Genomic DNA, 57,671 nt, shown 5'->3' with positions numbered 1-57,671 from the left:
TAATGGTGGAAGCAGCCTGGGGAAATCCGAACGCTGAATTGACCGGTTATTTATTGCGCTACAAAGAACTCTCGCAAGTGGAAATGCGTGAAAATCTGGAAGCGAGGTCCCTTGCACATTTTAAAGCGCTCGATACCCTGGACATGCATGAAACCTTTTGTTATTTAAGGCTAGCAGACGAGTTAAGCGAATCGAACCGAGACATGATTGTGGAAAAGGTGAAGGAACACATCCCTGAACTAGTAAATTTGAAGCGCGAACAATGGGCCCATTATGGGATGCATCCAGTCCAATTAGCAGAACATCCAAACTCACTGTTTTATAAAGAAATGAGCGAAGCTGTTGAATCGAACCTTGATTATATCATCGAACAACAACAGGCTGACGGCTCATGGCATCCTAATTGGGAATGGGGACAGTTTGAAGAGGACTGGACAAAAGCGAAGGATGAGTGGAAGGGAATCTTAACCTACGAAAATTTAAAACTTTTAAAAGCATACAACCGGTATGAAAAGCAACCTGTTCAATCCTGAAGTTATAAGCCAGTAGACACCCATATATAAGCATCACAATACACCTTAGATCTTTAAAAGAATAAAATGGAGAAGTAAGGAGATGGATATTTTAGTTTTTGGCGGTACGAAGTTTGTCGGGAACATATCCTAGATGCTGCAGTCAAATAGGGGCATAACGTAGGTGTATAATAACAAAGGACAGCCTAGGAGTAGGCTGCCTTTTGTTTATTCAATATCTTCATGATGAAATAGTTTACAAGGTTGAAGGTATAAAGAGTGAATATTTAATGAAGGAGAGATAAAGACTCCAAAGTATTAATCTATACCCCATCCCAAGTCAGAATTTTAGGATTACCAGCAAGGATTTGTTAAAATGTTCAAGTGAACAGACTTGAGGTGGCAGCTATGAACCGTGTCAGCAACTACATACAATCACGATTCTCCTTTTTCTATGGATGGATCATCGTCTTTTTAGGCGGCCTTGGTTTATTCTTTTCTGGACCTGGCCAAACCTACGTCAACGCAGTATTCATTGATTCATATATTGATGAATTCGGATGGAGCAGGTCACTAGTTTCTGGAATATATTCCGGCGCAACGCTTTTGTCTGGTTCTTTACTCTTTTTAATAGGCAGAGCTGTAGATAAATACGGACAGCGCAGGATGTCTCTGATTATCGGTGTGATGCTTGCTGTGGCTTGTTTTTGGAACAGCCTTGTATTCATGCCTGCGATGTTATTCGTCGGTTTTTTCATGCTACGTTTTTTCGGGCAAGGTTCAATGACGCTTGTTCCGAATACGCTCGTACCTCAATGGTTCATTGAGAAACGTGGACGTGCACTCAGTTTCATGGCCATCGGAGGATTCTTAAGTTCAGCTTTATTCCCTCCACTTACCGCATGGCTTATAGGTGCATTCAGCTGGGAGGTTGCATTCCGTATATTAGGAGCAACCATTCTGTTGATTTTCGTACCGCTTGTCTTCCTCTTCATGAAAAACCGTCCTGAGGACATGGGGCTTAAGCCGGATAATACCGTAAGGCAACTCAGGGAAGACGGAACTGTAATAGAAGACGAAAACCCGAACGATATTTCCTGGACACTGAAGGAAGCGATGAAGACAAGGCAATTTTGGATGATCCTGTTTTGTGTCAGTATTCCGGCACTAGTGAATACAGGGATTACATTCCACCTCGTTTCCATTTTCACAGAAGGCGGTTTAGGCAGGGGGACAGCCGCTTTCATTTTAAGCCTTATGGCTATCATCGGTTTCCCGATTACGATGGTTTCGGGTTTTATTCTTGAAAGAGTGAAAGTGAATGTGGTCCTGTCCGTAAGTTTTCTTGGCCAGTTGGCATTCGTTATCATCCTTATATATACAGAGTCATATTGGATGGCGATCTTATTCGGTGTTGTATGGGGTATGGTAAATGGTTTAGAGAGGATTACTTTGTCGATTATTTGGCCAGATTACTTTGGCCGTAAGCATTTAGGAAGTATAAAAGGATTGGCGATGACGACAATGGTAATTGGTTCAGCATTCGGGCCACTGCCGTATGGGTTTGCTTATGACCTTTTTGGGGGTTATACAGAAATCCTTTTGCTGACCATGGTTTTTCCTATACTCGGATTTATTTTTGCCCTCATATCTCCAAAACCTGAAAAAGCTTAGAGAAATAGAAAAGAGGATACTTTCAGGGTTTCCCCTATGAAAGTCATCCTCTTTTTGAAAGAGTGTAAAAATTTTGTTTCGATGAAGTGATGTCTAGCTTCAACGCCTAACAACTTGGATCACTTCAGTCCTCCTGCGGCGGTCGACACATTGATTTAGATCGAAGGATTTACCCACGCAGAACCGAACTTTGTTTGGTTCGAGCCTCCTCGACGGACTTCCAGTGCCCTTCGTGTGGACAGGGCGTTTACGCTTTTCTTGTTTGCCAAACTAAGCTCGTCTTTCAGCCATCAATATGCTCTTACCTTCTTTTTCCCACATTTTCGTATAGGGATTGAACAAACTTTCGAGTTTATCAACGAGCCCGAGGGTCAGGAGACCATTCCCAACAGCTTTCTTAGAATAATCAAGCGGGGTTGTCCGCCTTATGAGCTGTGCATACAACTCAGGCTCAGTCAAGAAACGCCCGAATTCCTTTGCCGTAAGGGTGTTCAATAATACCAAAGCACCGGATACATGTGGCGTTGACATGGAGGTTCCCGATAACTTGGCATACCTGTTATCTGGAAACGTTGATAAGACATTGACGCCAGGTGCAACTAAATCGATTTCATCGTTCGTATTCGTAAACCGGGCGATTCTTCGCTGGAAGTCAACTGCGCCGACTTGGATGACTTCATTATAAGCACCTGGATAGGAGAACTCATCAGTATCCTCTTGATTGTCACCTTCATTACCTGCAGCGCAAACGACACATACATGATTGTCGACAGCATATTTGATTACATCATGTAATTCATCAGTACCTTGAGGACCACCAAGCGACATGGAGATGACCTTCACTTTTTCTCCATCAGGCCCAGTCCAGTCAACAGCATGGCGAATTGCATCGACAATCCATTCCATCCTGCCGCTTCCTTGCTTGGTCAATACTTTCAATATCAACAGATTGGTTTCGGGGGCAACACCTGCAATCCGGTTATCTCTTCCGATCGCAGCGATGGTACCAGCAACGTGAGTGCCATGTCCGTTGTTATCTAAATAATTGTCTGGATCACTATTATAGTCAGTTGTAAAGTTACGGCCCGCAATCACCCGCCCTTCTAAGTCAGGATGGTTTGTTTGGCAACCCGTATCAATGATTGCAACGACGTTCCCTTTACCCTTGTCAGCCTTGTCCCATAATTCAGGAGCTTCAATCATCTGGACACCTTCAGGGATATTCGTCAATTCTTCGATGATCTCTTCCACTTGATAAGGAATCAGTCGGACATCAGTCATTTTTCATCCTCCTTTTTAATATAATCATCGAATGCAATAAAACTATTCTGAATAATCAAACTATAAATGAAATGATGTAAAAATACAATAGTGTGAAATACCTGATTATCTGTTGGATAGTGTAAAATTCTATCTACAATTCTTTTGTATAACTTTCCTCTCACCTAAATATGGTAAAATGTGCAGGTGTTGAGTTTCATAGGGGGGATTTTTTTGAACGAGAGGTATTTTTGGGTAGCGATCATAGCGGCCGTTATGATGTGGACAGGGAATTATACATATTTAAAATCTAAACAATTAGCCCAACCTATTTTTTTGAAACATTATTATGAGATTCCAATTGAGGAAAGGACACCTCTAGAGTTTTATTATGTTACAAATAAGGGGGACACAAGGACGGTAGATGGCATCTCTGTAAATGGGCTCCATTTTCATTCATCCTGGGATGGTTCCATGTTCCAGCACGAAGGCCCCATTTATAAAGACGAGTACATCCACCATCAATTACGGTCCTTAAGAGTAGAGATTCATGAAGGCAAACTTCCGATTGAAAGGGCAAGCGACAACGAATGGTCGTTTACTGAAATTACGCCTTCTTTCAACGCTGATTCTGGCTTGAAACAGGCTGTGGATATCGGATATGTGAATTTAAGTGGGAAATTACCCCAGAAGCCGCCGTTTAAGTTTAAATTGAGTGGAAGTAGCAGTAACCGTCGCAGCAAATTTGAAATGTCAGCAAAAGAAGCACTTTTGATTGAAAAGGTCGAGATCCCGTTATTAGATGAATTCCCAGGTTTGGTTGAAATGAAAGTCAATGCTCCACAAGTAAAGCATCCCCCTGTGAAAAAAGATCCTGAAGACCATCATGAAGATTTGAATAGGCCATGGGGCAAGGTCAATGGCACATCTATACAGGATATCGAGTTTCCAATTGAAATTGGAAAGGACGACTGGGTGAGCTTTTATACGGAAGTGGATGACGACAGTAAAATGTATTTAAGATTCAACGTCTGGATCAAAGGAACTTCAGCAGAAGGGGAAGCTTTCGAGATTCCGATTCACATTTGGGATGAGCCCCATTTAGATCAGAAAGATATAAACGAACTTATTTCAGAGCAGCAAGGTGGGGAGGATCGATGAAGCAGGTCTTCACAAAAATGTTTTTGGGTTTCTTATTTGTATTGGTTGAAATCAATATCATCGCTTTAGATATCCTGCCAGATCCTTTGGGATACTTTTTCATTTACCTTGCACTTGAGAAGATATGGTCAGAATATAAAATAAGGAATCGGTCACGTCTAATAGCGATCATCCTTTTCGCGTTTTCACTTCCGACGATATTCGTCCAGCAGTCAAATGCTGATATCACCGGGGCAATTATGAGTGATGGGTGGCAGTTATATATGAGTGCCTTAGGGATAGGGAAACTGATCCTCGTCTTCTATGTGTTCCAAATCATGATGAAGTTAGCTAAAAAGTTTGGGGATGAAGAGATGCTGAAAAAGACGGAGAAGACTTCCAAAGTCTATATTATCGCAATGTTGATCGTTTCTTGTATGCAACCATTCCTTATGAATCTCGACAGTGATATCAGGACCGGAGCAGGACTTGTTTTGATAGGTGTAGGTCTGATCATGGATATTGTTCTTCTCATACTGTTGTTCCGATTTAGAACATTGGAAACAGAACGATTAGATACACTGGAGCAAACGACAGATTCAAACACATGATATCTCTGAAAAAAGCTTATCCTGTAAAAAATAGTAGTATTGATTCAGGGGGACAAGAGAACTAAAATGACAATCAGAGGGATATAAGCATCAAATGCCCCAGAGCCATAAGCACCAGGGCGTTTTTATGTTTGTTGATTGATATTCGATTTTTGTCTATCCTACATATTTAACGTCTCTTTCGTGAACAAGGTATGTTCTGAAGTCACCCTTTATCTCAAGGTATCCGGAATCATATCTCCATATCACTATATACGTTCTACCGCGATAGACTACTTTTCTACCTCTGTTCACAGGTTGATTCCTCCTTCAAGGTGAACGAATCAACTCATTACCGGAATTTCGGTACTTATGAGCCTCATGTCTTGTTTCAGCAACATCTGGTTTGCCAGCAGTGAAAATTGGAAAGCATTTTTATATTCATTCAGGTTTGCATAGCAAATCGCTTTTTCGGACATGACCAGTGCCACCCATGACTCGTTTTTTTGTGATTGGAAAATCGATTCGGATTTCATGATTTCTGTCAGTGCCTGTTTATAGTTTCCTAGTTTCATCAATACTTTACCAAGTACATAATGGCATTGACCATGCAAATGGGATCTTGGTTTGGCGAGGGCTAAACCACATTTAGCAAAATATTCGGCTTGTTTCATGTTCTCCATGTAGAGATAAGACAGGGCAAGCTCATAGTAATTATTCACCGTTATCCGTGGTACATCTGCTTTTAAAGCTTCATCCAGACATTCATGGAGTTCCTTCAGTGACTCATCGATTTTGTTGTGTTTTCGTAAAAGAATCCCTAAATTGATTCTGGAGCCCAGATATCTTTCCGGCTGCTCATGGAGATTCAAGTATTTAATCGCTCCTCTTGTCGAAACGATTCCTTCTGCAAACTTGTTCATATATAATTCCGCCAGACCTTTCAACATATAAAAATGCCCGTTTGAATAAGTGACTTCATTCACTTCCATGATTCCGATCGCTTTATTGATTACATCAAGCCCTTTTTGGAACTCTTTTACACGGCAATAACAAAGGGCGAGGTTATATAGAAGTTTGATTTGAAGAAGACTGTCTACCTTTGTGTGATAGGATTCGATAAGTACAGCAGCATTGAGGGCAGCCGCAATTCCATCTTTATAATTTCCAAGCTTTCGATTGGATAAAGTCTTGTAATAATAGACCTCTACAATTTCATTCGTATCTGTAGAAGACAAATAAAAGAGGGATTCCTTGAAGTGGATCAGTGCTTTTTCATCTTCATCCAGTTTTTCATATATTTGGCCAAGCAGTTTATGCGCCAGCCATTTTTCAGGGAAGGGGACATGTTCAATCGTGATGAGTTCTTTCAACCGAGATTCCGCTTCCTTATATTTCTTGACTTTGTAAAGCGTTGTACAAATATTAAGTGATTTCTTTATGTCCTCTGAAGTGGTTGAAGAAACGGAAGTGTCTTTGATTTCCCCTAGCAGATCACCAACGGAAACACCTAGCTTATGAGATAAGTATTCAATCGTCCGGAGGGAGGGGGTAGTCAAATCTCGTTCAATAAGGCTTAACATGGCACGGCTTAATTGATCCCCAGCTAAATCTCCCTGGGTAAGTCCTAAATCTTTCCTCAACCTTTTAATCCTTAGTCCTACACTACTTTCCAAATAAATCGCCTCCCAATTTCATTTTACCATAATGTAAATTTATTGAAAGAATTTTTAAATAATTAAATATATTATTCAAAAAAGCATTGACAATTTAAAATATTAAAATTATCATAAAAATGTAAAAATATTCAATTATTTGGAGGTGCTTTATGACAAAATGGTTTCAAAAAATGGTTCTTCTGTCCGGTTGTGGAGTGATGGTCCTAGGAGTTCTATTAGGAGGACAAGCTTATGATGGCGGAGGCGAGGATAAAACCTCACCGTGGGAGAGTTCATCTACATTTGAATCCGACCCAGTATGGCCTGACGGACCTAAACCTGAGGAGGATCCGGTTTGGCCAGACAGCCCGACACTTGCAGAATCAGATCCCGTTTGGCCTGATGGACCAGAACCCGAGGACGATCCTGTTTGGCCAGACAGCCCGACACTTGCAGAATCAGATCCCGTTTGGCCTGATTCCCCAGCATTGCCCCTTTAAAAGCCATTCGAAATACCCCTAGTAATGCCTTCCCAGTGAAACAAGTCTACACTTTTTCAATCACATACCACGACCATATGTTTAGAGATCCTTTTGTAGAGCGAAGTTAAAGGTGACGATCCAAATACCGCCCCTAATTCAACAAGCAGATGTATAATAATTGACTTCAGCAACCTACCCCTTTAAAGCCGAACCCGGTTACCTTTACTCCACTAGTTATCACCTAACCTTATTGAATTGCTATAATCTATTCATCTAAGGAATGGTTAGAACAACCCTATTCCCGTTATACTCATCAATTTCCAATATTAAAGGAACGAAGGAGGACTTGAAATAGAAAATCAACGAGTTTAACTGCCCAGCGTAGTGAAGATTACGTGTTGTTTCAATACGAAAGTCCATCCTTCTTTCCATAATTCTTTGAGACTCAGCTGTTGTATGTTGTCATTTTAGGTACGGGAGGGGGAACTTTTCTAAGCAACGTAAGGTCGAGTGTAATATCATACCTTTAAATCGAAAAAGGATAATCGAGAAGTTGGCTCGAAATGAATGAATCATTATTATGGAATACATAGGGGTAGTATATGAAAAGGGTAGATGTCGCTTCTGTAATACTATTTGATGATACAAGTGGAAGAATTTTAATGGTTAAAAATAGACATGGGAATGAATACTTCAGATCTAATGGTAATTTATATTCTCCGGTCTTTTTTAAAGGTATAATATAGGCGATTAATTCAGTAAAAGGGGAGGAAGAGATGAACAAACTTGTGTTCAAGCAATTTGAAATGACAAGAGAGAGTACTTCATCAAGATCTTAGGGTCTATTTCCGAGGATCACTATGTGGTGCAGCCAGAGGGTTTCAACAATACAATTCATTGGCATACAGGTCACGTTTTGACAGTCACTGAACAAACTATGTTTGGTTTTCCTCATGAAAACAACCCATCTTCCTGTAAATTATATCGATTTGTTCGGGAGGGGTACTAAACCAGCTGATTGGACAGGGAATGTACCTACTATGGATGAGCTTTTGGTACAGCTAAATGATCAATTAGCTCGCCTTCGGCAAATTCCAGCTGATCAGCTAAACAACACCTTGGAAACGCCATTCCTAGGATGTAAAACCTTTGGAGAGCTGGCTGGTTTAATACTAATGCATGAAGCTGCCCATATGGGACATATTCAGGCAATGAAGCGAATAATCGAACATGCGGGTGTCAAAAACTGAAGTATAACAAATAAAGAGCAACCATATTGTGCTTGTAGAAATAAATATAAATTGAAACAATTACTTTATAAACGGAGGCATACCCGAAATAGGATAAGCCTCTTTCTTATGAGATTAGTAATTGAGTTAAATCAATAAAATCGAAATAATTGAAATATTAAACAAGAAGGCTTGAGGTTGATTATGACATTATCAATTTAATGTTTTAAAGGGGGGAGAAGCTAACAATGGAATTCTTGCTCGTTTTTAGTTTTCACTATTTAACAATGGGGTCTTTAGTAATGTTAATAAGCGGCATTTCTACTTATTTTATAAGACAAATTCATTTTTTAATTATTGTTTTGCTTTGTGTGTTAGTGGGATATTTTTATTCAATCGTATTTGATGTACCTGGATTAGCTTTGTTTTCAATTGTGTTTAATGCAATTTTATCCCTAATAGCCATTGGTTTAGTTAAAGCTGGTTTATATGCTAAACAAAAAGCAGAAGAATTATTAAATTAAAGTTTTATCCCCCAAGAAACTCTCTACAACAAATACCCTATAGGGCAGACTTTTTTGAAGTGACTACTCTATAGGGTACCTACTAAATGACTGGTTGGCCTTATAATACGAAGGGGCGATTCAGGCCGCGAACTGCGTTTTGTATTTCAAAATAGAACTCGTTAACCTTTGCCGCGCGGTCCTTATTTCTTTTTATAGAGTAGGTATCTTGTTGGATTCGATTCCTTTTCCTTGATGAAAATTTCATCTGTCTTAGGGTTTTGAAAGACCCATCCGCCATTCAAATTACCATATTCCTCACCATCAACTGTAAACCCTGTAGGTAAGAATTCAGGCTTCGGGCGTGACGCTTCCGTCTGTATGTAAAAGTCTGTACTTACATATGTATTTTGATGGAAGGTAATACGTTCCGGTATAACGTCATCCGAGTCCAGAAAGATCTGATCGACATAATGGTAAAGACCGATCAGGCAGAAAACAAAAGCAATCAAAAAAGTGATTTTTCAAAACATCCAATCCCCCATTCAACTAAATTACATATTTTTACCATACAAAATACTACATTTTTTTTCAATCCAAATTGTACTTTTTTCTAAATAAAAGTGCATTGATGGTTCCCCCGAGGATCAACGTCTGGGCTGTCAAATAAAGCCAGATCATCAAAATAATAAGGGTTTTGACATTGCCATAAATGATCGAATATTGGCTGTATCGAACATAGAACGAAAAGCCTAACGAAATTAGCTGCCATATAATGGTTGAGAACACAGCCCCAGGGAGTACTTCAATAAATTTAAGCCTTGCTTTCGGGACAAATTGATAGAGGACATAAAAGAAACAGAATAAGACAAAACTTCCGACAATCCATTTTACCGGGTTCCAGAACTTGATGATAAATGCAAATAGCCATGCATCTTCGTTGAGGGAACTAAGTACGAACCGTTCGGCTACGGGTACCAAGACTGAAATGACAACCACACTGATGAAAGCGATGGTCAACAATAATCCTTCAAGTAATTGAACAAGGAAAGAGCTTTTTGTACGTTGGGGGTAGCTTTCGTTCAAAATCCGTGAAAAGGATTGGATTGCAAAGGATGAAAGCCAGATAGAAGCGATGAATCCAAAAGTCAATAAATTCTTTTCCTGGTTAGCGAAAATGCCATTCAGTGTATGTCTTAAGAATTGAATCGTCTGTTCTGGTGCGTAAGGTTCGACCATATCCAAAACTGATATGGTGTCTATCGGTATGTGCCCGACCATTGTGAATACGACAATGAGGAATGGGAAAAGCGACAATAGGAAATAGTACGACATCTGAGCTGCAAGGTCGTAGATTTTACGATCAAAAAATTCACGATAAAGCGTTTTTAGTAGCCACACCATTGTCATCATAATGGATCCCTCATTTTCATCACTACAATTGGTATAACCAACATGCTGAATTTAATTCGATTTAAAGGATTTCTGTTGTACACGGCAAAGTATACGGTTATACCTAAAACTATTTTCTGGGAGGATGTGATGATGAAGCACACAAATTCTCGGACAGTTCAGGATGTGGCGTAGTTGGACAGTAAATTCAGTGGTCTTTGGCGCTTTTAGGGTCACTTAATGCTCCAATGGGGAAAAAATTCGCTTTTCCTATTCAAAAGGGAGGTCCAAATCGGACAGCCCTTCATATTTATGATTTATCTCAACAACTAAGAGGGGAAACGCTACAAGTTTGAAATTATCTCAACAACTCGAAAATTATCTCGAAAACTCGAAAAACGGCCTCAGCTGGATTTTACTCCAACCGGGCCGTTTATGATCAGGATGTTGAAATTTTAATAGGTTGTTCGATATCCAGTTCTTTAGCGATGTGTTCACCGATCGGAAAACAAGCTGTCGCAGCAGGGGACGGGGCGTTGCAGACATGGGTGCTTCTTTTGCTATGGACTAGAAAAAAGTCATCTACAAGCGATCCATCCGATTTCAAGGCTTGTGCGCGGATTCCAGCAGGTGCCGGCTTCAGGTCATCAGCTTCAATGGACGGAATCAATCGTTGTAAGCTGCGAACAAAAGCCCCTTTATTGAAAGATCGGATCATTTCATCCAGTCCTTCCCTCCAGTAGCTTGAAGCCAGCTTCCAAAAGCCAGGATAGGTCAACGTTTCGGATAAATCCTTCAAGGAGATGTCGCGCTTACGGTAACCCTCTCTTTTAAAGCCTAGAACAGCATTCGGACCAGCTTCCACGCCACCGCCGATCATCCGTGTAAAATGAACGCCGAGGAATGGGAAATCAGGATTGGGTACAGGATAAATCAAGTTTTTTACGAGATATTCTTTTTCAGGCTTCAGTTCAAAGTACTCTCCCCGAAACGGCACGATTTTCAGATCAGGGTCCTGCCCGCTCCGTTTCGCCACACGATCACTTTGCAAGCCGCAGCAATTGACCAGATGTTTCGTCCTGTAAGTGTAGGAAGCTGTTTCTACCGTAACTTCGTTTGGACTTTCCTTGATATCATTCGCTTCAGTACTCAAGAAGAGATCTGCGCCACGATTTTCCAAAACCGATACGATTGCCGAGCATACGCCTACATAATCGATGATCCCTGCTTGAGGTACTTTTATCGCTTTAATCCCGTTCACATACGGTTCTTCCTCTTTCAATCCCGCCTGATCCAACAACGTAATGTCCAAGCCGTTCTTCAAGCCTCGTTCATAAAGATTTTGCATGGCATCCAGTTCTTTTTCATCAGTCGCAACGATCACTTTCCCGCATTGTTCATACGAAATCCCATATTGACCACAGAAGGCTGCAAGCTTACGACCACCATCCTTAGCAAATCGAGCCTTCAGACTGCCTGGTTTATAATAGATACCGGAGTGGATGACGCCACTGTTATGCCCGGTCTGATGTTTTGCCCAGCTGTTCTCCTTTTCGAGCACAGCGATTTTCAATGACGGATGGTGCTCGGTCAGGGCATAGGCAGTAGAAAGGCCGACGATTCCACCACCGATGATCATGACATCATACATAAGTTTACCTCCGTTCTATATTGTTGATTTCGCTTTGATCAACTTTATACTTTTTTAAAATAGCCTCGTTGGCGCAACAGCTCACGATGCAAGTCCGGGTGTTTTTCAAATGCTGCTCTTCCATGCAGCCAGAACGTGTTGTTCAATACGACGAGACTACCTACAGGAAGCTCTAGTTCGACTACAGCTGAACTGCTCTCCATTGATTCAGACAATGACTTCAAATATTCCGCTTGTTCTATTGTATCAGGATATGCAAACTGATCGATGAATTGGATGCAGGTTTTCCCGTTATGCTCATAAAAAGTATTGTTGTAAACGGTCTTGCTGACATTTTTACTTGCTGGGGATTTGTATGGTATTTTTGTGGATGCGACAGGATGGTTTGCATAATAGTCAAGTTCTTCCCAATCATCCAGGTGTAAAAGTCGTGATTCTCCCCCTGATGCATTTTCCTCCGCGAACTTCATCATCAAGAGCCAGTCACATGGCTCATCGACGAATGTCCCGTCTGTATGGAGGGTGAACAGGCGATAGGCCTGCCGCAGGTAAGAGTCGCTATTGTCCGTATCTTTTACTGTGAATCGAGCGTAATATTTTCCTGACATTGCATCAAAGTTGACGCCGCCGATCAGATGGGTGATGGCTGTGGCGAATTTTACGTAATCTTCATCTGAGGATGCAACCTTTCCGATTCCAAGAGTGAAACCGCCGAATTCACGATCATGAAGCACCTCATTGATCATTTTTGAAAAATCCTCACCAAGTACCTTTCTTAAATCATTTGCTATGACATAACGCCTGTAAGGGATATACTCGAGTTGTTGTGGACTCGTATCACGATGTTTTTCCAAAAAGGCAGCCACTGCTTCATCCTTCAGTTCGATGTGATAAAGACGATTCGATTGCGGGTGTTGGACTACATTGAAATGCTCAAAAGACTTCACTAAATCAGATTTCACCATATTCATATCAATTCCTCCTTGAAATTTTGGGCGATTCCGCCAGTGATAGGCTGATGCATCAAAAAAAGCCAGCAATATCTCCAAGTGGAAGATATCACTGGCTCGATCTACGCTCGGCTTCCGGATGAGAAAGTCCGATAGATTTTTCAGTGGTCTGAACATGTTCATTTGTCGTCGAATTCACCGAACGGGAAAGGGGGTACCTTTCTCCAGGTGATTATATCCTTTATCTTAAGACCAGGATTGACGATTGTCAATGAATATTTTGCAATTTTTCACTTTTAGGTTCAACCTGCACCTAAGCTTAGCTAAGCCAATTTTTCTTTGAATCATGGAATTATTTTACGACATGAGGGGTTTGATATTGTTTATAAGCATCGCGGACAGCAGCAAGGAGTGCCGACTTTGCTTTTCCGTAATAATGGTTTTCAATTTCCTTTTCAATCAGTTGAATTCCATCACGGAGACTGAAGCCTTTCAATAAATTCCCCAAGTATGATTGGGCATGATCGGTTGCTAGGGTACAATCTGCCCATACAATCACGCCATAATTGTGATCGACCTCGATCGTAACGGTCAACGTTTCATGTAAATCACTGACCGCCATACCATTCGGTAATCGTGCATGTCCTGCAAGCATCTTCGTATTTGGCATCTTTCTTTTCCTCCTATTGGGTTCGTATTCGATCGATTTCATCCACCAATTCTTTCCCTATGACAGTTTCAAGATTGGAATAGATGGGAGTGAGCGTTTCCATCCATGCTTTTCGTTCATCTTTGGTCAACAGATGTATAGCAATCGCTTTATCACGCTTCAATTGCCTGATTTGCCTGTCATTGATTTCGATGGCGTGACGGCTGATCCAGTCCGTCGTCTCGCTCATCGCCTCATTTATGTCTGTTTGTATATTTTGAGGTAAGCCCTTCCATGTGTCTTTATTGATCAAAATGATATTGCTCATGATGGCGTGGTTGCTTACGGTAAGATAATCTTGCACCTGGTAAAGCTTTCTAGTGTATATATTAGACACCGTGTTTTCTTGTCCTTCAATAAAATTGACTTCAAGGTCACGGTAAAGCCTGTTGAAGTTCATTCCACTGGTACTCGCCCCGAAAATGTTGAATTGAGATTTGATGATGGGGCTTTCCATGATTCCGAAATGCATTCGTTTAAAATCGGAAGGGTATTTGACGAACTTCTTGTCCGTCGTCATCTGTTTATAGCCGCCGAACCAAAAATCCATCCCCTTCATACGATCATCATCAGTTTCCTTTAAAAGCCGAGTCCCGATCTTTCCTTGATAGGCTTCTTTTACCAAATCATGATTCGTATAGACAAAGGGGAGATCGAGCACCTGGAATAGCGGATATTCCGATGTGAGCTCAGAGGTTGAAGGCGCAATCATCTGCACGTTTCCTTCCCGCAAGGCACTAAGCTGTTCATCCTCATTGTAGAGAACGGCATTAGGATAGATTTCTACTTCGACTTGCCGATCAGTCTTTTCTTCTACCCGTTTGGCAAAATACCTTGCTGCTTGTCCTTGCGGGGAATTCTCAGAATAAACATGACTGAATTTTATCGTGATCCGATCCTTCAAACCACTCTGTTCATCATCAAATTCAGGCGTTCCGGCAGAACCGGAAAAATCGAAGCCGACGAAGACAGCCGTCACGATTCCGACTGCAACCAAAATTGCGACCCATATGACTGTCCTCATCACGCCTCACCTCCAAGAATCCTTTACCATAGTGTATCACAATGGTTTTCTCATGGTACAATAATGATAAATTACCAGAGAGGGGTGAGGGCGGTGTCATTACAACGTTTACCGATTCGTTGGAAGATTACAATTCTATCTTTTGGCATCGTCCTGTTTTCATTACTCATAGGCGGGATCATTCTGACAGGGAACATTTATGAGATGAAAGAAAGGGACCTCGGTCATCGTTCATTACTGACAGCAAGGACAGTCGCCAACCTGCCTGAAGTACAGTCGGGGGTGGTGGAATCCAGAGGATGGATCGAGATCAATCCGATTGTTGAGCGGATCCGCACAATCAATAACGCTGATTATATCGTCATCCTTGATATGAATCGTATCCGTTATTCCCATCCGAATGAGGATATGCTTGGGACATTATCCTCAGGTAAGGACGAGGGACCGGCTTTTGCAGAACATACCTACACGTCCAAGGCGCAGGGCGAGCTCGGTACAGCAGTAAGAGCGTTCGTGCCGATCATGAATGAGCAGAAGGAACAGGTCGGAACAGTTGTCGTCGGCATCATCCAACCGACTTTATGGGAAGTTCTGGGAGAGTTGAAGCATCAGATCTTGATCATTGCCCTACTGGCCTTACTATTCGGAATCATCGGGTCATGGTTACTAGCGCGGCATTTGAAACAGGAAACTTTCCAACTCGAGCCCTACGAGATTGTAAGGTTATTAAAAGAGCGGACTGCTACACTCCAGGCTATGAACGAAGGGATCATTGCGATCGACCGCGATGGCAGAATCACCGTATTCAACGATAAAGCGAAACGGATCCTGAACCTGCAAAAGGAGGTTGCAGGGAAACAAATCGAAAAAGTCATCCCTGAATCCAAGCTTGGTGATGTCCTGATAAATGGAGCTAGTGTGTACAAGGAAGGGATGAAGATCAATGAGAACATCATCATGAGCAGCAGGGTACCGATTTTAGTCGAAGGGGAAATCGTGGGAGCGGTAGAAGTTTTCCAGGATCGTACAGAAGTGACTTCAATGGCGGAAGAGCTTACAGGTGTCAAAGCGTTTGTCGAGGCGCTCCGTGTCCAGAACCATGAGCATATGAACCGTCTCCATACGATTGCAGGACTCATCCAGTTGAACGAAAATGACAAAGCGCTCGAATTCTTGTTTGAAAATCAGGAAGAACAACAAGCGCTGACGAAATTTTTATCGAAACAAATCCATGATGAAAGCATTGCTGGCCTATTATTAAGTAAAATAAGCCGGGCAAAAGAGCTCGACATCGATTTGACAATCACTCCGGAGAGCCGTCTGAAAAGGTTTCCAGGACTCCTTGACCGGCATGATTTTGTTCTCGTATTAGGGAATCTGATTGAAAACGCCTTTGACGCTTTTGTTGATGTAGAACAGGATATGAAGCTGATCGAGATCCATATTGAACAGTCGAATGATCTTCTCTATGTATCTGTTGAAGATAATGGCAAAGGGATGACAGAAGATGACCAGGCAGCTATGTTTACGAAAGGATACACAACAAAAGGGAGCAAAGGCTCGGGGATCGGTCTATACCTCGTCAGAAATGTGCTCGAAAAAGGGGAAGGCTCTGCACGTGTGAAAAGCATCCCTCAGGAAGGGACAAGTATCGAACTGTCATTTCCGATGAGACCAGGAGGAATCGCACATGAACAAATATCCGGCCATTAAAGTACTGTTGATCGAAGATGATCCTATGGTCAGAGAGGTTAATCGTCAATTTATTGAACGTGTCGAAGGCTTCCAGGTGATAGCATCTTCCAGCAATGGAAAAGAAGGACTTGAACTTGCGCGTTCGCTGAAACCAGAATTGATTATACTCGATATCTATATGCCCGAAAAAGATGGTCTGGAGCTGATGGCAGAGCTACGAGCATTGCAGCTGGGCATCGATGTTCTTGTGATCACAGCGGCGAATGATAAAGAAACGATTCGGACAATGCTGTTGAACGGAGCAATCGATTACATCATCAAGCCTTTCAAGTTCACCCGTATCCAGAAAGCCTTGGAAAAATACAAGGCATTACACACTGCGTTTTCTAAAGAGGGCAAAATAGGACAAGAAGATCTTGATCGATTGATTAAGACGACGGATGATATTCCTGTATACAGCAGCAAGGATGAAGGTTATCTGCCGAAAGGACTGAACCAGCAGACACTTAAGCAGATCCTGCGATATTTGAGCAATCAGGAAACTTCACTTTCTGCAGAAGAGACCGCGGATGGAGTCGGAATTGCAAGAGTGACAGCCCGTCGTTATCTAGACTATTTAGGCAAAACAGGAAAAGTTGAACTCGATGTTCAATATGGTGGTGTAGGCAGGCCGATCAACCGGTATCGGCTAGTTGGGAAAGTGGGGTATGAACAATGAAAGGTCTATATGATAAACTTTATGAAAATATCAAAGAGATTTGTCATCGTTTCCCCATGGTCGAAGAGAAAGTGAATGGATTTGGGCATACCTCTTTCCGGGTTAAAGACAAACCTTTCGTCATATTAGGAGGAGATGAATCGAATCCTTCGCTATCGATCAAAACATTGAAAACCACTCAGGAAATGTTGATCCAGCAAAAGGGTTATAAAAAATCCCCATATATCGGCCGGCATGGCTGGACTACTTTTCCACTTGAAAAGATGGACTGGAAAGCGGTCGAAGACTATCTTTTGGAGGCCTATTTTAGGACAGCACCGAAAAATGTCATCAAAAAGATGCAAATGAATCGAAACTGACATCGACAATTAGTATTCTTGTAGTAACTCTGAAAAGGCGGTGTACATATTAGATGATGAAATTCGGAACGGTAGGGACAAGCTGGATTACGGAATCCTTCATCGAAGCGGCGAAGGAAAGCGGGAAAATGGAATTGACGGCGGTTTACTCAAGATCGATTGAAAATGCGAGAAAAATTAGCGGTAAATACGATGCCTCCCAGGTTTATGATGATTTGGAAGGAATGGCAGCAAACGAGGAGATCGATGCAGTCTATCTTGCATCCCCCAACTCTCATCATTACGAGCATGCGAAGCTTTTTTTACGACACAAAAAGCATGTCATTTGTGAAAAACCGATTTTCTCGAATACAGCTGAGTTGGAAGATGCCTATCAAGTTGCTGAAGAAAATGGTGTTTTTCTATTTGAGGCGATGAGGAATATCCACTCACCAAACGCCAAACTCCTGAAGGAGCAAGTAGATAAGGCTGGAAAACTTCGAAGTGCGGTCTTCCAATACATCCAATACTCTTCACGGTATGACCGGTTCTTAGAAGGAGAGAGGCCAAATATCTTTTCAACTGATTTTTCGGGTGGAACGTTGGTCGATCTTGGCGTTTATCCGATCAGTTTAGCGGTATACGTATTCGGAGAGCCTGAAAAGGTTTCCTACCACCCTGTCATGCTGGAAAGCGGTGTTGACGGAAGTGGGACTCTGGTCATGGAATATGACGGATTCATTTGTACCATTTTATGTTCAAAGATTGCTCATTCGTTCACTCCATCAGAAATTCACGGTGAGCAAGTGTCGCTCGTATTGGACCATGTTGCCCCGATCAATAAGATTTCATTGGTTGATCGCAAAACCAAAAAGAGCGAAAAGCTTGGAGAACCGCTGAATGAAAACGACATGATTTATGAAATTGAAACCTTTGCAAAGATAATAGAAGAAAATGACCTGGAAGCCTATCATGAGCTGACCGATTATAGTCGGGCTGTTTTGAGAATCACGGAAACGGCCAGAAAACAAAATAACATCGTCTTCGGGACAGAAAAATAAGGACCTAAAATGTATCTCATACATTCTGATTTTTGTTTTGGGCATTCCCTTTTCAGATATGAGCCGAATTCTGTTTTATAAGCTGGATTCATGAATATATGTGTATTCATGAATTGTATACAACGTTTGTAAACGTATTGAATTAGTTCGAAGTGTTTGCCCACGCAGAACCGAACTTGTTTGGTTCGAGCTTCCCCGTCGGGCTTCCAGTGCCCTTCGTGGCTGACCAGGGCGTTTGCGCTTTTCTTGATGTCTAGCTCCAACGCCCAACCACTTGGATCACTTCAGCCCTCCTGCGGCGGCTACAGCCTCCTCGTCGGGCTTCCAGTGCCCTTCGTGGCTAATCAGGGCGTTTGCGCTTTTCTTATTCAAATGTCCCTTTTACAATCGCTTTTCGCTCTTCCACCATCATTTTCCCTTTTGCAAATACGTCCCTTATTTCAAGTGACTTTTTGTTTAAAAGGACGATATCACCATCAAAGCCAGCTCCGATCTTTCCTTTACCTTTCAACTTCAGGATTTGTGCTGGATTTGAAGTGATCACTTTAAGCACAGTCTCTAATGGAATATCCTCTTTTAGGACTGCCTCCTGGACAGCCGCGAACAAGCTTGATACTTTTCCGATTTTGAGCCCTTTCAGTTCGCCATCTGGACTGAAATCCGGCAGGCTCCCTTGGGCATCTGATGTGAAGGTGATCTGTTCGATCGGGACCCCTTCATCAAGCATCCGTTTCAGTCCTCTGCTGCATCTGATCTCTCCCTCATGAAGAAATTGAGGGATGGTGCTTGTCGTAAAGTCGACATACCCGCCTTTTTTTGCATATTTGATCCCGGCTTTGAACACATGCGGATTCCGGTTGATATGGGTGGGATAGAACTGTTTGATCGGCAGGTCTGTGCGCTCGACAACTTCCTCAAGAATCTTTAAGCAATCCTTGCTGTCACCTACATGAACGTTGACGATACCCGCTTTTCCCGATAAAATACCGCCGTTCCGTGCAGCAGCCCCGATTTTCGCCAATTCCTCCACAGTCGGTTGTGATGAACGGTGGTCGGCGATCGCGATTTCACCGGCCCCTATGATCCTATCCACAAGGATGATGTCGTCTTCGATTCTACCAGTCAGAGTTTTGACAGGGACTTGATAGGATCCGGTTTGGACGTAACAGGTGATCCCTTCCTCTTCAAGTGCTTTAGCCTTGGCTACAAGACTGGACATCGTCCGTGTCGTTCCATCAGTACCGATGACCCCAATCAATGTTGTGATCCCTGCTAAAGTGGCATCCGTCAGCTTTATTTCAGGTGTCCGTGTTTTAAAGCTTCCTTCACCCCCACCACCAATGATATGGACATGTGAGTCGATGAAGCCGGGTACGGCAATTTTACCATCTGCCTCGATTACCTGGATCTGCTGGGAAAAGAAGCCTTCTGGAACTTCAATGTGATCTTCGACAAATCCAATTTTATCATTCACGATCAAAATATCTTTTTGGCCAAGATATTCTGGAGCGTAAACTTCTCCGTTACGTATTAAAATCAACATAGAGCTTGCCCCTTTCTATGTATAGTGTTACCACTTTGTTGTGTTCATTATAGCTCATCGAACGTTTTTTCTACGATAAGATGGAGTTATCTACAAAAAAAACGGAAATCATCTACAAAAACAAAGAAACAACCCCAAAAAAGGCTTAAATTCCACATGACCAAAATGACCAAAATGTCCAATATGTTCTAAACATTCAAAAATATCAATGAAAACGCTATCATGAATATATTGATTATTTGGGGAGGGAATACAAATGAAAAGAAAACTCATATTTATGTTCATACTCGCACTTTCAATGTTGATAGCCGCATGCAGCAATGGTTCTTCAGGAGGAGAAGGTGGATCTGACGGCGGTTCGGGAGAAGCTCAATCCATCGTATTTGGAACAGGTGGTACATCTGGTGTCTATTACCCGATCGGGGGAGCGTTGAAGCCGATTTTTGAAGAAAGTGACCTTGTCTCGAACGTTACCGTCGAATCGACAGGTGCATCCGTCGCGAATATACAAAACATCCAGGACGGTCTTAATCAGATGTCCATCATCATGAGTGATGTCGGTTATGATGCGATGAACGGAGAAGGACAGTTTGAAGGGAACAAAGTCGAAATCACAGCTATGGCGGGCATGTACCAAAACGTTGTCCAGGTTGTGGCATTAAAAGGCAGTAACATCGAAACAATCAAAGATCTGAAAGGTAAAAAAGTCGGTGTTGGACAAGTAGGCTCCGGTGTTGAACAAAGTGCTAAGAAAGTACTCGAAGCAGCAGGAATAACATATGATGACCTATCAAAAGTAACACATACAGGTTATGCAGACAGTGTCCAGGAAATGAAGAACGGCAGCCTGGATGCAGCCTTCTTCACATCAGGAGTTCCGAACAGCAACATTACAGATCTCATGCAACAGACAGACGTGAATTTTGTTGAAATCAAAGAGGATTTAGCAACGAAATTGATGGACAAGTATCCTTTCTATAAGGAATACACAATCGAAGCTGGTAATGAAGCAGCGTATGGTTTGGATAAAGAAGTGAAGACAGTCGGAATCCAAAATATGATCATCGTTCCACCAGACTTGAGTGAAGACCTTGTGTATGATTTGACGAAACGTTATTACGAATATCTCGGTACCGATGGAGTTGCAGTAGGTGCATTGAAGCAGCTTGACCGGGATGAAATTGCAAAAGGGCTGATCGTCGACTTGCACCCTGGAGCGAAGAAATTCTATGAAGAACAAGGTATCACTGAATAAGTCGAGGAAAAGGGGCATCACAGAGGTGCCCTTTTTTTACCATGAGGATTCGATACCTTATGATGGCGGCGATTATCATCGGGATCACGCTTTCGTTTATACCAAAACCATTCCTGCTCCTCAAAACAGATACCGATATCAAGGTCATTCAACCAGCTGCAGCAGGAAGTTCGTTTACGATCCAATGGCGTCACTCGGTTGAGAAGGAATTATGGGAAGAATTTTTCCTAGTGAAAGAGAATGTGATTTATATTGATGGAACAAGATTCAAAACCTTCGGGGCCGGTGTTCCGAGCAATGCAGGTAATGATACGTATATAAAAGATGGCTGGGTGTATATGGTCGGAATCAATCGTGAAATCGGGAAAGAGCTGCGTGTTCGCACTGGAAAAACGACAGGGCACAAGTTCATAATCGATGGAAAAACGATCGAAATGAACCAGCCCGGTACATCATATACCATTGAAACCAAAACCATGCCGTCCATACAAGCATTGTCGCAAAAACTACTATTCATTGTGAGGTGAGATCATGGCAGAAGAAATGAAAGATGTCGTCGAAAAATACGACCGGGAAAGCAACATCAGGACCTCTATAGCTAAACCGGTATTATGGTTCATTACGATTGCAGCTGTTACTTTATCCATTTTCCATTTATACACGTCATATGCGGGTGCACTCGTTGACGTCAAGCAGCGGAGCATCCATCTTTATACATTGATGACAATCGGGTTCCTCCTATATCCGGTGTTGAAGAAGAAAGGGAAGGGAACCGTACCGATTATCGACTACATTACAGCTGGGCTTTCCATGTTTGTCGGGATTTATATGTTGATGACAGCAGAACGAATCATCCAGACTGGCGGGCGGATCAATGACACGGATTTTTATGTCGGTGTTTTGGCGATCATTCTTTTGCTGGAGCTGACACGCCGGGTGACTGGATGGGGACTCGTCATCTTAGGACTCGGATTCCTGGCATACGGATTCTATGTAAAGCTATCCATCTATCCTGAATTGACAAGCCCGGTTGTTCTGAGCGTCTCGAAACAGATCATCGCTCAACTCGTTTATATAACTGAAGGGATTTTAGGGACGGCGATTGGCGTTTCGGCTTCTTATATCATCCTTTTCATTTTATTCGGGGCATTTCTCGGGAAGTCTGGAATGGGTCAACTATTCAATGATATGGCATTAGCAGTTGCAGGCCATACGAAAGGCGGGCCAGCAAAAGTGGCTGTCCTTGCGAGTGGGTTCTTAGGCTCGATCAACGGATCTGCAATCGCCAACGTTGTTACGACAGGAACCTTCACCATTCCATTAATGAAGAAGATCGGGTATAAAAGAGAGTTTGCAGGGGCTGTTGAAGCAGCAGCCAGCGTCGGAGGGCAAATCTTGCCACCGATTATGGGAGCAGCAGCCTTTATAATGGCTGAAAATCTCAACATTCCTTATACGAAGGTCATCTTAGCAGGTATCATCCCTGCATTGCTCTATTACATCGGTATTCTGCTTCAGGTCCATTTCCGTGCATCAAAGCGAGGATTGAAAGGTATCCCTAAAGCGCAGCTGCCAAGGTTCAAGGAAGTCATGGTGGAACGCGGGCATCTGTTAATCCCGATGTTCATCCTTTTGTATTTGCTTTTCTCAGGGAAGACCCCGTTCTTCGCTGCATTCTGGTCGATCATTGCGACAGTCATAATTGCCGGCTCAACCAGGATGCTAGCAATCATGTCAGCCGTTTCGTTCGCATTGATCTTCGGACCTGCATTGACAGGCGGTTCATTGCGCAGTGACTGGTGGGAGCTTGTTCTTATCATTGCCATTCCTGCTGTAATCAATATTTGGCGTAAGGTGTTGAAGATTGAAGCAGAGGAAGTGGATATCAAGGATTGTGCAGAAGCTCTCGAAAATGGGGCAAGAACGACGATTCCTGTAGCACTTGCTTGTGGTGCAGTAGGTATTGTTGTCGGGATCGCCTCTCTTACAGGGGTTGCCCTAGAGATTGCAAACAGTATTGTCAGTATCGGTTCAGCTGTCAACAGCCCGCTTATCCAGTTGGTGATCACGCTTGTATTGACGATGATCACGTCAATCATCTTAGGAATGGGGCTGCCAAGCATCCCGACCTATATTATCACAAGTACGATGGCCGCACCGATCCTTTTACAATTACCGTTGTTCCAGGAACTTACCGGTAATACGGCGAATGCTGTATTCGTTGCCCACATGTTCGTTTTCTATTTCGGTATTTTTGCGAACATCACACCACCTGTTGCACTTGCCGCCTTTGCTGGAGCAGGGATCAGCGGCGGGAATCCGAACAAGACAGGTGTACAGGCAATGGTGCTTGCGATCGCAGGCTTCATCGTTCCTTTCATGTTTGTGTTTTCACCGGAAATGCTCATGTTAGATGCCACATTCACTACAGTCTTGCTTATTGGCGTCACCTCCTTATTAGGGGTATTCCTGTTATCGGTTACGGTAGAAGGGTACATCAATGAACGTGTGCCGGGCTGGTTACGCATCATTTCGTGCATAGGAGCATTGTTATTGATCTATCCGGGATTATTTACAGATTTGATCGGACTAGGGGTATTAGCGTTACTGTTCATTACGGCCTATGTAAAAAAATCAACATCATCTGAAACGTCACTTTCAGCAAAATAACAGGGGGTGTCAAAAATGCGTTTGGCAACAATCATGGTAGGGGAAAAAGAAAATGCTGCCGTTCTTGTGGACGGTAAAGCGATTGTCATATCAGAAATTAATCGTTACTTGAACCTTGATCATCCGGAAACATTGTATGATTTAATCCAACCGCAAGCTTTCAGTACCTTTCGAATCTGGTGGGATTCTGTTGATTTGGAACGGCTGAAAGATGATCTTGGTCACCCGGCAGACAGCGTTCAATTCGGTCCTCTCTACCGCCATCCGCGAAAGATTTGGGGCATCGGTCTCAACTATGTCGAGCACGCGTCAGACCTCCATGAAAAAGCACCTTCGACAGAACCGGCAAGTTTTATGAAACCTGATACGACGATCATCGGACCAGGAGATACGATCACCATCCCTCATCAATCCGAGAGGACGACAGCGGAAGCGGAGTTGGGTGTCATTATCGGTAAAATATGCAAGGATGTTTCCGAAGAGGATGCGGAGTCTTACATCGCCGGATACACTACGATCATCGATATGACGGCGGAAGATATTTTACAGGTCAATCCAAGGTACTTGACCCGTTCAAAAAGCTTCGATACATTTTTCAGCTTCGGACCGGAACTCGTTACATCAGATGAAATAGAGGAATTGATGAATCTGGAGGTCTCAACCATGATCAATGGCGAACTCCATCGTAAAAATAAAATACAGAACATGACCTTCAACCCGTACAACCTGGTGAGCTTCCATTCAAAAGTGATGACTCTGCTCCCGGGGGATATCATTTCGACAGGGACACCGGGTGCTGTCGTCATCCAGGACGGAGATGTGGTCGAATGCCACATTGAAGGATTCCATCCACTCGTCAATCCAGTCAAGGACTTGAAGCGTAGAAAGGAAGAATCAGAACATGGACTTACAATTGAAAAATAAAAGCGTCATCGTGACTGCTGGAAGTAAAGGACTAGGGAAAGCCACAGCGTTGGAATTTGCAAGAGAAGGGGCGAATGTCCTTATTGCAAGCCGTAACGAGGAACAGCTTCAACAGGCGAAAGAGGAAATCTACCAGGAGACAAGGAATGGAAATATCGATTATGTCGTCTGTGACATCACGGATTATGATCAGATCAAAAATCTGGTGAACACTGCTGTGGAAAAGAACGGGACAGTCGATGTGCTGATCAATAATGCCGGAGGACCTCCTGCTGGCCGTTTTGAGAACATGAAGGATGAAGATTGGCAAAAATCGTTTGAGCTCAATTTGCTGAGTTTCATCCGACTGATCCGCGAGGTTCTTCAGCATATGCAAAAACAACAAAGCGGGCGTATCATCAATTTTGCTTCATCTTCCATTAAACAACCGCTTGACAATTTGATTTTATCGAATACTTTCCGCGCAGGGATCGTCGGCCTTGCAAAAAGCCTTTCCCAGGAACTTGCCGAGCATCAGATTCTCGTCAATACGGTCGGTCCCGGGCGAATTGGTACGGACCGGGTCGCTGAATTGGATGAAATCCGTGCAGGGCAGCTTGGAGTGGACTATGAAGAGCATGTTAAGAATACAGAAAAGTCGATACCACTTCAACGCTACGGAACACCTGAGGAATTCGCCAGAATGGTCGTTTTCCTTGGATCCGGAGTCAATACCTATGTTACAGGACAATCATTCCTTGTCGACGGCGGTATGGTCAAAGCATTGTAAAGGATAAAAAGGAGGACAATTTCCGGAATTGTCCTCCTCTTATCGTATTATCCGATTTTGATCCAACATGCTCCTTAATCCCGATCTACGAAAACGAATGATACCTACAAATCGGTAGAGGTCGCCACTTCAGTTTTTAGATAATCTTTTACAATTTCCTCAAACCGGTCTGGATCTTCGTAATGGGGGGTATGGCCACACTGTTCGAAATGGATGGTTTCTCCATTTTCTGCATCCTTTTTAAAGGCCTCAATATGATATTTACAAGTAACAGCATCATGTTCTGCGGTCATTAACAGCATCGGAACTTTCACTTCTTTTAATTTCGGCAAAAGCGATTCAAAAATAATGCCCTCTTCAAATAATAATTTTCCGTGATATTCTGAGTTGTCAAAAAAGGCTTCCCATTCCTCTTCAGAGTAAGCCGCGTAATAGTCCGTCGGATTTTCAGGTATGTACCGATAGATTTCCATTCTTTTTTCACCGAGTCTATCACTTAATCTATGATACCCTTCTGTCAATTCACGAGTTGAAGAGTCACTCATAATCAATGCAAATGCCTCTTTTTTCAACTCATCCATGCCGTATTTCTCAAAAAGCTTTGCTGCCTTCTGAAGCAATTCCTTTGATGTCAGTCCGAAATCAAATGTAGGACACTCGAAAATCACTTTATGGATGGACAGGGGGTATTGGTGAACATAAGTGAGACCTAAAAATCCACCAAAGGAATGACCCACGATAGACCAGCACTCGATCCCAAGCTCTTTTCGCAATGCTTCACAATCCTCCACTAAATCTTGAAATCCGAATTCTTCCTTTTCACCAACGGCTTCCGATCGACCAACCCCGCGCTGATCGATGGCTACAATATAAAAGGAGTCTTCCAATCTTTCTTTTTGGTTGAAGGTGAAGTCATAGCACGTTTCCCCAGGTCCCCCATGCAAATAAAGAAGGGCGGGTTTTTCCCTGTATCCATAGGTTTCAACGTGTAGATACTTCCCTCTGATTTTCATCTTTCTTCCTAACATGTCAACACCTAACTTAAAAAATCTTCCAACCTACTTCTCGGTTGACATCTCATATCCTTTATCCTTTTTAACTAGAATGGATTTGTTGCTGTTTATCCTCATCACGACAAGGCCGCTTCCGAAATAAAGGGCAGAGCTCATATAAAAGATGAAATGGATAGTAAAATAATCTGCGAGATAACCACCAGCCATGATTGCAACAGCTGAAAAGATTGATGTCCAAAAGTGGTAATTTCCGATTTTCATCCCCCGCTCCGCTCCGTCTGTGAATTCGGCAATCATGATCTTCTCCCCATGCTTTTGAAATGCGCCGAACATGCCAAGCAATAGTTGAATGGCATATACCTGTGAGATACTCCCTACATGCGGAAAAAGTAAAAGCACGGAAGCCATCCCCCATGCGTTCACAACCAGAAACAACCGATGATCGATCAGCGGGGAAAACCGGCCGATGACTGGGTGGAGAAGGGCTGACGATAAACCGAATAACCCATAGGATAAACCGAATTGTGCGAAGCTTGAGCCGACGTTTTTAATGAACAGAATGTAATACGGGAATATGAGGCTGCTAGCAAAGAACACGCTGCTCTGTGATATGATCAATCCTTTCAATCTAGTATCATTCATTGTTTATACTCCTCATAAAAAAAGTTAGTGAACCGCTCATCAGGATCGTACTGTTTCTTCTTTTCAAAAAACTCTTCCGAGCGAGGATACGTACGTTTCATCTGTTCTTTTGTCGGATACGGCATGTATGGCAAGTAATACCTTCCACCATGAGTTAGTGTTACATCGATCATTTTTCGTACTATCTCTCCGGTTTTCTTCTGTTCTTTTTTAGATAAGCCCTGGTTGATGAGTAAGACAAGTGCGAACATTTCCTCATCGGAATAAGAAAGGACTGGCCCTTCCTCATGATTGACGTAGCGGACAGTGATGTTCAATAGATTGAGTTCTTCTGCTGTCAACACATCGCGCAAATCATCGATGTAATCTGTAAATTTATCAACAGGGACAAAATATTCCTGAAGTACATCGTTGTCGTTTTCCGCTTCGTATTCAAGAAACTTCGATTCGCTGCGCATCACATTGTTGCGTGATATCAAGTCCCCATTGGCTTTCAAAAAATATTGCTTTTGAATTTCCCAAAAAACATCCTTCGCCCAGTCAAAATTACGGGCCATCCCTAAGGCGAATTTGGATATTCCGGTCATACGTTCTTTCCGAAGCTCGTCATGCTCTTGAAGAGGTCCTTCTTCAGAAGCAAGTTCATAATTCGTTACATACATTTCAGTCAAAAACGAATCCGGGGCTGTCGAAATTCGGGCAAGGTGCATTTTAGCTTGTTGATTATCCAGGACTTTCTCCCGGAAGTAATCGCTGTATTCGGTATAATCGAGCTTCTCAGTAGTCATTTCATACAGTTCGTCGTCCATCAATTGGAGTTCGACATCCAAGATCACACCGAACAGCCCATATCCCCCCAACGCCAAATAAAAAAGCTCCTCGTTCTGCTTACGGCTGACGGTGGGAATTTCTCCATCAGCTGTAAGAAGGCGGAAAGAGTTGACCGTGCTTATGAGGGAACCTTTTCGGATATCCCGCCCGTGCGCATTGACACTGATCGAACCGCCTACAGTAAAAATGTTCTGTGATTGCATTACTTGAATGGCAAGACCATGCTTGTTTATGTACTGCTGTATATCATCCCAGGTGATCCCGCTTTGGACTGTGATTGTCTTCTTTTCTTTATCGAAATCAAGTACTTTGTTATAGCCAGTCATGTCGAGCACAACCGAATCATGATAATAGGTATGCCCGCCCATGCTATGGCGTTTTCCAGCTATCGAAACCTTGAGATCTTCCCGTTTGGCTTCCTCAATCACTTCCTTGATACTTGTAAGCTCAGTTTCTTTTACTACCTGCTTCACCTTGACCGGCATCAGTTTACCGACATCTGTCATATGGTCATCTGAAACCACTGAGGATGGCTTATGAAGTGAGAAGATAACAAACGAAGTGTATAGAGCGGTACAAATGGCAAGTACGATTAATTTTTTCATAGGGACCCCCATTCAAAACAAAAGAGTAAATACTTATATTTAGTGTAATTTTACACTTTTTAAACGAAATGACAAGTAAAAAATGGTGATCGTTCAAGAATCCGCGATTAAAAATGGTCAAAGCGTTGGAACTTTTTTCAATGACCCCCGTACGTAATAGTAAGAATATAAGGGGGGATTTGCATGGTTCAAGAGCTTAACGAACAACTCATATCGGTCAAAGGAAAGCTTAGAAAGAAGCAGAAATGGAAAAAGCAATTGATCGATTATAAAAAAGAGTTGACTGAAACTAAACATATGATCGCCGACTTGAAGGAAAAACTGTCATCGGAACAGGCTGATGTTGAAAAAATGGAAGGATTAAGTGTAACCAGATGGTTATTAACGTTAAAAGGGACAAAGGAAGAACGGTTGGACAAGGAAAAACAAGAAGTAGCCATAGTCCAATTGAAATTAGAGGAAGCAATACAATCAAAGGATGAAATAGACCAAACAATCGATGAATTAACTAAAAAAATAGAATTACTGGGAAATGTCGAAAACGAATATTCCGACATCCTTCAGCGGAAAGAAAGGTACATACTTGAGAATACCTCTCCTACATCCATTCAGTTGGATAAACTTATAGAGCTTGAAGGGGATATGATCGCTTTTCTAAATGAATTGAATGAAGCGGTGAGTGCCGGTAGTCTGGTCAATCAATCCCTTGAGAAAGCCGTGGAATTCCTTGAGAAAGCGAAAGGTTGGGGAACATTCGACCTGCTTGGTGGAGGTGCGATCTCAGGTGCGGTAAAACATAGCCATTTGGACCGGGCCACAGAACACATCCATCAAGCCCAAAGCAGGATGCGCCGATTTCAAAAAGAACTATCAGATATCGAGGGAGAGGCAGATATTCAGGTGAACATTCCAGGCCTGTTGAAATTCGCTGACTTTTTCTTTGATGGGTTGATCGCAGACTGGATGGTACAAGGTAGGATCGAAGAATCACTGGATCAAACAAAAACGCACCACCGTCAAATAAAGGCTGTCCTATCGAATCTAGAAGGCCAAGTTACACAGAAAAGGCGAGAGATTGAAGAAATCAAAACCGAGAAAAAGAATCTGATCGAAACAGGACAAGGAAAATATACTTATTTTGAATAAGTATATACGCCTCCTTACTCAACGTTCACCACCTGCCCCTTTAGGAAACCCATATTCCATTTTTCTCATTTTCAGTCTCCCTAAAGGGTTGTATGAGTACATCAAAATCGGGTTTCCACTTTTTCAGGGTCTCATAACGCCTTCATGAGTACCTCAAAATCGGTTTCCCGCTTTTTCAGTGGTCTCGATCGAAAAGGTTTGATTTTAGGGGAGGATTGATTGTAAGCAAGGCTGTTTTCTTTTTATAGATAAGGAGATGAAACCAATAACAGGGGAAATATGCAAGACTTCTGCGGGAAAGCAAGCTAAGCGAGACCTCTCAGTGACCTACACGTTAGGGATCTTCGACTGAAAATTACTACGTCCTTTGGTGAACGTCAAACCCAGCACTTCCTGAGCAAGTGAGAAGGCTTGCGGATTGCCGCGAAAAGCGAGTATATTTCTCAAATTGTAAGACAACAATCTATACGAAAACCGCCTTAAGAAAAGAGGGATTCTGACTATCAAACATCCAATCTTGCTGATGTTCCTTGTTATGCTTCTTGGCTGCCAATCATCAAGCCCTATCTATGAAACAGATTTGGAAAAGACGATTGAATCCAAACTCTCTGATGAAACCGTAACATAAATTGACTTAAATGAGGTCTCTGGTTTCAAGTGGGCGAAAGCATATGTCTTTTACCCGTATACGACTGAGCGTATGATTAACGACGAATTGGGATTTTCTTATGACGATCCAAGCAATATTGAACTCAGGGATGACATCTCATTGCTCATCCTTGTAGACAAGGAGAATAAAGTCCATTATGCCGAAGTTGAGCGTAAGAGTGGAGACCTTTTAAATGGGGAAAAGGAAGGGTATACACCTAACAACGCAATTATAAAAGTCACCCGGAATCAAGGAGGCTGAACCTTGGCTGATGTTGAACTGCTAGTAGATGCGAAAGCAACCCTAGGGGAAGGACCGTGTTGGGACCATGAAAATCAAACGCTGTACTGGGTCGATATTGAAGAAGGTCAGATCTTCATCTATGACCCGGAAGCGAAAATGAATCGAAAAATCCAATTGGACCAAATGCCAGGGGCGATTGTTCCAAGAAAATCCGGAGGTGTTATCGCCGCACTTGAAAATGGTTTCTATTCGATCAATCTGGTAACGGAAGAACGCGAACAAATACATGACCCTGAATCCCATCTTCCCGGTAATCGTTTCAATGATGGGAAATGCGACCCTGCTGGCAGGTTTTGGGCAGGAACGATTGACGAGGATCGTGACGGAAATGCTGCTCTTTATTGTTTAGACACAGACTTGAGCGTCACCAAAAAGATCGCTGATGTTAGTAACTCGAATGGTTTAGTCTGGTCATTAGACAGTGAATACTTCTATTATATCGATACGCCAACGCAAAAGGTCGTCCGCTATGAGTATGACCGACTGACAGGAGGGATTCAGAAACCTAAGGATGTCATCTTTGTTCAAGAAGAGGAAGGAAAACCAGATGGGATGACGATTGATGCTGACAATATGCTTTGGATTGCCCACTGGGGAGGTTCAAAAGTATCCCGGTGGAATCCAGTGACTGGTGAGAAGATGCAAGAAATTACAGTACCTGCGTGTAATGTGACCAGTTGTACCTTCGGAGGGAAGGACTTGAATGAGCTGTTCATTACGACTGCTAGAAAAGGGATGGATAAAGATCAGCTTGAAACCTATCCAAATGCTGGAGGCTTATTTAAAGTCACCCTTAACGGAGTGAATGGAATCCCTTCCCCGAAGTTCGGAGGCTAAGCTTTATCTAATACCAGGGTAATGAAAAAAGTAAAAGGGGCCTGGTCCTATAGCAACGATCAGAAGGGCGAAACCTGATGAAGCCCAGTTATTAAGTGATCTTGCATTGCTGTCAAAAGCGCAGTGGGATTATTCAGAAGAGTTCATTTTAGCCTGTCGTGATGCACTTTCGATCAATGAAAATTATATTCTTAAGAATCATGTTTTCGTTATGGAAGAAGATCGAAAAATGCTTGGTTTCTTTGCATTTTTAATTAAGAATGGACAGGCTGCCTTGGATTTCATGTATCTCAATCCAGAGTTCATTGGAAGAGGGTATGGAAAAATACTATGGTCTCATGTGGTAGACAAGGCTAAGGAACTGGACATCAGCAGATTTTACGATCGACAGCGACCCAAATGCAAAAGGGTTCTATGAAAGAATGGGGGCAGTGGTTATTGGCGAAACCCCATCGACAGTTTTCGCGGATAGAAACCTGCCTTTGTTGAAATATGTAGTTTCATAGCGGAAAGGTTACAAACATTACAAATTATTGGGTATATGTTAAAGAACTTGCTATTTTAAGCACAAACTGCTATCATTAAAAACAGTTATTTTTGTTCGATCTATAGGATAGTTAAAAGTGAAAACTTTACGTCTAGTTTTGAGCAAGAATAGGAAAAACAATGTGCAAAGAGCACTAGGAGGCAACAAAAATGGAACATGGTAAAGTAAAATGGTTTAATGCAGAAAAAGGTTTTGGATTCATCGAGCGTGAAGGTGCAGACGACGTATTCGTTCACTTTTCAGCTATCCAATCAGAAGGATTCAAATCTTTAGACGAAGGTCAAGAAGTTACTTTTGAAGTTGAAGAAGGACAACGCGGACCTCAAGCTTCAAACGTACAAAAAGTCTAACTGACAATGAACTCAAAACAGATCCTGCACAGGGTCTGTTTTTTAGTACATAAAAAGTGGACTGACACATATGTGCCAGCCCAATATATTTCAGGAAAAATTAAATGGTTCAACCGAATTATACCATAGATTTTCTCCTGTTCATGAAAAAATGTTAAAAGCTTGTTGTGAATTAAAAGGAATAAGGGAAAAAGCAAGAAAATGTAGCTGAAACCTTATGGTATAATGGACTTAGAAGGGGAGTGATCTTTTGAAACGTTCAAACAATCTATTCAAACCTGGGGATATTGTAAAAATCCAAAAAACGGGTGAATCCGTAACCATCAGAAAATGGCAATATGTGAAGAATATGAAGAGATACTCCTATATCGTCGATGAACACCCAAGTACATTTTATTTTGAAGAAGAATTTGAGAAAATCGATAAGTAACTTATAGTCAGCACATTTGCTGGCTTTTTATTTTGCAAGCACTTTTGCTGCAAATAGATTGATTCTTCGATTATCATAAAGAGATGAATAGAATGGGGTGACAAAGTATGAAATTAGTCGAGTTCAATTTGCCGACCAAAATCCAGGCAGGTAATGGTGTGTTAGCGCAAACAGGATCATATGTGAAGGAGGCCGTCAAGGGAAAAAGGATTTTTATCGTCACCGATCCTGGTATCGAACAGGCGGGTTTCGTTGGTAAGCTGGAACAAACTCTGAGAACAGAAGGTTATGAGACTGAAGTTTTCAATCAGGTGAAACCGAACCCTAGAGATGTGGATTGTATAGTAGGTGGGCAAGCAGCGTATGAATTCAGAGCAGACGCAATTGTAGCATTGGGCGGAGGCTCTGTTATCGATTCTGCAAAAGCGATTGCGATCCTCCGTGTCCATGGTGGCCGTCCTCAGGATTATGCAGGCCGGGGTAACGTGCCGGAAGGGGTGACGCCACTGATCGTCATTCCGACGACCGCAGGGACCGGGGCTGAAGTGACACGTTCTTCTGTCATAACTGATACTGCTGGAAAAATAAAGTTCACGATCAAGTCAGTCCAGATTGCACCTATTTTGGCGATTGTCGATCCTGAACTTACATATAATTTGCCTCCGCATCTGACGGCTTCGACTGGAATGGATGCGCTTGTCCATGCTATAGAGGCGTATACGTGCAAACGGTCGAACCCGATTGCTGACGGGTTAGCCTTACAAGCAATGAAGCATATCTATCCGAATTTGAGACGGGCCGTAAAATTTGGTGAGGATCAAGAGGCACGTTACAATATGATGATCGGCTCCACAATTGCAGGAATGGCTTTTTCACATGCGGATGTTGCCTCTGTCCATTGCATGGCAGAAGCAATCGGAGGGTTATACGATACGCCCCATGGAGTGGCGAATTCCATGTTCCTGCCATACATCGTCGAATACAATGCCCAAGCAGATATCCAGAAACATGCGACCATTGCAAGGACGCTCGGCATCGCAAAGGAGTCAGATCCTGATCAGCTAGCAGCAACCCTTTTAGTAGATGAAATGAAGCAGCTGGCTGAAGATATCTCAATTCCAACATTCTCTTCACTACCTGAGGTTAGTGAAGATGACTTCGATTACTTATCAGAAGCAGCCTATAATAACGGCTCTACACCGAGTAATGCCAGAGAAATCAACAAAGACGATTACCTCCGGCTTTTCCGAAAAGCCTATAGCAATTAAAAGAAAGCTGGCGTCATCACAAAATGATGGCGTTCTTTTTTTCGATATCTAAAGGAAAATCCTTTTAGAAATCGAATTAGCAAATACAGCGATGATTTTTTAAAGGCTTTGATAAATTTTACTATTGATTTTTGATAGAAGATTCCTTAAGCAAAATTCGTGAACACTCCTGCGGGAGCGAGACCCCGTAGCGAGGAGGCTTGCGTATCATCCGCGGAACGGGATTGAATTTCGCTGACTATAAAGAATATCAAATCCTATTTAAAAAATTACCATAGTTATGCCGAAATGCTTTTACTCTCTCCGAATTACTATAAGGAGGCGAAAAGCAGTGAATAGATCCTGCCTCTTATCATTTTTTGAATTCGTCGTTTATGATTTACTTTTTTAATATCAAAGGGGAGGTTTTTGACTATGGATGGACAAGCAACATCAATCATAAAAATCAAACGGGGAAGTGAGATCCCTTATAGTGACATGAAAGGTGGGCCTAAGCTGACGAAAGGTCATTTCGAAATGAGTTACGAAGGCGATCTTCAAGGCGAAGGTATACTGGAAGAATTGAAATGTTATTTTACAGAAACATCAGCCACCATATATGGCCTCGAGCGATTTACGGGCAGTATCAGGGACCGGATCGGCAGTTTCGTCTTAGAGCACACTGGAACGTTTGAAAATGGCGTTTTGGCTTCTACGCAAAAAGTAATTCCCCAATCGGGAACAGGTGATTTGAAAGGAATCGATGGGGTGATTAATGTGGAATCAAGTGACTCGGATGCTTTTTCGATCACCTTCAAATATTCGTTTGATGAGGAAATGGCAACCTTTTTAAAAGAAAAGGAAGAAGAAGAGGACAAATTCATTGAGGAAGAGATCAATGTTGCCGATAAATGGATTGATGCATGCAATACACAAGATGTTGATGCCTTATCGGAAATAACCTCTCCTACCATTGAAATTTCAGGCCCCAGAGGTTCTGGATATGGGAAAGTCCTGCTAGTGGACTGGCTGGAACGGACCGGGCTGACCCTCGAAACTCTATCCATCTACGGAAGAAAAGGCTTGCTTGTTTATGAACAACTGGCGAGATGGAATGGAAAAGAAGGAAGGACTGCAGGCGAAGCGAACGTCGCTTCTGTCATTAAAGTGAGGGATGGGAAAGTAGCTTTCATCTCCAGGTTCGACGATCTTGACAAAGCTCTGAAAGCAGCAGGATTACAAGAGACGGATAAAGTTTTATAGTGAGGCTTAAAATAAAATGCAAAAGGATGTGACAAAGTGGCTTTATCAAATACAAGAACGTTATCCATTTCGATCGATTGTAGTGTCAATAAAGCATATTCCTTCATATCCAACCCTGAAAACCTGCCCCAGTGGTCGTTTTTCGAATCCGTGAAAAAGGTGAATGACCAGTGGATCGCTGAGACTGTAGACGGGCAGATGAACATCCGTTTCGTCGATCAAAATGAATTCGGCATACTGGATCACTTTGTCACACCTTCTCCAGAAGAGTCTATCATGGTACCGATGCGGGTGATTCCGAACGGTACAGGTTGTGAAGTCATATTTACAATTTTCCAAGAGCCAATGATGTCAGATGAACAGTTCAACCAAGACGTGTTTCAGGTCCAAAAAGATCTTGATACATTGAAACAATTACTTGAAGACACCTCTTTTGTCTGATGTTAATGGATTTGGTGCAATAATCACTAAGGTTGTGCTGTTCATATTATTTTCGTGCAATTCAAGAACAGCTCAGTTATTTTAAAAAGCCGCGTAATTCAATTTTAAAACTGTGCCATCATTTCTGAAAATGAAGCAATTATTCTCGGATTTAGTGCGATTTATTTGCAGAATGGTGCAATGATCAAGTTCGGGCCCTCTCAGACAGAAAAAATAGCAGGCAAATTTCATAAGGAGGGGCTGTTTTGTCTAAAAAAGCTTTAAAATCCAACAACGGGCTGACGATCGGAACTGGGATTGGTGTAGTTTTGGGGTTGGTGATCGATAATATTGGAATCGGAATCGGGATAGGAGTAGCCCTGGGAATTGCTTATGACATGGCACAAAATAAGAAAAAGAAATGACCCCATATGAAAACGGCAGCTGGATGACTGCCGTTTTTTCGATCAATTCTTTGATTGGATGATATCGTCAATGATCCCATAGTCCTTGGCGTCTTGGGCGCTCAAGAAATAGTCGCGATCGGTATCCACTGCCACTTTTTCAATGGGTTGACCGGTTCGTTCTGCAATGATCTTATTAATATGTTCGCGAAGCTTCAAAATCCTTTTTGCCGAGATTTCAATTTCTGTCGCTTGGCCACGCGCCCCTCCTAAAGGTTGATGAATCATAACTTCACTGTTCGGGAGTGCATACCTTTTTCCTTTGGTCCCTGCTAACAACAGCATAGCACCGAATGATGCCGCCATTCCCGTACAAATGGTGGTGATATCAGGCTTGATGTATTGCATTGTATCAAAAATCGCAAATCCGGCAGAGGTCGATCCACCAGGACTGTTAATATATAGGGAAATATCCTTATCTGGATCATCAGCCGCTAAGAATAACAATTGTGCGACGATACTGTTTGCCATATGATCGTTGATTTCATCACTTACCATGATGATCCGATCCTTCAATAATCTAGAGTATATATCATACGAACGCTCACCATGGCTCGATTGTTCAATGACATAAGGAATGGTTGCCATACTCTTTTCCTCCTTCGTTATACAGCTTAAGCTGCCATCGAGAGGGAGCTTGAAGGAGAGGAAAAGTTCATGAGCTTGAGCTTCGGCTGGGTTTCAACCGGGAAGAATGTCGGTATAAGTGTGATGAGCACAGACGGATCCTCTGAACGGATTGCTTGGATCAGTGTACTTGTCAACTCGCGATAATCATCCTCTTCAGGTTCATGCCCCGTTACTTGAACTGAATCGTCATTTTCTTCCAATGAGATTTTCGAGAGCTTTTTTCTAGCTCGATTTAAAATTGCTTTGACAGCTGTTTCAGTCATCCCGAAAATTCCAGCAATCTCGGAAATTTGATATCGGAATGCTTCCTTCAAAGTATAAATGACGGACTGTTTCGGCGTCAGCTCCATGACGAGTTTTTCTATAAGATCGTCAATATCGTCCATGTCCCTTTTGTTTTCTTCAGGCATCAACCCGAGTACTTCACGATTGTGTTTCCTAAGATGGTCGATCCATAAATTGTAGGCCATCTTTTTCAACAATGGGCCATTCAACTCGATTCTGTCTCCATAACGCTCCACCGCTTTGAATATCGTTTCCTGGGCAAGATCTTCTCCATCCCATTTGTTTTGGGAAAGGAAGTGGCAATAACGTTTCAGCTTAAGATACAAATCATCAATCTCCAATGTTTCAACCTTATCATTTTTTACATGGATGCCAGGCCTGGCGTACATTTTTCTCACTCCTTTAGCTCCTCTCTACCCTTATAACGAATAAAAGAGGAAAAAAGATACGGGTGTTTAATTATTATTTTATAACTTTTTTAACTACGTCTGAGGGCTGAGACAAAAATACATTTGAAGTTCATTTTGGACCTGTTAAGAAAGCCCTATACTTAATACACTAATAATTTCAGCTTATATTTATGAGGGAGAGAAACCAGTTGATTGAACAAAAATATAAACTGCCTTCAGAAATCATCTTGCATCTGTCATTATGCGGTTTGATCGTTTACCTGCTTACCAGCACGATGCCAACGATGATGCCTGTATACAAATGGAGTCTAGTCGTTTTGGTGTTTGTACTTTTACTGCTTGATGTCTTATTTGTATTATATCGAAAATGGCAGTTGTTGAAGGTTACAAAAGTTGCCTTACTCTACTTATGTTCTTTTGTTTTGATTCTACTCCTCATTTATTACTTTACAAAATTTGTTGCTTTGACAGACACTTATGGAATTGAAAATGTACTAAGGGCATATGAACCGTCAGCAAAGTTTATTTTCTTCTTGATTTGTTTAGCACAACCGATTATCCTTCCGATCCCGGAAGCTGTAACCATCGGTGCAGGGAGTGCTGTTTTTGGCCCGTTTTCTGCTGCGATATTAGGTTTCATTGGTACGATGTCAGGAATTATCGCGATGTTTTTCATTGCCCGTTATGGTGGACAGAAGCTCATATCTAAGCTGGTAAAAGAAAAACATTTAGATAAATACAAAGCGTATGTCGAAAAAAATGAAACGACAATCTTAATCCTTTTGTTCATCATCCCGATCCTTCCGGATGAAATCATCTGTGTAGGTGCTGGAATCGGAGCTGTCGCCTTCAGAAAATTCTTCATCATTGCTTCTATCGCAAAGCTTTTGACCTCTACACTCTTAGCTTATTCTGTTCATCTTGCACAGTTGCTACCCCTTACTGGTCCGCAATTGGTATTTGGATGTACGGTCATCCTGGCCTTTCTCTACGTAATGTCTTTGCTCTTCAAAAGATATAAAAAAAATGGAAAGCATCAAAAAGCAAATTGATCGATTGTGAAGTTTTTCAGCAAGTAGGAAGGAAATTTTAGGGGATTATGGAACTTTTAAATGAATCGAATTCAAAGGGGTTCAACCATGGAGAATTTGAGAGAAGTAACATTTTAAATCAGGGTAACGGATTTTGAAAAGGAAGTGCAATGGTATGGGATCCTATTAAAACCAAATTTCATACCACATTGCTTCCGGATACTTGGGTCCAGGTTGCGAAAGGGAGTCCTTTGGTCGGTAACGGTCCTATTCGAATGGGTGTAACTGACATTAAAAAAGAAAGAAAACGACTTATGGATAAATAGAAAGTGTCCGTGCAGCTTGGTTGACGTTTGAGGACCCAGATGGAAACCTTATTGGATTGTTTGAAGGCTTGACCAAAAGTGAGAAAGGGGTTTGAAAATGAATGGAAAACTATTACGAGTAGGCACTACCTATATCCCTGTAGGTAATGTAGTGAGCTCAGCTGAATGGTATGAACAAAAATTAGGAGCCGAAACAACTTACATCGATCAGAATAAAGCGATTATCAATCTTGCGAATCAGAGCTTCTTCCTTGTGAAATCAGATAAAGACCAGACTGCCAATTTTATGGATGCGGGTGGGAATGAGCGGTTTTCTGTAACTTTTGAAGTGAACGGATTATCAGCTCTCGAAAGCCTTCATCAAGAATTCATTAATCAGGACATGAGAGTCGGGGAAATCGAAGACCGCGGCCATACAGGGAGCAATTTCGTTTTTTATGACTTAGATGGAAACAAATTCGATGTGTGGAGTGAACTGAGTCCCGAGTTCAAAGAGAAATATCAGATTACATAAGATGGCACAAAGCATTCAGGTTTCAGACTCCTGGATATAAGAGGGGATTTGGTTATGGAGATTGTTTCAACACAAGCATTAAACAAACAGAAAATAGAAGACTTCTTCATAAAACAATGGGGGAGTCCACGAATGGTCCTTTCAACTGGAACTTATGATTGTCACACACTAGACGGTTTTACAATCCTGGACGGTAATGGTGAAATCATCGGATTGTTTACCTACATCATAGAAAAGGATGAATGTGAAATTATCTCACTGGACAGCATCCAAGAAAATAAGGGGATTGGAAGTACGTTGATCCGAGAAACTAAGAGGTATCTCAAAACGAAGGATTGACTCACTCAGGTATTCCCGAATGCAGTAGAAAAATCCAGGAGAATCAAACCTGAAATCCCTCTAACTGCTGCAAATGGAATACCTATTCGTGATGAACTTTTATTAGTAAAGACTTTATAAGGCAGACTGAAAACAATTCTGGAGATGGTAAATTGAATAATATGCAAAGGAACTTTGCCAGAGTCTAAAAAGTAAGAGGATGCCCCGTCAGATCATCCATATCGATGACCATATTGTTGAACGGAAAAAGCGATATGATACTGGTAAGGAAGAATGGAAAGAATACTTTGATTTTGTAGCCTATTTGAATTGTCCAAGAAATAAACAATTTCACCGCGAAAGTGCAGCCTCATAAAGACAGTTAAGAAAGTCAAAAACAGATATTGGAAGGCCGTAGAGTTCTATATAAAAACAGTCTCTCCGGTTGAAAAGCAGATTTTGTAATTGAAAGTTAGAAAAGATGCGGGGGGGGTAAAAATTCACAGGAAGCCAATTTTGTCAGGTATGATCACAGTCCTTTTAACAAGTTTGATAGCTGCGATTACGAATATGAGTAATCGCTTTTTTAGTGGGGAACGGCAGAAAAACTATCTTGAATTTTTTTACAAAGAAATTGAAACAAACATTGAACATTTACGTCTTATTGGTAGTAAAGGGGGAGGGGTCGTGGAAGATACACGATTGACGATAGAAGAAATATACGATCTGTATTATAAAGACGTTTATCATTTTGCCATTTATTATACCAACCGAAGAGATTGAAAAATTCGATCGACCCTACAAAATGGTCACACTAGAAAACGGGTATGGACTCCTTTTCTTTTCCTGGCTGCTCCAGCAATAAGCCCAATAAATAAACAAATAAGCCCCGCTATGATATGTAAAATTAAAAATGTCTCAAACACCCCGATACCATCCCCTTGACTGATATTATAAGTAGTAGACTACACTTAAATATTAGCATATATTGTAAATTTTAGTGGCGAAACTTTCCCTTATGCCTAAACGATAAAAGACTAGCCCAATAAATGTGATCGACAAAATCTATCTATATGACTTATCACTCGTCCAAAATGTCCTGGTTATTTCACTCTTATATGACAAATGTTGTGTTTTTCGACAATAAAAAGGAGATCGAAATTTGAAGAAGAAAGTACAAATATAATATATTTCAGGAGGGATTCAGTGCAAATGAAGAACAAAATCGCCCTAGTATTCAGTTCACTCGTATTGTCTGCAGGATTGCTCAGCCCTGTCCATACGGATGCCCAAAGTAAAGGATCTGGGACTCCGGAAAATCAAAACTATGCTATTTCAGGATTTATCAGTCATGAAGAATTAAGTGAGAGGCTAGAACAGATTGAGAATACCAGTAATGGACAAGTGGATGTTGAAGTTGCCGGCTATTCAAATCAAGGACGAGAAATTTACACGGCGACAGTTGGTACAGGTGATAAGGTGTTATTGCTGCAAAGTGAAATACATGGGAACGAAAAGACTGGTACGGCGGCTTTGTTGAATATTCTTCAATATCTTGGATCCAACAACTCTCAAGAAGCAGAAAAGATCAGGGAGGAAGTCACAATCGTGGCCATGCCGATGGTCAACCCTGATGCAGCAGAACTTGACCGCAGAGGGAATGAAATGTCGTGGGATGAAGTTGTCCAAGCATTTCCTCAATTAAGCGATTCTGAACCTTCTTGGAACTATTATACCTACCAGAATCAATATTGGGATTATGCTTCCAATCCGGGATTCGATGTCAATCGTGATTTTAACCCAGACCTTGATTATATGCCTCAAGCAGAGGATTTTCCGGGCAACTCATCTTTACCTGGCTGGTATATTACACCTGAATCTCAAACCGTACGGGATGTATATGAAAATTTGAAAGGACAATTTGGAAAAGTCGATGTGTTCGTCGACCTCCATCATCAAGGGATCTATAATATTGAAGGAAGCGGAGAACCTGTAACCCTTTCCATTTCTGGACAATTCATTCCAGACCCGGATACTCCAGAGGGAGCAAAGTACAGTGAATATGCTGATCAATATGATGGAGAGTTTGCTAAACAATTGAATGTAGCGGCATATGACGCCCTTCAACAAATGGGTAATTCACCATTCGGCAATATTTCGCTCTATCCACAAGGTCTTGACCTTCCCGGAACAGCTCTTGGATCTTTCGCTATGAATGGAAGCGGGTCAGTCCTGTTTGAAGTGACCGGGCAAACCCAGAGTTTCGGGCAGAAAAAGAGAGGACAGTTAGTGAAGGCCGTTGAAACAGGCCTTTATGGCATTATTAACGGTGTGGCATCCGGTGACGTATATGAAATAGATGCTGATGAGTACAATGACATTCCTTTGACAGACCGCGATCAAAACTATGGATTTTAAATGAAACTCTATTACTCTTCAGTCCTGATTTCCGGGAAATTCCGTAGGGATTCCGCCTGATTTTTCCCTGAGAAACGTATAACTTTCATTATAGGTAATCAGTTGTTTGTACTGGGACCAGTACATGGCTGAGTAAAAAGAAGCAAGGACAACTGTTCTATAAAAGGTTATAGAGTTAAATATCTGTTCCGTAATAAAAAAATCTCTACCAAGTTTAATGAACTGTATCCCGAATAATGGACACTTATAAAAAAGTCCACTATTCGGGATTTTTTGTGTTAATTCACACAGGTACGAAAGTAGAAGATTTCATGGACTACTACAATTCCTCAAGGTACTAATGGGGATTACAAAAGATGAACCCGTAACAATTCTGAGGTCTCCTCTTAGCTCCATAGGACTTTTTATTAAACTGTCAATTTTCAAGGGTACAGTTCAAGATTGCGTATACCCTCAAAAAAAACGAAGAGGGTAACATCGTTTTGATCAATTCTTGTTGGGTCAAGTGAAAACTTCTTTCAGCAGTTAAAACGGTACTGGACATAATCGCATTTATACATAATCGAGACGTATCCAATTGGCGTTAGCCCCCTGAATACACTTACTGTTAAGAAAGAAAACATTGAGGATCCCATGACGCTATATCGGTAATCGGCAGGTGTCTTTTTCATTTTCTTAAACAACCGGGTCTAAACCGTATAAATGGGACGTCAGAGGAGGGCGCAAGATTTGCAGTGGGTCGGGTTGTAGCTCATGGTACGGGTACAAGGAAAGCTGTTGTGGTCATGTACAAAAAGTAAGACTTATTTTTTCTATTCTTTTTTCAGTTTAGTCTTGATTTGGCTACGGTTTTTACGCCTTTTAAAAAGTTGTCTAGTTTAGTGTTGGCATACCACTTTGAATCTACTTTATTTCTTTAACCTTATTAGTACATCAATAAACAGTCAAATTCTGATTCAATCTAAAGTTCTAGGAATTATCAGCATTTTTACGGAGTATTTTCCAAATAATAATTGCTATTATTTAAGCAACCAAACTATTTACTTTTAAATTATAGGAGGAGTTAAAATGAATTTTGTTGTTGTTGGGGCAAGTAAAGGATTAGGTGATGCTTTCGTAAAAGGGCTACCTGAAAAAGGAGATCATGTATGGATTGTTTCCAGAAACCGTCCTAGAAGTTTGAAACTTGATGATGGTATTCATAGGACCTGGATACAAGCTGACTTATCACAAATCACTTCAAGCGATCAAATTGCGGTTGAGTTAAAAGATGTACCAATTGATGTGTTCATCTATAATGCAGGAATATGGGAAAAAGAAGGATTTAAGGAACATTATGATTTTGAGAAGGACGATCCAAAAGATATCGAAAACATCCTTTATGTAAATACGACGTCAGCCATCTTATGTACTCAAAAAATACTCCCTAACCTAAAAAAATCGAAAAACGCAAAAGTGATTTTGATAGGCTCCAATGATGGAAATGAGAACAACGAAAGTAAACAAGTAACATATGTTGCTTCTAAGTTCGGTATACGTGGTATTGGGAATTCATTGAGAGAGAATCTAAGGGAACACGAAATTGCCGTGACTTGTATAAACCCAGGTGAAATCGCTGCTACAATACCATATGAGGAAGGGCTCGAAAAGGCCTTAGCCACTTATAATAATAGGAGAATCCCTGTGCAGGATATCGTGTCATTGGTAAAGACGATTACAACCCTTTCCAAAGCATCCTGTGTTAAAGAAATTACTATGCCGGCTATGTTAGATACGAATGCATAACATCTTTAAAGAAAGAGTACAAATTCTATTTACCAGAATCGGTATCATCGTATAACGTTATTTCTCTTTTCCCATTAAAAAATAGGGTTTTTAGCTTATCGAAATTGTACCAATCTGTTTTATTATCTGGCATCTTATTATCATTCAGAGTAATTCTTAACTTCAGAATTACACCCTATCTTATATATATATGTAAGAAGATAATGTCACCCTTTAAAACAGTAACAACTGGATGAGACAATCATTAGTTAAATAGATTATTAATTTTTTCAAGAAATCAAAATCTCCTAAGAGGTATACTTATGAAAATACATGATAATAAAACCCTTCTGTTTTGAATATTAATCTGGTTTGCTGCCATTTCCGGTTTTATCCAAGGGATGTTGCTTCTTGTGATTGCTATTATTTTTGAACAAGATGGTATGTCCTCGTCTCTTAATGGTTTAAATGTAACTAGCTTTTATACAGGGTAATTTTGACATCTCCATTCATGGAAAAACCTTTAAGAAAATACGGGTATAGATCATTGTTGGGGGGCTTTTGGTTATACTATGTCTTCTATTATTTCCTTTATGGAAGACTTTTTGATATTGGTTTATTTTTAGTATGATTATAGGTGTAGGAGACTCCTCACTCCATTTTGCCAATAAAAAAACTTGAAGAAGAAAATAAACGTCTAAAGGATGAATTATTGAAATTACGTGGTATGGTCTACGATAAATTTTGAGAATAAAAAACTTTACTACTGTATTTCGGTTTTACTTATTGTCCTAACGTAAGTAGTTCGATTAAATAAGGAAACTTAAAATTATGTTAATATTTCTAAATTAGGAATTAAACATATTGGGGGAACTAAAATGAGTGGAATTGCTAAAACTCCTCAACCACCATACTATGCGGTGATATTTGCTTCACAACGAACTGAGGATGACAAAGGTTATGGGAAAATGACTGAAAAAATGGTAGAGTTGGCGTCTCAACAGAAAGGTTTCTTAGGTGTAGAAAGTGCCCGTGACGAGGGACTGGGAATTACTGTTTCATACTGGGAATCTTTAGATGCGATAAGGAAATGGAAGGAACATTCAGCGCATCAAGTTGCACAAGATAGAGGTAAAAACGAATGGTACAAAAACTTCGCACTTAGAGTTTGTAAAGTAGAAAGAGATAACTTTTTCGAAATGTAATATTTTGAACTTATACATCTATCTGCGTTAATTTAACACCATAAATGATTAAACTTTATTTAAACCAATATTTACACTGAATACATGTAAATGATGTGAGAACCATTGATATTCCAATAGTTCTCACATCAAAGTTAAGATAATGTTAAAATGTTGGCTGTACCAATGACAAATGAATATGAACTTTATATTTTACATATAGATAAAATTCTTCAACCACCAACCCAATTAGTCGTGAGTACATTCGTACAAGACAATCTCTTAACATTAATGACACTCATCCTCATACGGGTAGTTTCTTGCATCTCAAATTCAATAATTCCTGCAAATAAAAGCAAGCAACTTAGAAAACCGAAAACCACCCCATCAATCCCTACATATAAATAAAAAATATTGCAGTTCAACTACTAATGGATTAACATTAAATTCCATCAACTTGTAACTTGGGTAGAAAAGAGGAGGTTGAACCATTGAAACGGATTGCCATTGTTGGTTGCGGTGGTGCTGGGAAATCGACGTTGTCTAAAACATTAGGGAACATCCTCGGAATAGAAGTCATCCATTTAGACCGTCTGAATTGGAATCCCGGCTGGGTTGAGACTCCGAGGGAAGAGCTACGGAACAAACAGGAAAAGCTGGTGAAGAAGGATAGTTGGATTTTTGACGGGAATTACGGTGCAACGATGGATGTCAGGCTCCAAGCTGCCGACACGATCGTGTTTCTTGACATACCAAGGCACATTTGTTTTTACCGTGTCATAAAAAGAAGAATCATCCATCATAACAAGATGAGAAGTGATATGGGTGAAGGTTGTCCTGAGAAACTCGATTCCGAATTCCTCAAGTACGTGTGGAATTTCAGCAAGGCCCGCCGCCCTCAACTTCTTAAAAGTCTAGAACAATTCGAAAAGGAAAAACGAGTGATCATCCTCAAGAGCAACAAGGATGTGGAATTATTCCTTGAACTCGCCCATCAGGAGAAGAAGATGGAGGGAAAGATCTCTACTACTCATTGAGTTTTTACCTACGATTCTATCTTTTTTTCAAAAGTGTATTCAATATGAGTCTCTCCAATGTCTTCCACGGTAAAATGGTCTTCAACAACATGTACATCTTCACCCCATTACCGATCGGGTAACGGAGCTTTGGTGACTTTCTTTGAGTAGCGAGCCGGGTCACAAGCTTGGCGACATCTAATGGGTTCCCATGTGTTTCTTTCTCATTGTTGATGTTGTCTAAAATTGCTTCCATATATGCAAAATAGGGAGATTTCGGGTCAAGGGTCATATTGTCGATCGTTGACCAGATATTCGTTTTATAGGAGCCCGGTTTGACAAGCACGACATCAATACCGAACGATTTCACTTCCAATCGGAGGCTTTCACTGAACCCTTCGAGTGCATGTTTTGAAGACGTGTATGGGGACAACCCAGGGAAACCGAAACTTCCACTTATACTACTGATATTGATGATGCGTCCACTGCAATTTTCCCGCATGATCGGAAGTACTGTCTGCGTTACATCAATCAACCCGAAAACGTTCGTTTCAAATTGCAGCCGATAATCATCCACAGACAATTCTTCACAAAATCCGGCAGTTGCAATACCTGCATTGTTCACAAGTACATCGATACTCTCAAACTCTGAAACCGAATCCCGAAAGTCCCGAATAGAGGGTGAAGAGGTGACATCCAGCTTATGCAAGTGGATCAATTCTGATACATTGTATTCCTTCGCTAATTTCAACAGTGGTCCAGCCTTATCCAGTTTTCTCATCGTACTTATGACTCTTAATCCTGCCTTTGCTAGTTCGACAGCACATAACATGCCGAAACCACTGGAAGTACCGGTGACAATGGCTGTTTTTCTTGTCATGAACTTTTCTCCAATCCTTGATTTGGTACAAGTATACAATATTACCTTTCAAGGCGGGGAATAAACGTATTTAGCGAAATTGTTATTCAGTTGTAATTGAAATAAAATCCCTGTGTCATTTTCCCCTGTTAGCATAGGACGAGTACGAATCCATGCACAAGGAGAGATTAATTTGAAAAAATTAACAGCGGGATTAGCATTAGCAAGTGCTGTAGCCTTCAATCCAATTGTCGGACATGCGGCACTTGGTGACCAGACATTGAAGCCTGAGATGCAGCATTCAGACGTACAAGAACTCCAGGAAACATTAGAGGGAAAAGGGTATTTTACTTACAGCAAAACGACGGATTTTTACGGTGACTATACGACTGAAGCTGTGAAAGAATTCCAACGTGACAAAGGACTTGCGGTAGACGGTATAACAGGACAAGAAACGTATAAAGCCTTAAGTATTTTCAGTAAAGAAGCGATTGTCGAAACAGCTAAAAAATATGAAGGCACTCCTTATGAATGGGGTGGGGAATCACCCGATGGTTTTGACTGCAGCGGTTATTTACAATATATCTTTGATGAAGGCGTAGGAGTTGAGCTTGATCGTACCGTCTCCCAAATACATGAGGATGGAAAAGAAGTCAGCTCTCCTGCAATTGGAGATATCGTGTTTTTTGAATTGGAAGGCGATGGACCTGATCATGCTGGTGTATATATTGGAGATGGTGAATTCATGCATGCTTCTTCATCAAAAGGTGTCACAACAAGCGATCTTAACAACTCTTATTGGAGCGATGGTTACATAGGGGCAAAAAGATATCGGTAATTTGGCAGAAAGGGTGGTCCTTTGGAAGGGCTATCCTTTTTTTACATTTGAAGAAAGTATAAAATACTTTCTTCAATATTAGCGCAGCTAAGGCTTAGCCTTCACCAAGGCTTGGCAAAGCCCGAGTTTTCTTTGAAGGCAAAAACTCCACCGCCCAATAAATATTCCAGACCGTGTTACGGCTTGTAAAATCATGGATGTGTTTTAGTTTTGATAATTCCTTGAACATCAACAATAAGAATAGGTTTTAGATTATAATGGATGAATATGCAGAAAACAGAAGGGGATATATCTATTGCTGGAATACAAACTTTTCAAAAAATCTGGAGGAGAGCATGTAGTGTTGATCCACGGCATCGGCGGGAACTCCAATATCTTTTATAAACAGCTTAAGGATTATCGAAAACGCTATAATGTAGTAACGATCCATTTACCCGGACATGGCGGCTCACCGGATGTTCATGACTATAAGGATGAATTGACTTTTGATCTCATTGCTCGTGAGATTTTTAAAGTAATGGACCATTTACATATCAAAAAGGCGCATTTTGTAGGGGTTTCGTTAGGAGCGATCATCATCCATCATTTGATGAAAGTGAATCCGAAACGGATCAGCAGCGCCGTTTTAGCAGGGGCAATCACGCGTTTTAATTTTACCTCAAAACTTTTAATCATCACAGGAAGACTGGTCAAAGGCTTTATTCCCCATATGTGGCTGTATGTGCTATTTGCGAGGATTCTCATGCCTCATAGGAACCACAAGCAGTCCCGCCTGGTTTTCATCAATGAGGCGAAAAAGATGACCCGTAAAAATCTATTGTCCTATTTCTATCTTTACGATAAAGTGCCACATTCGTATCAGTTCGTCCAACAGATTGCGAAAGAGGTACCGAAACTATATATTTCGGGTGAAGAAGATTACTTTTTCATCAGTTTCTTGCGTAAAGATATCAGTGGCGATCTGAATGCCAAGCTGACCGTAATCGATCGTTGCGGGCACGTGTGCAACATTGAAAAACCGAAAGAATTCAACGCATTGTCATTGGAATTTTTAGATGAGAATATGGATAAAGCAGCATCTTTGTAAGGGATAATTTTAGGGGTGATTTTTTTGAACATATTTTTAACAGGCTCGACAGGCTTTTTAGGTGGGAAGCTGATACGAAACTTGATTGAGGAAACAGATCATCACCTTTACCTACTGTTTCGGAATGAAAAGAAAGCGGAAAAAATCATATCGGCTTTTACGAGGACACAAAGAAAAAGGATCCATCTCGTCCAAGGTGATATCACTTCTCCTGATTGTGGTATACGGGAAAAGGATAAGAAAATAGTAGCCGGGAAGATGGATGTTGTCTATCACCTTGCTGCTCTAGTAAAATTTGAAGAGGATTTAAGGGATGAATTGTTTACGATAAACTATCAAGGTACAAAGAACATTCTCAATCTTGCAGTAGAGCTGGGGGCGAAGAAATTTTTCCACGTGAGTACGGCTTACACTGTCGGCAGAAGAAATGTCGGGGTTGAAGCATTATATGATCGAGCTGCTGACTACAATAACCCCTATGAGGAAAGTAAAGTCCAATCTGAGCATCTAGTAGACTCGTACCGTGATCAAATGGATATCTCGATATTCAGACCGGCCATCATCGTAGGGGATTCAAAGACTGGCGAAGCGGATTCGGCATTCACGTTGTACGGTTTTATGCGGTCGTTGGAAGTCTTTAAAAAGAGGACGATAAGAGCAGGAAGTACTGGCCGGGTCTACAGGATCATCGGTGCAATGAGAGGGACATCAAACTTCGTCCCAGTCGACTACGTTGCCAATATCCTGAGCCTCGCTTTGTACAGGGCTGAGAACGAGACAGTGTATAACATCACCAATCCGAACCCACCAACAAACATGGACATCCTCACGTGGATCCAGCAGGCATTGGAGATGAATAATCTATCGATCGTAGAGGATGAAGATGTACAAGATTTGAGCCCGGAAGAAAAGCGGCTTAACGGTATGATTGATGTATTTGCAGCCTATTTGAAAAGTTCGATCATTTTTGACGATGGAAATACAAAACGGTTGATTGCAGGTTCTGGCATTGAACATCTCAACCTTTCAGAAGAAGCGATCCGAATGATCATCAATGCATATTTCGGGACCAGAGCTGTACCAGCGTAAAATTCAGTTCTAGGTGACGCTCTAAAAGGAATGCACCTCACTGAGCAAAAAAACCTCTTGGTCAAAAGGGGATTAGGCAGGTCAATTCACCTTCCGAACTTACATATACCGAATGTACTAGGAGATTTATAACCTTGGATGAATTGGTAATGGTTCAGGGATTTGAGATAATGTGATAACGAATCCCTCATTGGTGGGATTGGACCCGGAATTGGTTAGTGGGAAACCATTTTACTAGTTCCGGGTATTTTCATGTTCATCTTAAGACAGATAGGTCTAAATGGTTTTTTATAGTAGATGTTCTTTATTGTTTAATAGTTTCAAGGTAAAATAAAAAGTAACAGAAAATTATAAATACAGGGGAGGGATGGGATGGTTGACAATTCACAGCTACAGAAAAAAGAAACACTTGCCAATTTGTTCTTAAGGTCCGTTTCAATTTTAGGTTTGATTACATTCGGCATTGCCATCTACATAGCTGAAGTTCCAGACAACTTGATCGTCTTGCTGTTATTCGTGCTTTTCCTTTTCATAACCGAATTCTTTCCTATGGCTGTCTGGAAGGGACATAGCTCACTAAGTTTTCCTTTAGTATTCACCCTGTATCTGATTTATGGTTTGCCTATAGTCGTGATTGTATATGGACTTATCGTCTTGACGGTCAATATTGCCCAAAGACGTCCTTTAAGAATATTGTTTTTCAATCCTTCACAATTGGTATTGAGTTTTATAGCAGCAATCCAACTTTCCCGATTCATACATGGAATAATAAACCCAGAAGAACTATTCCTACCGGTTACAATGCTGTCTATGTTGATGATCACCGTCTTTTATTTTGTCATCAATAATATCTTTGTAGACCTTGTTTTATTGATCAGACCGCAAGTATACCCTGTCCGTCTGTGGTTAAAGAAATTCAACTCTGAATTGATCAGTGCGTTCATCTCGATCAGTTATATAGCAATCATGCTTATACTGGGAAATCAGAATCGTGGTGTAGTCGATGTCTATTCCTATTTCTTCTTTTTCTCTCCACTTGTTGGTCTGGCATTGCTGAGCTCTTTTATTGTCAGGATACAGTCCGAACGAAACCGATTGAACGCACTGTTCAACATCTCGACTGAATTGAACCGATTGCTGCCGTCTAAGGATTGGGTGGAGTCGATCAGATCAAGCTTGAATGAGTTTGTGGAAGCTGATGCAACCGTTCTATGGGTAAAAGAAGATGGACAATGGAAAGTCCGTTTCCAACATGGACAGGTTATAAAAGGAAAAGGGGAATGCATCAAAGAAGTCCGCCATTTTGAAGAGGTAAAAGATACACTTGTATTCCAGGACAGGAAAAAGGATCCAGGACTCACTCCAACTTGCTTCAATAAAGCGATGAAAGCATTCGTCTATGCTCCGATTGTCCTTGAAGGGAACTCCCTTGGGATGCTGGCAGTAGCGAGGACACGCAGCAAGAGCTTCCGAAACGAAGATGTGCAATCGATCGCAACCCTGGCGAACCAGCTCGCGGTTGTCATAAAAACGAGGATGTTGATCGTGGAACAAGAGAAACGGACTTTATTGGAAGAGAGGAACCGGATTGCTCGAGACATACATGATGGTGTTGCCCAATCGCTTGCAGGAGCAGTCATGAAACTGGAAACCGCCGAACGGAAATTCTACCAAAAACCACCTGAGTCCCATCATCTTGTTAAGGACAGCCTTGCTAAGCTCCGGCTCAGTTTAACAGAAATCCGACAATCGATTTATGCATTGAGGCCATACGAAACAGAACGAGTCGGCTTGAAACAAGCGGTTCTTAAGCGGATCGATGTCATCAAACAGGAAACCGGGCTTGATATCAGCTATGAAGAAAGAGGGAACCCGATCTTTCTGAGTACGATGGTGGAGAAAATCATGTTCGATATTTTTCAGGAGAGCTTTCAGAACATCATCAAGCATGCAGAGGCATCAAAAGTAAACGTGCTTCTCAGTTACCAGAAGGAACACGTCCTCCTGAAGGTGACCGACAATGGCATCGGCTTTTCATTACTCGATGCGATGGTGAAGGCGAAGAACGATCCGCACTTCGGAATACTTAGCATGAATGAACAAGCGGATAAAGTCGGTGCTGTTTTGCAGATTGATAGTAAAGAAGGAAAAGGAACCGAGATCAATTTAACGATCCCGAAACTCGGGTTCGAAGGAGGAATGGAAGATGATCAACGTCATGCTCGTGGATGATCATGCTGTCTTAAGGGATGGGCTGAAAAATATTTTCGAAATGGAAGAAGACATTCAAGTAGTCGGTGAGGCAGTCAATGGGAACAACGCCTTAGAGATCCTTAAGGGGTTGAAGCCGGATGTCGTCTTACTGGATATCAATTTACCTGATAAAAACGGGGTCGAGCTGACAGCGATTATAAAGAGGGATTACCCAGATGTGAAGATATTGATTTTGACGATGCATAGTATGGACGAGTATTTCATGGCTGCAATCCGGGAAGGGGCGGATGGGTATTTACTGAAGGACGCACCTTCCGTCCAAGTCGTCGAGGCGATCAGGACCGTAGCGAAAGGTGAATCTGTGATCGATCCTTCATTGACGAAGAAGCTGCTTGGCTATTACAACCAGAAAAGTGAACCAGCTGGTAAATCGGAATTGACAGAACGAGAAAAGGAAGTGCTGATCTGTCTGGTTGACGGGCTAAGCAACAAAGAGATTGGAGAAAGGCTGTATATCAGTGACAAAACAGTCAAAATCCATGTCAGCAAGATTTTTAAGAAAATCAACGTGAAGAGCCGGTCCCAGGCCGTTATCTACGCCGTCCAGAATCAGCTTGTACCATTGCCTTGATCATCTGAAACGGAGGCTTCTCTTTTATTGAAGAGAAGCTTTTTTATGGAATTGTCGTCATTTTTGGGGGATTGTGGTGTTCAGTTATATCTTATTGATCCATCCCCGGAAGATTCTCGAATACGAAAGGAAAGGGGAAAGTTTGTTATGCAAAAGCTCTATATCGTCAGACACTGCAAAGCTGAAGGGCAGCCGCCTGAAGCCCGGCTTACTGAAGAAGGTTTTAATCAAGCAAAGGAATTAGCAGATTTCTTTACAGCGATCCAGATCGATCGGATCATATCAAGCCCTTTTACGAGAGCACAGCAATCAATTGAACCGACGGCAAGAAGGAAGGGCCTCCAAATCGAGACGGATGACCGCCTGGCAGAGCGGATTTTGAGTACAGAGCATCATGAGGACTGGCTCGAAAAATTACGGCATTCATTTGATTACATGAAGATGAGATTACAAGGTGGAGAATCAAACGAGGAAGCGATGGAACGAGCGGAAAGGTTGATTATTGATCTGAAGGAGCGTACAGAACAAAATATCATTCTGGTCACACATGGAAACCTGATGACTCTGCTGCTGAAATATTTCGATGATACATATGGATTTGAAGAATGGAAAAAGCTCAGCAACCCTGATGTATTCCTTGTTTCGTTTGAGGATGATGCTCATGAGGTGGAGCGGCTTTGGGAAAAATGAAAAATCAAGACTGATCGAGTCCATTTTCATGATATTGGGGTAGATAATTACACATTTAAGGTTCTCTGTAGACTAAATGTTCTAGATTCAGTTGAAAATGGGATTTTGCAAACAATTATCCTGACAACTATCGATCTTAACGCTACAACTTGAAATTTTTCTCGACAACTACAAAATTATCCCAACAACTACATAATTATCTTAACAACTCCAAAATGATCTTAAAAAACGAAAAAGCGGCTAGAAGACCAATCCTTCTGTAGCCGCTTTTCATCTTTATCAATACGGGCTTTTCGCCGTAAAAGTGAATGGAACATCCACACCAGAGTAGAGGCCGACATAAACGTACCTCGTACCTCCTGGAACCACCCCGGATTCATTGGCACCTGCTGTGGCGACACCGCCGATCAATTCGAAGTTTTTATTATAGAAATACACATCGTAGTCATAATCGGTTTCGCTTGATCCTTCCAACATAAAGTTATGGATGCCATCACTATATTCCTCGGGAAGTGTGATTACATAACCATCTGATCCCTGGGATGCAGGTTCAGGATTTTGTGTTGTCACAAACTCATTTTCCGTAACAGCCAGTGTCGCAGGAACACCTGCAAGGCTTCCGATACCTGTTCCGGCATTGCCAGCCTGGACTGATCCTTCAGCCACAAATGGCTCCGTCGGTTCCTCGACAATTGGCTCGATTCTTGCTTTACCTTCTGAAAATGCTTGAAGCTCTGCGACCTGGACATAGCCTTTGGAAATATCCTGAGCACTATGAGCCACAAACTTGAGGTATTTCGCCTGGACAGGTTCTTCCAGATCGAATCCTCGATAATGTAAATCTGCTATCGTCGGTCTCGGTTTTTGAGCGTCAAATTCATCCCGGACGAGAGTTGTCCAGTTTTCACCGTCAACAGAAGCTTGGACGCTGAAGTTTTTGAGAGTCGCAAAACGGTTTGCTGATACATCCTTCGCTGCGCTGACCTGGATATGGGACACGTCTACTGCTTTATCCCCCGCTAAATCGACCACGAATTCTGATCCTTTGAAACCATTTTCTTGTGTGTCAGATGCATAGACACTTGCTTCAGTATCGTCAATTGCGAGTTTGACAGGATTACTGTCAGATTCCCCAGAAACACTCTTGATTGCTGCACCGTTAAAGGAGGAAGCAACGTTCGGGGATAAATTGAACGCTAAACGGTTCTTCTCACCTGGCTTGATTTCAACATCACGGATCGTTCGGGAACCGAATCCTTTTGCCTGGATCGTGATGTCATAGGTTCCTTCCGTCATATAGGTTGCAAAACTTCCCTTTTCACCCGTAACTGAAACAGGGGTCGTACGTGCCTCGAATTCTCCGATCGTGATGCGAGCATCCGAGATTGGCTGATTCGTTGACTCATTGATTACTTTCCCGACAAGTTGACCGTTTCGCTCACCATCTGGATGATTGAAGGCTGGAACAGGGTCCGTGTCATCACCACTGTTCGATTTGGCGTCAGCTCCTAATCCGCGTTGCGCGAAAGAAGTCCATAAGGCATCATAATGCTCACCGCCATATCGCTCGAAGTCTGCAGCAATGATCGCTGTCCTCATATCCGTCATCGATGGATCTGGTACTGAAATCGGCATTGCATCAATGACAAGTTGTTCCGCAACGGATTCACCCTTTTCTTTTCCGTAACGTTCAATCAATTCTTCTCTCATATGCCATAGGATCGCCGCCCAGATGTCTCCATCAGAGTGGACCTCAGGACCTACAATGTCATAGCCGATATCCCCGTAGTTGTATGGTGCATCATCAAGTGAATAGCTGCGTATACCGCGTTCATCATTGCCGGTTACATATGCACCGACGACAGGTTTTTCCTGCAAGCCGTTTTTGGCGAGGTAGTGCATGGCGTACCAATCGCCCCAACCTTCACCCATAGAGCCGGATTGATGGCTGCCAAGCGCTTCGCCACCAGCCACAAGCCGGTTCGATAAGGCGTGGGAGTATTCGTGATAAATGATTCCTGCATCAAAGTCCCCGTCTGCATATTCGCCTTCAAATGCCCCCGGGATCGGTTCCCATAAGAACATTCCGCTCCATGCAGGGATGCCATCAGGCAACGTCAGCATGTAAGCATTATCACGTCCAGTGTAAGTCGGTGAACCGCCAGATACTGCGCCAGCCTGGACCAGACCAAGGATTGCATCTCCGTCAAGTCCGCCTTTCCCAAAGTTCGACAGCTGCAAGTTACCTGCTTCTTCTACCCAGCCTAAGTTGTAATAGTAATCATGGAACAGATTATGATGATAAAACAAGTTGGTCGATGCACTGTTGATGTCGTCAGCATAAGATGGCGGGACCGTCTGGCCTTCGGTTTCCTGCCAAGAATTTTTAAATAGATAACTGAATTCCCCAGTAGGTGCAACAGGTCTTACAGCTTGATCAGCTGGGACAAGGAAGTTGCTCCAGTTCGCAAAAGAATTTGCGTTATTCCCGAAAGTCGTCACACCTAAATCGGTGCCTGGTAAAAGCCATCCTTGTGGAGAAGCATCAGGGTCACCTTTGAACGACTTAGGTGTTTGAGTACCACCTTTAGGGGCACCAGGATAATTTTCAAAAATCAACCCTTCTGGCTCGAATAAATAATCGACAAGTGAGCGTTTATATAACTCTTTGCCAGTTTCGGCGTCAATGACAAGCTCATAGCCTTCGTTCAATTCTTCAATGAAAAGAACGCGATAGGCTGGTCGGACACCGTCTTTCGTTATGAAGGTGGCCTTTTTCACGCGTTGTTCGGCAGGAAGCACATCCCCGCCGCTGAAAACATCCCAACCATGTTCAGTCCCAACGGATTCCGGGGTATAGTCAAGATCCCCTGCTTGGATTTCTACCGCTTTATTCAACGCATCTGCAGAAGAGAGTTCGAAGTCACTGGCTAAAGATTTGGATCGGCTCGCATTACCGGTCACAGATAGGATTTTTCCATCTTTATTGACAGCAACGATGATCCGTCCGCCATAAACCGATTCGATCCCATCAAAGGTCTGTTGGAATGTCACGGGGTGAAGACCTGTTCCTTTCATCGAGTAGTCACGGCTCACTTTCAAAGAATCGATCTCTTGAACGGAAAGCCCGAAGAGCCCCGCATTTTCTTTCAGCCAGTTACGTGCTATGGTTTCGGCATCGTCACTGGAACCCTCCGTCAGATAGCCCTTTTCTTTCATGATGGCAGATGGAGTGCCGAAGAGGCTGTTCCAATCAATCTTCGTTCCTGCACCAGCATTTTCGATGAGGGTATCAGCAGCATCGAGCTGGACATCTGTCGGCAGAACCCGTTCTGTGACATCCCGGACATCGACCACTGCAGAATGTTCATGTACATGTTCTCCATCATCACTGTTCGAACCGATGGATTGTGCTGCATTTCCACCGCTCGTCACAAGGACTTGTCCTGCGAGCAATGTAAGAGTTAACGCAGTCAGTATACTTCGCTTTTTCAAAATGAAACCTCCCCTGGAAATTGTATTTGGTTGCATTTTTCTTCAGGAAATTGCAGTTTCCTCTACATATCACTGCAAATACTGACAACAGCCTATTCAGTTTATTTGTAAGGACTATTCTTGTATACAACTAAAGATATATGGTTCCTGAATAACCGCCTTGTTTTCATCTGGCCTACAACCAAATACGACATCAAAATAGACTACTGGTAGTACTCCGATTTTATACTTTAGTCTGTAGGAATGATGGTGTTTTCATGGAATGGAGGAAAGGACAGAAAACAGGGAGGATGAAAAAATGAAAAGGATCGCCATCGCGTTGGTCATGATGTTATGGATGTACGGGCAAAGTGCCGCTGCCGCGGATATGCAATTGTT

Annotated in this window: 55 protein-coding genes and 3 pseudogenes (2 of these 58 cut by a window edge); 42 read left to right on the top strand and 16 right to left on the bottom strand. The window is 41.9% G+C overall.

Features of this window, described 5'->3' with window-relative positions:
* Both L1611_RS09495 and L1611_RS09490 read left to right on the top strand, forming a co-directional pair.
* On the top strand, window positions 1-533 hold the 3' portion of the coding sequence (locus L1611_RS09495) for a prenyltransferase/squalene oxidase repeat-containing protein (protein WP_236312822.1). 400 nt of this gene lie to the left of the window's left edge; the window shows 533 of its 933 coding nt (coding positions 401-933); its start codon lies off the left edge, out of view; the stop codon is at window positions 531-533.
* A 387-nt stretch (window positions 534-920) separates the two neighbouring features.
* The gene (locus L1611_RS09490) at window positions 921-2,186 is read left to right on the top strand and encodes an MFS transporter (protein ID WP_236312821.1); all 1,266 of its coding nucleotides are present in this window, start codon (window positions 921-923) and stop codon (window positions 2,184-2,186) included.
* Window positions 2,187-2,456: 270 nt separating this feature from the next.
* Here the strand turns inward: L1611_RS09490 and L1611_RS09485 are convergent, their stop codons facing one another.
* Window positions 2,457-3,467, bottom strand: coding sequence for a S8 family peptidase (locus tag L1611_RS09485; RefSeq protein ID WP_236312820.1), 1,011 nt, complete (start codon window positions 3,465-3,467; stop codon window positions 2,457-2,459).
* 213 nt (window positions 3,468-3,680) lie between these two features.
* On the opposite strand from L1611_RS09485, the gene L1611_RS09480 reads away from it, so the two are divergent.
* Window positions 3,681-4,607: a hypothetical protein gene (locus L1611_RS09480; RefSeq protein WP_236312819.1), complete on the top strand. Its 927-nt coding sequence runs from the start codon at window positions 3,681-3,683 to the stop codon at window positions 4,605-4,607.
* The gene (locus tag L1611_RS09475; RefSeq protein ID WP_236312818.1) at window positions 4,604-5,197 is read left to right on the top strand and encodes a hypothetical protein; all 594 of its coding nucleotides are present in this window, start codon (window positions 4,604-4,606) and stop codon (window positions 5,195-5,197) included. Before L1611_RS09480 ends, L1611_RS09475 begins: the two co-directional genes overlap by 4 nt.
* Before the next feature lie 323 nt (window positions 5,198-5,520).
* Here L1611_RS09475 and L1611_RS09470 read toward each other — a convergent pair whose 3' ends face one another.
* Window positions 5,521-6,852, bottom strand: a complete 1,332-nt coding sequence (locus L1611_RS09470) for a helix-turn-helix domain-containing protein (protein ID WP_236312817.1) — start codon at window positions 6,850-6,852, stop codon at window positions 5,521-5,523.
* 152 nt (window positions 6,853-7,004) lie between these two features.
* Here L1611_RS09470 and L1611_RS09465 point away from each other — a divergent pair, with 152 nt between their 5' ends.
* The 3 genes and pseudogenes from L1611_RS09465 to L1611_RS09455 all read left to right on the top strand — a co-directional run bounded on the left by L1611_RS09465 (window position 7,005) and on the right by L1611_RS09455 (window position 9,069).
* Complete coding sequence (locus tag L1611_RS09465) at window positions 7,005-7,334, top strand: hypothetical protein (RefSeq protein ID WP_236312816.1); 330 nt, start codon at window positions 7,005-7,007, stop codon at window positions 7,332-7,334.
* Between the two features lie 758 nt (window positions 7,335-8,092).
* Window positions 8,093-8,566, top strand: a pseudogene (locus tag L1611_RS09460) (DinB family protein).
* Window positions 8,567-8,793: 227 nt separating this feature from the next.
* A complete protein-coding gene (locus L1611_RS09455) occupies window positions 8,794-9,069 on the top strand; it encodes a hypothetical protein (RefSeq protein WP_236312815.1) in 276 nt (91 codons plus the stop codon).
* 182 nt (window positions 9,070-9,251) lie between these two features.
* Here the strand turns inward: L1611_RS09455 and L1611_RS09450 are convergent, their stop codons facing one another.
* From L1611_RS09450 to L1611_RS09425, 6 genes are all read right to left on the bottom strand, one after another.
* Window positions 9,252-9,560 (bottom strand): hypothetical protein, encoded by a 309-nt coding sequence (locus tag L1611_RS09450; protein WP_236312814.1) that lies wholly within the window; start codon window positions 9,558-9,560, stop codon window positions 9,252-9,254.
* A 79-nt stretch (window positions 9,561-9,639) separates the two neighbouring features.
* Window positions 9,640-10,461, bottom strand: a complete 822-nt coding sequence (locus tag L1611_RS09445) for a YihY/virulence factor BrkB family protein (protein WP_236312813.1) — start codon at window positions 10,459-10,461, stop codon at window positions 9,640-9,642.
* A 418-nt stretch (window positions 10,462-10,879) separates the two neighbouring features.
* Window positions 10,880-12,091 carry an L-2-hydroxyglutarate oxidase gene (gene lhgO / locus L1611_RS09440; protein ID WP_236312812.1) on the bottom strand — a complete coding sequence of 404 codons (1,212 nt, stop codon included), beginning with the start codon at window positions 12,089-12,091 and terminating at the stop codon, window positions 10,880-10,882.
* A gap of 44 nt (window positions 12,092-12,135) precedes the next feature.
* Window positions 12,136-13,062 (bottom strand): glutarate dioxygenase GlaH, encoded by a 927-nt coding sequence (gene glaH / locus L1611_RS09435; RefSeq protein ID WP_236312811.1) that lies wholly within the window; start codon window positions 13,060-13,062, stop codon window positions 12,136-12,138.
* Between the two features lie 331 nt (window positions 13,063-13,393).
* Window positions 13,394-13,711, bottom strand: a complete 318-nt coding sequence (locus tag L1611_RS09430; RefSeq protein WP_225065061.1) for a DUF3870 domain-containing protein — start codon at window positions 13,709-13,711, stop codon at window positions 13,394-13,396.
* Between the two features lie 13 nt (window positions 13,712-13,724).
* Window positions 13,725-14,774 (bottom strand): DctP family TRAP transporter solute-binding subunit, encoded by a 1,050-nt coding sequence (locus tag L1611_RS09425; protein ID WP_236312810.1) that lies wholly within the window; start codon window positions 14,772-14,774, stop codon window positions 13,725-13,727.
* A gap of 93 nt (window positions 14,775-14,867) precedes the next feature.
* Between L1611_RS09425 and L1611_RS09420 the strand changes: the two genes are divergently transcribed.
* From L1611_RS09420 to L1611_RS09405, 4 genes are read left to right on the top strand one after another with little or no spacing between them, the layout of a single operon-like run.
* Complete coding sequence (locus tag L1611_RS09420) at window positions 14,868-16,487, top strand: ATP-binding protein (RefSeq protein WP_236312809.1); 1,620 nt, start codon at window positions 14,868-14,870, stop codon at window positions 16,485-16,487.
* Window positions 16,465-17,187 (top strand): response regulator, encoded by a 723-nt coding sequence (locus tag L1611_RS09415; protein ID WP_236312808.1) that lies wholly within the window; start codon window positions 16,465-16,467, stop codon window positions 17,185-17,187. The genes L1611_RS09420 and L1611_RS09415 overlap by 23 nt, the downstream gene beginning before the upstream one ends.
* The gene (locus L1611_RS09410) at window positions 17,184-17,546 is read left to right on the top strand and encodes an MmcQ/YjbR family DNA-binding protein (protein ID WP_236312807.1); all 363 of its coding nucleotides are present in this window, start codon (window positions 17,184-17,186) and stop codon (window positions 17,544-17,546) included. Before L1611_RS09415 ends, L1611_RS09410 begins: the two co-directional genes overlap by 4 nt.
* A gap of 56 nt (window positions 17,547-17,602) precedes the next feature.
* A complete protein-coding gene (locus tag L1611_RS09405; protein ID WP_236312870.1) occupies window positions 17,603-18,586 on the top strand; it encodes a Gfo/Idh/MocA family protein in 984 nt (327 codons plus the stop codon).
* Window positions 18,587-18,950: 364 nt separating this feature from the next.
* Here L1611_RS09405 and iadA read toward each other — a convergent pair whose 3' ends face one another.
* Window positions 18,951-20,129, bottom strand: a complete 1,179-nt coding sequence (gene iadA / locus L1611_RS09400; protein ID WP_236312806.1) for a beta-aspartyl-peptidase — start codon at window positions 20,127-20,129, stop codon at window positions 18,951-18,953.
* A gap of 256 nt (window positions 20,130-20,385) precedes the next feature.
* Here iadA and L1611_RS09395 point away from each other — a divergent pair, with 256 nt between their 5' ends.
* The 5 genes from L1611_RS09395 to L1611_RS09375 are packed head-to-tail and all read left to right on the top strand — an operon-like array spanning window position 20,386 to window position 25,747.
* Window positions 20,386-21,384, top strand: coding sequence for a TAXI family TRAP transporter solute-binding subunit (locus L1611_RS09395; protein ID WP_236312805.1), 999 nt, complete (start codon window positions 20,386-20,388; stop codon window positions 21,382-21,384).
* A 59-nt stretch (window positions 21,385-21,443) separates the two neighbouring features.
* Window positions 21,444-21,911, top strand: coding sequence for a DUF1850 domain-containing protein (locus tag L1611_RS09390; RefSeq protein WP_236312804.1), 468 nt, complete (start codon window positions 21,444-21,446; stop codon window positions 21,909-21,911).
* 4 nt (window positions 21,912-21,915) lie between these two features.
* The gene (locus tag L1611_RS09385; protein ID WP_236312803.1) at window positions 21,916-24,054 is read left to right on the top strand and encodes a TRAP transporter permease; all 2,139 of its coding nucleotides are present in this window, start codon (window positions 21,916-21,918) and stop codon (window positions 24,052-24,054) included.
* A gap of 15 nt (window positions 24,055-24,069) precedes the next feature.
* Window positions 24,070-24,978, top strand: coding sequence for a fumarylacetoacetate hydrolase family protein (locus L1611_RS09380; protein ID WP_236312802.1), 909 nt, complete (start codon window positions 24,070-24,072; stop codon window positions 24,976-24,978).
* The gene (locus tag L1611_RS09375) at window positions 24,956-25,747 is read left to right on the top strand and encodes an SDR family oxidoreductase (RefSeq protein WP_236312801.1); all 792 of its coding nucleotides are present in this window, start codon (window positions 24,956-24,958) and stop codon (window positions 25,745-25,747) included. Before L1611_RS09380 ends, L1611_RS09375 begins: the two co-directional genes overlap by 23 nt.
* A gap of 104 nt (window positions 25,748-25,851) precedes the next feature.
* Here L1611_RS09375 and L1611_RS09370 read toward each other — a convergent pair whose 3' ends face one another.
* Genes L1611_RS09370 through L1611_RS09360 form a run of 3 tightly spaced genes read right to left on the bottom strand, consistent with a single transcriptional unit; the run spans window position 25,852 to window position 28,838 of the window.
* Window positions 25,852-26,775 carry an alpha/beta fold hydrolase gene (locus tag L1611_RS09370; RefSeq protein ID WP_236312800.1) on the bottom strand — a complete coding sequence of 308 codons (924 nt, stop codon included), beginning with the start codon at window positions 26,773-26,775 and terminating at the stop codon, window positions 25,852-25,854.
* A gap of 30 nt (window positions 26,776-26,805) precedes the next feature.
* Window positions 26,806-27,402, bottom strand: coding sequence for an MFS transporter (locus L1611_RS09365; protein ID WP_236312799.1), 597 nt, complete (start codon window positions 27,400-27,402; stop codon window positions 26,806-26,808).
* Entirely contained in the window at window positions 27,399-28,838 is a 1,440-nt protein-coding gene (locus L1611_RS09360; RefSeq protein WP_236312798.1) for an FAD-binding oxidoreductase, read from the bottom strand. Before L1611_RS09360 ends, L1611_RS09365 begins: the two co-directional genes overlap by 4 nt.
* A gap of 183 nt (window positions 28,839-29,021) precedes the next feature.
* On the opposite strand from L1611_RS09360, the gene L1611_RS09355 reads away from it, so the two are divergent.
* From L1611_RS09355 to L1611_RS09310, 10 genes and pseudogenes are all read left to right on the top strand, one after another.
* Window positions 29,022-29,984, top strand: coding sequence for a hypothetical protein (locus tag L1611_RS09355; RefSeq protein ID WP_236312797.1), 963 nt, complete (start codon window positions 29,022-29,024; stop codon window positions 29,982-29,984).
* Between the two features lie 700 nt (window positions 29,985-30,684).
* Window positions 30,685-30,894, top strand: a complete 210-nt coding sequence (locus tag L1611_RS09350) for a hypothetical protein (protein ID WP_236312796.1) — start codon at window positions 30,685-30,687, stop codon at window positions 30,892-30,894.
* Window positions 30,895-30,897: 3 nt separating this feature from the next.
* Window positions 30,898-31,773 carry an SMP-30/gluconolactonase/LRE family protein gene (locus tag L1611_RS09345; protein ID WP_236312795.1) on the top strand — a complete coding sequence of 292 codons (876 nt, stop codon included), beginning with the start codon at window positions 30,898-30,900 and terminating at the stop codon, window positions 31,771-31,773.
* Between the two features lie 58 nt (window positions 31,774-31,831).
* A pseudogene (locus L1611_RS09340) lies at window positions 31,832-32,279 on the top strand (GNAT family N-acetyltransferase).
* A gap of 190 nt (window positions 32,280-32,469) precedes the next feature.
* Entirely contained in the window at window positions 32,470-32,670 is a 201-nt protein-coding gene (locus L1611_RS09335) for a cold-shock protein (RefSeq protein WP_225065043.1), read from the top strand.
* A 250-nt stretch (window positions 32,671-32,920) separates the two neighbouring features.
* A complete protein-coding gene (locus tag L1611_RS09330) occupies window positions 32,921-33,100 on the top strand; it encodes a hypothetical protein (RefSeq protein WP_236312794.1) in 180 nt (59 codons plus the stop codon).
* Window positions 33,101-33,207: 107 nt separating this feature from the next.
* Entirely contained in the window at window positions 33,208-34,368 is a 1,161-nt protein-coding gene (locus L1611_RS09325; RefSeq protein WP_236312793.1) for an iron-containing alcohol dehydrogenase, read from the top strand.
* A 414-nt stretch (window positions 34,369-34,782) separates the two neighbouring features.
* Window positions 34,783-35,610 (top strand): DUF3224 domain-containing protein, encoded by an 828-nt coding sequence (locus L1611_RS09320; protein WP_236312792.1) that lies wholly within the window; start codon window positions 34,783-34,785, stop codon window positions 35,608-35,610.
* A gap of 36 nt (window positions 35,611-35,646) precedes the next feature.
* A complete protein-coding gene (locus tag L1611_RS09315) occupies window positions 35,647-36,051 on the top strand; it encodes an SRPBCC family protein (protein ID WP_236312791.1) in 405 nt (134 codons plus the stop codon).
* Between the two features lie 245 nt (window positions 36,052-36,296).
* Complete coding sequence (locus L1611_RS09310) at window positions 36,297-36,455, top strand: glycine zipper domain-containing protein (RefSeq protein ID WP_236312790.1); 159 nt, start codon at window positions 36,297-36,299, stop codon at window positions 36,453-36,455.
* Window positions 36,456-36,497: 42 nt separating this feature from the next.
* On the opposite strand, the gene clpP is transcribed toward L1611_RS09310, so the two are convergent.
* Together clpP and L1611_RS09300 are read right to left on the bottom strand one after the other, a co-directional pair.
* Window positions 36,498-37,103 (bottom strand): ATP-dependent Clp endopeptidase proteolytic subunit ClpP, encoded by a 606-nt coding sequence (clpP, locus tag L1611_RS09305; RefSeq protein ID WP_322972539.1) that lies wholly within the window; start codon window positions 37,101-37,103, stop codon window positions 36,498-36,500.
* 5 nt (window positions 37,104-37,108) lie between these two features.
* Complete coding sequence (locus L1611_RS09300; protein WP_236312788.1) at window positions 37,109-37,798, bottom strand: sigma factor-like helix-turn-helix DNA-binding protein; 690 nt, start codon at window positions 37,796-37,798, stop codon at window positions 37,109-37,111.
* A gap of 209 nt (window positions 37,799-38,007) precedes the next feature.
* Between L1611_RS09300 and L1611_RS09295 the strand changes: the two genes are divergently transcribed.
* The 9 genes and pseudogenes from L1611_RS09295 (at window position 38,008) to L1611_RS09250 (ending at window position 46,411) form a co-directional block, all read left to right on the top strand.
* Window positions 38,008-38,871 (top strand): TVP38/TMEM64 family protein, encoded by an 864-nt coding sequence (locus L1611_RS09295; protein ID WP_236312787.1) that lies wholly within the window; start codon window positions 38,008-38,010, stop codon window positions 38,869-38,871.
* A 402-nt stretch (window positions 38,872-39,273) separates the two neighbouring features.
* The gene (locus L1611_RS09290) at window positions 39,274-39,690 is read left to right on the top strand and encodes a VOC family protein (protein WP_236312786.1); all 417 of its coding nucleotides are present in this window, start codon (window positions 39,274-39,276) and stop codon (window positions 39,688-39,690) included.
* A gap of 54 nt (window positions 39,691-39,744) precedes the next feature.
* Window positions 39,745-40,149 (top strand): annotated as a pseudogene (locus L1611_RS09285) (GNAT family N-acetyltransferase).
* A gap of 79 nt (window positions 40,150-40,228) precedes the next feature.
* Complete coding sequence (locus tag L1611_RS09280) at window positions 40,229-40,384, top strand: hypothetical protein (protein WP_236312785.1); 156 nt, start codon at window positions 40,229-40,231, stop codon at window positions 40,382-40,384.
* Between the two features lie 140 nt (window positions 40,385-40,524).
* Entirely contained in the window at window positions 40,525-40,791 is a 267-nt protein-coding gene (locus tag L1611_RS09275) for a hypothetical protein (protein WP_236312784.1), read from the top strand.
* A gap of 429 nt (window positions 40,792-41,220) precedes the next feature.
* A complete protein-coding gene (locus L1611_RS09270) occupies window positions 41,221-42,426 on the top strand; it encodes a M14 family zinc carboxypeptidase (RefSeq protein WP_236312783.1) in 1,206 nt (401 codons plus the stop codon).
* 1,068 nt (window positions 42,427-43,494) lie between these two features.
* Window positions 43,495-44,211, top strand: coding sequence for an SDR family oxidoreductase (locus L1611_RS09265; RefSeq protein WP_236312782.1), 717 nt, complete (start codon window positions 43,495-43,497; stop codon window positions 44,209-44,211).
* 857 nt (window positions 44,212-45,068) lie between these two features.
* Entirely contained in the window at window positions 45,069-45,395 is a 327-nt protein-coding gene (locus tag L1611_RS09255; protein WP_236312781.1) for an antibiotic biosynthesis monooxygenase family protein, read from the top strand.
* Window positions 45,396-45,865: 470 nt separating this feature from the next.
* Entirely contained in the window at window positions 45,866-46,411 is a 546-nt protein-coding gene (locus L1611_RS09250; protein WP_236312780.1) for a DNA topology modulation protein, read from the top strand.
* Between the two features lie 16 nt (window positions 46,412-46,427).
* Here the strand turns inward: L1611_RS09250 and L1611_RS09245 are convergent, their stop codons facing one another.
* A complete protein-coding gene (locus tag L1611_RS09245) occupies window positions 46,428-47,270 on the bottom strand; it encodes an SDR family oxidoreductase (protein ID WP_236312779.1) in 843 nt (280 codons plus the stop codon).
* A gap of 172 nt (window positions 47,271-47,442) precedes the next feature.
* Between L1611_RS09245 and L1611_RS09240 the strand changes: the two genes are divergently transcribed.
* From L1611_RS09240 to L1611_RS09215, 6 genes are all read left to right on the top strand, one after another.
* The gene (locus tag L1611_RS09240) at window positions 47,443-48,087 is read left to right on the top strand and encodes a C40 family peptidase (protein ID WP_236312778.1); all 645 of its coding nucleotides are present in this window, start codon (window positions 47,443-47,445) and stop codon (window positions 48,085-48,087) included.
* Window positions 48,088-48,382: 295 nt separating this feature from the next.
* Window positions 48,383-49,174 carry an alpha/beta fold hydrolase gene (locus L1611_RS09235; RefSeq protein WP_236312777.1) on the top strand — a complete coding sequence of 264 codons (792 nt, stop codon included), beginning with the start codon at window positions 48,383-48,385 and terminating at the stop codon, window positions 49,172-49,174.
* 24 nt (window positions 49,175-49,198) lie between these two features.
* Complete coding sequence (locus tag L1611_RS09230) at window positions 49,199-50,263, top strand: SDR family oxidoreductase (protein ID WP_236312776.1); 1,065 nt, start codon at window positions 49,199-49,201, stop codon at window positions 50,261-50,263.
* Between the two features lie 372 nt (window positions 50,264-50,635).
* The gene (locus L1611_RS09225) at window positions 50,636-52,495 is read left to right on the top strand and encodes a GAF domain-containing sensor histidine kinase (RefSeq protein WP_236312775.1); all 1,860 of its coding nucleotides are present in this window, start codon (window positions 50,636-50,638) and stop codon (window positions 52,493-52,495) included.
* Window positions 52,470-53,108, top strand: coding sequence for a response regulator (locus L1611_RS09220; protein ID WP_236312774.1), 639 nt, complete (start codon window positions 52,470-52,472; stop codon window positions 53,106-53,108). The genes L1611_RS09225 and L1611_RS09220 overlap by 26 nt, the downstream gene beginning before the upstream one ends.
* Window positions 53,109-53,255: 147 nt before the next feature.
* The gene (locus L1611_RS09215) at window positions 53,256-53,798 is read left to right on the top strand and encodes a histidine phosphatase family protein (RefSeq protein WP_236312773.1); all 543 of its coding nucleotides are present in this window, start codon (window positions 53,256-53,258) and stop codon (window positions 53,796-53,798) included.
* Window positions 53,799-54,077: 279 nt separating this feature from the next.
* On the opposite strand, the gene L1611_RS09210 is transcribed toward L1611_RS09215, so the two are convergent.
* Complete coding sequence (locus L1611_RS09210) at window positions 54,078-57,293, bottom strand: M36 family metallopeptidase (protein WP_236312772.1); 3,216 nt, start codon at window positions 57,291-57,293, stop codon at window positions 54,078-54,080.
* 298 nt (window positions 57,294-57,591) lie between these two features.
* On the opposite strand from L1611_RS09210, the gene L1611_RS09205 reads away from it, so the two are divergent.
* Window positions 57,592-57,671, top strand: the beginning of a protein-coding gene (locus tag L1611_RS09205) for an LVIVD repeat-containing protein (RefSeq protein ID WP_236312771.1). The gene runs 1,393 nt beyond the window's last position; only the first 80 of its 1,473 coding nucleotides appear in the window; the start codon lies at window positions 57,592-57,594; its stop codon lies off the right edge, out of view.

This window comes from Pseudalkalibacillus salsuginis (genome assembly GCF_021646685.1).
In the GTDB taxonomy this organism is placed as follows: domain Bacteria; phylum Bacillota; class Bacilli; order Bacillales; family Fictibacillaceae; genus Pseudalkalibacillus; species Pseudalkalibacillus salsuginis.
This window is presented reverse-complemented; position numbering and strand designations above follow the sequence as displayed.

What these genes read in the sequence shown, in the direction of transcription:
- glaH (WP_236312811.1), bottom strand. Translation starts at nt 13,062, where the DNA reads ATGAATATGGTGAAATCTGATTTAGTGAAGTCTTTTGAGCATTTCAAT.
- L1611_RS09425 (WP_236312810.1), bottom strand. Translation starts at nt 14,774, where the DNA reads ATGAGGACAGTCATATGGGTCGCAATTTTGGTTGCAGTCGGAATCGTG.
- L1611_RS09350 (WP_236312796.1), top strand. Translation starts at nt 30,685, where the DNA reads ATGATTAACGACGAATTGGGATTTTCTTATGACGATCCAAGCAATATT.
- iadA (WP_236312806.1), bottom strand. Translation starts at nt 20,129, where the DNA reads ATGTTGATTTTAATACGTAACGGAGAAGTTTACGCTCCAGAATATCTT.
- L1611_RS09265 (WP_236312782.1), top strand. Translation starts at nt 43,495, where the DNA reads ATGAATTTTGTTGTTGTTGGGGCAAGTAAAGGATTAGGTGATGCTTTC.
- L1611_RS09360 (WP_236312798.1), bottom strand. Translation starts at nt 28,838, where the DNA reads ATGAAAAAATTAATCGTACTTGCCATTTGTACCGCTCTATACACTTCG.
- L1611_RS09380 (WP_236312802.1), top strand. Translation starts at nt 24,070, where the DNA reads ATGCGTTTGGCAACAATCATGGTAGGGGAAAAAGAAAATGCTGCCGTT.
- L1611_RS09410 (WP_236312807.1), top strand. Translation starts at nt 17,184, where the DNA reads ATGAAAGGTCTATATGATAAACTTTATGAAAATATCAAAGAGATTTGT.
- L1611_RS09445 (WP_236312813.1), bottom strand. Translation starts at nt 10,461, where the DNA reads ATGATGACAATGGTGTGGCTACTAAAAACGCTTTATCGTGAATTTTTT.
- L1611_RS09215 (WP_236312773.1), top strand. Translation starts at nt 53,256, where the DNA reads ATGCAAAAGCTCTATATCGTCAGACACTGCAAAGCTGAAGGGCAGCCG.
- L1611_RS09395 (WP_236312805.1), top strand. Translation starts at nt 20,386, where the DNA reads ATGAAAAGAAAACTCATATTTATGTTCATACTCGCACTTTCAATGTTG.
- L1611_RS09475 (WP_236312818.1), top strand. Translation starts at nt 4,604, where the DNA reads ATGAAGCAGGTCTTCACAAAAATGTTTTTGGGTTTCTTATTTGTATTG.
- L1611_RS09220 (WP_236312774.1), top strand. Translation starts at nt 52,470, where the DNA reads ATGATCAACGTCATGCTCGTGGATGATCATGCTGTCTTAAGGGATGGG.
- L1611_RS09245 (WP_236312779.1), bottom strand. Translation starts at nt 47,270, where the DNA reads ATGACAAGAAAAACAGCCATTGTCACCGGTACTTCCAGTGGTTTCGGC.
- L1611_RS09255 (WP_236312781.1), top strand. Translation starts at nt 45,069, where the DNA reads ATGAGTGGAATTGCTAAAACTCCTCAACCACCATACTATGCGGTGATA.
- L1611_RS09325 (WP_236312793.1), top strand. Translation starts at nt 33,208, where the DNA reads ATGAAATTAGTCGAGTTCAATTTGCCGACCAAAATCCAGGCAGGTAAT.
- L1611_RS09385 (WP_236312803.1), top strand. Translation starts at nt 21,916, where the DNA reads ATGGCAGAAGAAATGAAAGATGTCGTCGAAAAATACGACCGGGAAAGC.
- L1611_RS09390 (WP_236312804.1), top strand. Translation starts at nt 21,444, where the DNA reads ATGATGGCGGCGATTATCATCGGGATCACGCTTTCGTTTATACCAAAA.
- L1611_RS09355 (WP_236312797.1), top strand. Translation starts at nt 29,022, where the DNA reads ATGGTTCAAGAGCTTAACGAACAACTCATATCGGTCAAAGGAAAGCTT.
- L1611_RS09320 (WP_236312792.1), top strand. Translation starts at nt 34,783, where the DNA reads ATGGATGGACAAGCAACATCAATCATAAAAATCAAACGGGGAAGTGAG.
- lhgO (WP_236312812.1), bottom strand. Translation starts at nt 12,091, where the DNA reads ATGTATGATGTCATGATCATCGGTGGTGGAATCGTCGGCCTTTCTACT.
- L1611_RS09430 (WP_225065061.1), bottom strand. Translation starts at nt 13,711, where the DNA reads ATGCCAAATACGAAGATGCTTGCAGGACATGCACGATTACCGAATGGT.
- L1611_RS09455 (WP_236312815.1), top strand. Translation starts at nt 8,794, where the DNA reads ATGGAATTCTTGCTCGTTTTTAGTTTTCACTATTTAACAATGGGGTCT.
- L1611_RS09370 (WP_236312800.1), bottom strand. Translation starts at nt 26,775, where the DNA reads ATGTTAGGAAGAAAGATGAAAATCAGAGGGAAGTATCTACACGTTGAA.
- L1611_RS09225 (WP_236312775.1), top strand. Translation starts at nt 50,636, where the DNA reads ATGGTTGACAATTCACAGCTACAGAAAAAAGAAACACTTGCCAATTTG.
- L1611_RS09415 (WP_236312808.1), top strand. Translation starts at nt 16,465, where the DNA reads ATGAACAAATATCCGGCCATTAAAGTACTGTTGATCGAAGATGATCCT.
- L1611_RS09290 (WP_236312786.1), top strand. Translation starts at nt 39,274, where the DNA reads ATGAATGGAAAACTATTACGAGTAGGCACTACCTATATCCCTGTAGGT.
- L1611_RS09485 (WP_236312820.1), bottom strand. Translation starts at nt 3,467, where the DNA reads ATGACTGATGTCCGACTGATTCCTTATCAAGTGGAAGAGATCATCGAA.
- L1611_RS09280 (WP_236312785.1), top strand. Translation starts at nt 40,229, where the DNA reads ATGCCCCGTCAGATCATCCATATCGATGACCATATTGTTGAACGGAAA.
- L1611_RS09465 (WP_236312816.1), top strand. Translation starts at nt 7,005, where the DNA reads ATGACAAAATGGTTTCAAAAAATGGTTCTTCTGTCCGGTTGTGGAGTG.
- L1611_RS09335 (WP_225065043.1), top strand. Translation starts at nt 32,470, where the DNA reads ATGGAACATGGTAAAGTAAAATGGTTTAATGCAGAAAAAGGTTTTGGA.
- L1611_RS09405 (WP_236312870.1), top strand. Translation starts at nt 17,603, where the DNA reads ATGAAATTCGGAACGGTAGGGACAAGCTGGATTACGGAATCCTTCATC.
- L1611_RS09375 (WP_236312801.1), top strand. Translation starts at nt 24,956, where the DNA reads ATGGACTTACAATTGAAAAATAAAAGCGTCATCGTGACTGCTGGAAGT.
- L1611_RS09365 (WP_236312799.1), bottom strand. Translation starts at nt 27,402, where the DNA reads ATGAATGATACTAGATTGAAAGGATTGATCATATCACAGAGCAGCGTG.
- L1611_RS09300 (WP_236312788.1), bottom strand. Translation starts at nt 37,798, where the DNA reads ATGTACGCCAGGCCTGGCATCCATGTAAAAAATGATAAGGTTGAAACA.
- L1611_RS09270 (WP_236312783.1), top strand. Translation starts at nt 41,221, where the DNA reads ATGAAGAACAAAATCGCCCTAGTATTCAGTTCACTCGTATTGTCTGCA.
- L1611_RS09490 (WP_236312821.1), top strand. Translation starts at nt 921, where the DNA reads ATGAACCGTGTCAGCAACTACATACAATCACGATTCTCCTTTTTCTAT.